A 57,671-nucleotide genomic window follows, 5' to 3' on the forward strand; every position below is an offset into this window, starting at 1 on the left:
AAGAAGGCGTCACCGTCGCGAACGAGATCGGCTACCCGGTCATGCTGAAAGCATCGGGCGGCGGCGGCGGCATCGGCATGCAGGTCTGCCACAGCGACGACGAGCTGCGCAAAGCGTACGCGGGCAACCAAAACCGTGCTAAGCAATTCTTCGGCGACGACGCGATGTACATCGAAAAGTTTGTCGAGGAGCCGCGCCACGTCGAAGTGCAGATCCTCGCCGACAAAGACGGCAACACCGTCTACCTGTGGGAGCGCGAATGCTCGATCCAGCGCCGTCACCAAAAAGTCGTGGAGGAAGCTCCGTCCCCGTTCCTCGATGCGGAACTGCGTCAAAAGATGGGGGAGGCGGCCGTCCGCGCGGCCAAGTCGATCGGCTACAGCAACGCCGGCACCATCGAGTTTTTGGTCGACAAGCACCGTAACTTCTACTTCCTTGAGATGAACACGCGTCTCCAGGTCGAACACCCGATCACCGAGGAGATCACCGGCCTCGACCTCGTCGCGGAGCAGCTGCGCATCGCATACGGCGAGTCGCTCGGCTACGGTCAAGACGACATCAAGCTCGAAGGCCATGCCATCGAAGTGCGCATCTACGCCGAGGACCCGAAGACGTTCTTCCCGAGCCCTGGCACGATCACCCGTTTCGAAGCGCCGCAGGGCGAGCACGTCCGCAACGAGCTGGCCGTCGGCGAAGGCTCCAAAGTCACGCCGTTCTACGATCCGATGATCGCCAAGCTGATCGTCAAAGGGAACGACCGTTTGGAAGCGATTACACGCATGCAGGCTGCGCTTGAGAACTACCACGTCGAAGGCATCAAGACCAACATCCCGATGCTGCGCGACGTGATGGCGCACGAGGCGTTCCGCGCGGGGGATACGACCACCGATTTTGTGGCAAAACACATTCAGCAGAAAAAATAGCAGAGCGATCCCTAAGGAGGACATACACAATGACTGAAATCACCGCAAGCATGGCAGGCAACGTTTGGAAAGTACTCGTAAAACCGGGCGACACCGTCGAAGAGGGCCAAGACGTCGTCATCCTCGAATCGATGAAGATGGAGATCCCGATCTCCGCAGACTTTGGCGGCATCGTCAAAGAAGTCCGCGCGGAAGAAGGCGGCTTTGTCAACGAAGGCGACGTGCTGGTCGTCGTAGAAGACTAATCATGAAGAACTGGCCGAACGCCGTCACGATCAAGGAAGTCGGACCTCGTGACGGCTTGCAAAATGAAAAGACGGTCGTGTCGACCGAGGACAAGATCGCGTGGATCAACCAACTGAGCCGCACCGGGTTGAAACACATCGAGATCACCTCGTTCGTCAACCCGAAATGGATTCCGCCGCTCGCAGACAGCCTGGAAGTCGCTCAAGGCATCGAACGGGTGGAAGGCGTTACCTACTCCGCGCTGGTGCCGAACTTGCGCGGACTGGAGGGCGCTCTCAAGGCTGACCTCGACGAGGTGGCCGTGTTCATGTCGGCGACCGAAGCGCACAACAAAAAGAACATCAACAAGTCGATTGACGAGACGTTCCCGGTGCTGAAAGAGACGGTCGATCAGGCGTTGCAAGCGGGCAAGATCGTCCGCGGTTACCTGTCTACCGTCTTTGGTTGCCCGTATGAAGGCAAAACGGACGTCAAACAGGCGGTCTACGTCGCGCAAAAACTGTTCGACATGGGCATTCACGAGCTGTCGGTCGGCGACACCATCGGCGTGGCCAACCCGGCGCAGGTCTACGAAGTGCTCGAAGAACTCTTAAAATTCGTGCCTGCCGAAAAAATCGCGATGCATTTCCACAACACGCGCGGCACCGCGCTTGCCAACGTGCTCGCGTCGCTCGACATGGGCATCACGACGTTTGACGGCGCGCTCGGGGGTCTTGGCGGCTGTCCGTATGCGCCGGGCGCGTCGGGCAACCTTGCGACCGACGATCTGCTCTACATGCTGCACGGCATGGGCATCTCCACCGGCGTCGACCAAGGCCTCATGATCGAGTCGGCGAAGTTTATCGAAAACCGGATCGGGCGGCCGCTGCCGAGCCACACCTTGCAGACCGTTCGCGCGACCTGCGAGTAAGCGAAAGGGGAATTTTCCACATGCCGTTTGATCCGAACATCCGCAATTTCCGCGAGGTGCCGCTTTCCGAGGAGAAAAAAGGCCTCGTCACTGTCGAGCTCGCGGAAGGCATCGCGACCGTCACTTTAAACCGTCTCGAAGCGCACAACGCGCTGTCTGTCGAGATGCTGGAACAGTTTATCGACGCGCTCTACTCGTTGAAATTTGACCCCGAAGCGCGCGTCATCGTCGTCACCGGGGTGGGGGAGAAGGCGTTCTGCGCCGGTGCTGACCTGATTCAGCGCGGTCAGATGGATATGCCGCAGACCCGCCAGCATATCAACCTGATCCGCACGGCCGTCAACGAGCTGGAAGCGATGCCGCAACCGGTCATCGCCGCTGTAAACGGCGTCGCGTTTGGCGGCGGCACCGAGCTGACGCTGGCGGCCGACCTGCGCGTCGCGTCGATCAACGCCAAATTTGGCCTGACCGAGACCGCGCTGGCGATCATCCCGGGAGCGGGCGGCACGCAGCGTCTGCCGCGTCTGATCGGCGTGGCGAAGGCGAAGGAACTGATCCTGACCGCCCGCCGCATCGGAGCTGAGGAAGCCGAGCAGATCGGCCTCGTCAACTACGTCACCTCCGCTGGAGACCTGTTGCCCAAAGCGTACGAACTCGCCCGCGAGATCACCAAAAACGGCCCGATGGCCGTCCGTCAGGCAAAGCTGGCGATCAACAAAGGTGTCGAAGTCGACCTCGCCACCGGCCTGTCGATCGAACAAAACGCGTACGAAGTCATCCTGCCGTCGCAGGACCGCTTGGAAGGACTCAAGGCGTTTAAAGAAAAACGTCCCCCTGTCTACAAAGGCGAATGACCGTTTGGTCGTTTGACCGCCCCGAGAGGAGATTTACCCGGAATGACTTTTGATAAAGTGCTGAGTGAACGCATCGAGCGCGTCAAACAAGGCGGCGCTCCGAAATACCATGAGAAAAACGCAGAGCAAGGCAAGCTGTTCGTCCGCGACCGCCTGCGCCTGCTCTTTGACGACGACTTTGAAGTGGAAGACGCGCTGTTTGCCAACTACACGGCCGGCGATCTTCCGGCTGACGGCGTCGTCACCTGCCTTGGCAAAGTCGACGGCCGCATCGTTGCCGTCATGGCAAACGACTCCACCGTCAAAGCGGGCTCCTGGGGTTCCCGCACCGTTGAGAAGATCCTGCGCATCCAAGAGACCGCAGAAAAGCTCAACGTCCCGATGATCTACCTCGTCGACTCGGCCGGTGCCCGCATCACCGACCAGATCCAGATGTTCCCGGGCCGTCGCGGTGCCGGCCGCATCTTCTACAACCAAGTCAAATTCTCCGGCCGCATGCCGCAGGTCTGCGTCCTGTTCGGCCCGTCGGCTGCGGGCGGCGCGTACATCCCGGCGTTCTGCGACATCGTGATCATGGTCGACAAAAACGCGTCGATGTACCTCGGCTCGCCGCGGATGGCGGAGATGGTCATCGGCGAGAAAGTCTCGCTGGAAGAGATGGGCGGCGCACGCATGCACTGCCAGATCTCCGGCGTGGGCGATGTGCTCGCGAAAAACGAGCAAGAAGCGATTGCGGCAGCGCGTCAGTACCTGACCTACTTCCCGCAAAACTACTCCGAAAAGCCGCCGGTCAAAGAAGCGCTGGCACCGAAGGAGTTTGAAAAATCGCTGGCTGAGATCATCCCGGCCAACCAGAACGCACCGTTCAACATGCACGACCTGATCAACCGCCTGATCGATGAGAACTCCTGGTTTGAGATCAAGAAACTGTTCGCCCAAGAGCTCATCACCGGCATCGGCCGCATCGACGGCCAACCGGTCGGCATCATCGCTAACCAACCGAAAGTCAAAGGCGGCGTCCTGTTTGTGGACTCGGCTGACAAAGCAGCGAAGTTCATCAACCTCTGCGACGCGTTCAACATCCCGCTGCTCTTCCTGATGGACGTGCCGGGCTTCATGATCGGCACCAAAGTCGAGCGCGCCGGCATCATCCGCCACGGTGCAAAGTTGATCTCCGCGATGTCCGAAGCATCGGTACCGAAGATCTCCGTCGTCGTCCGCAAAGCATACGGCGCAGGTCTCTACGCGATGGCAGGCCCGGCATTCGAACCGGACGCATGCCTCGCACTCCCGACCGCATCCATCGCCGTCATGGGCCCGGAAGCGGCTGTCAACGCCGTCTACGCGAACAAGATCGCCGAACTGCCGGAAGAAGAGCGTGCGGCCTTCATCGAAGCCAAGCGCGAAGAGTACCGTGAAGACATCGACATCTACAAGCTGGCGAGCGAAATGATCATCGACGGCATCGTCGACCCGAACGACCTCCGCAACGAGCTGTCGAAGCGCTTCGAGGTGTACAGCAGCAAATACGCTCCGTTTACGGATCGCAAGCATCCGGTGTATCCGGTGTAAGGATGCTTTCATCAAGCCTTTCTCCTAACTTGGGGAGAGGCTTTTTGTGTCGTAGCTTTCTTGCTCTTCTGTATGAGAAGGCGTATCGTAAGAGAAAGTCCAGATCACGAATAGGAGGTCACAACTTTATGAAATTCAATTTCCAGATCTACTCCGACTACATCTGACCGTTTTGCTATATCGGCAAGGGTCTTGTCGACGAGTTGAAGAAAGAGTTTGAGATCGAGGATGAGTGGTTGCCGATGGAGATTCATCCGGGGACGCCGCAAGAAGGTGTGTTGCTGGAGGAGAAGTTTCCGGGGTTTGACCGTGAGGCGATGTATGCGAATCTGCGTCGCTCGGGGGCGCCGTATGGGATTGATTTTGGCACGATGAAAGTCTTGTCCAACTCCCGCAAGGCGCTGGAAGCGGGGGAGTTTGCCCGCGAACATGGCAAGTTTGACGAGTATCATGAGTTGATCTTCCACGCCTATTTCACCGAGACGCGTGACATCGGCGAGGTGGAACTGCTGGTCGAACTCGCGCAAAAAGCGGGCCTCGACGCGGACGAGCTGCGAGCGGCGCTGGAGGACGGCCGGTATCTGCCGCGTCTGGAATCCACGCTGGATCTCGCCCACCACTACGGCATCACCGGCACGCCGACGTTTGTTATCAACAACAAATACGCGCTCGTCGGTGCACAGCCGCTCGACCGGATGCGGGCTGCGCTGCGGCAGATCGCGGCGGAGGAGCAGGCGGAGTGACCGAGAAGGAAAAAATGCTGGCAGGCGAGCTCTACCTGGCCAGCGACCCGCAACTGGTGAGCGAGCGGAAAAACGCTCGTCGTCTCACCCGGCTCTATAATGCTACGACGGAAGACGAGACCGAACAACGACGTACTCTGCTCAGCGAACTGTTCGGGTCGACTGGGCGGCAGATCGAGGTCGAGCCGCCGTTCCGTTGTGACTACGGCTACAACATCCACGCGGGCAACGGTTTCTATGCAAACTTCAACTGCGTCCTCCTCGACGTCTGCGAAGTGCGCATCGGCGAAAACGTGCTGTTTGGCCCGAATGTGCAGGTGTACACGGCGACCCATCCGCTGGTAGCCAGCGAACGCATCAAAGGTCCTGAATTGGGCAAGCCGATCACCATCGGGAACAACGTCTGGATCGGCGGCGGTGCGATCATCGGTCCCGGTGTAACCATCGGGGACAACACCACCATCGGGGCAGGCAGCGTCGTCACGAAGGACATCCCGGCAGGCGTGTTTGCCGCAGGGAATCCGTGCCGCGTGATTCGTGAACTGTAAGGGAAACGGCAAGAAAGGCTGTCGAGTCTGATCTCGACAGCCTTTTTAAATATGAAGTATTCAAAATAATAAGAATCTTAATTGTGTCGTTATCCGCTGATTGCTCTCTCATTCTCCCCATTTTGAACAAAAGAGCCGACATCCGCAGAGGTCGACTCTTTCGTGATAGTTGTAGGAGTTGTTTTTATTTTAATAGTTCAGTGCCTTCTCCAGATCCATCATGCCGTTGCTCCAATACTCACCCGTTCCGGCGATCTCTTGGGAGGAGTAGGCGATGCGTTCCATGACTTCTTTCGCTCCCATCTCCGGGTTGGTCGACCAGATCAGCGAGGCGGCACCGGCGAGAGCGGCGGAGCTCATCGAGGAGCCGCTGACTCGAGCCAGTTGACCTTGGAGACCGGCGGTAACGATGTCGCTGTCGATGATCGCCGTCTGCGACCATTTGCCGATCGCGGTGAGGTCGGACGGGTAGAGTTCGTGGATGATGCCGGCGGCGTACATCAATTTGTCATAGAGGTTCGCGCATTCCGGGCACCCTTCATCCGGGTTGACCGCTTCCGGGATCTCAATGTCGAGCTTCGGCGGGCATCCGAGCGGGTTGCAGATGCCGGCATTCCCTTTATTTCACCCGCTCGTATCCGAGCCCTTTCAACGCCCAGACTTCCTCCGTGATCTTGGTCTCATCTTGCATGTCCCGGCGGGTCACCGTGAACTGTTCAATGCCTTTTTGAAACTTTACATCCGCGCCCCACAGCTCCTGCCATCGCTTGTACTCAGGAGCCCAGACCAGACGCCAGCCCTTGCCGGTGCGCTGCAACAAGTGCACCTCATGACCGATCTGAGTCTGTCCGTAGCGCACGACGGCCGCCATCAGATTGCCTTCTTGGTGCAACTCCGTCACCACGCCGCCGCAAAGCGGGCCTTCTGCCAGCACGGTCTGCCGTTTTTTCGTCAAGTCATCGGCCGCTTGCGGGTAGGGCTGCGAATTCCACGCACCGTTGTCATACCAGACGAGGCCGTGTGCCTCCAGCACGTTGACCCCGCGGCCGAACGCCACAGCGAGGGTCGGCACTTCGTTCGGCGCGTTCGCAGGTTCGGTGCGGTAGACCATCGTGATGTCGGCGCCAGCGGGCAGCCCGGTCGCCGCCAGCGGTTTGCCGTTTGGCGAGCGTTCCATCAGCTCCGGGAGTTTTGTACCTGCGGCGAACTGTTCCGCATGATTGAGCAGGCGGCGCATCTCGTTTTCTGTCAGCGATTCCTGCACGCCGCACGGCAACAAGGCGGACGGGTAGGGCGCCATCCGCCACCCGTCCGACGGTGTTTCCGATGTCTCAGCAGAGGGGGCCGGGTCTGCCGCGTAACCGATGGCAAAGTAACTGCCAAACGCCAGACACAACGCGAGCCCGGTGCTCCAGATTCGTTTATTCATGCTTCTCTCGTCCTCCTTTCAGCAAGCTCACAGGATGTGACCGTTCGGATAGTATGTGCGAGTTCTCCTAATTTCAGCCAAATTTGAGAAGAAGGGTAAAGATAAATGCTGAAAAATTACAAATTAATTACTGTACATACTTGCACAAATATAAGAACGTGCTATATTTACTGTGTCAACATTAACTACATCCCAAAAGGAGGCGATTCAAATGGTGAAACGGAAAGTCGTCAGTCTTGTGATGACAGCTCTCCTCATTGGTCTGACCGCGACTGCGGATCTGGCCAACGCCGCGCTTGCGACCGGACAAGCTCCGGCTGTCAGCGAACAAAAGCAAGAAAAGCAATTGAGTCAAGATGTCGTCGATTCGCTGAAAGGGAACCTCGGTTCCAAGTCCCTGCCGGACGCCAACGAGCCGCTGGAACTGCTCCAGCAACTCGAAAAGGCAAAAGGCACGCCGATGGAACTGGAAAAGTTCCAAGAGCTGGCTGCGAAATACCCGGACAGCCGCACCGCGCATACGCAATTGGCACAAGCGTACTGGAAACAGTTCAAAGATTCCGGCAATAAGAATCTCGCCAAGCAAGCGTTTGCAGCCGAACTGAAAGCTTCGCAAAACGGTCTGGCACAAGGCGACGTGCACTATGTGCCGTGGCTGGATGAGATGGGCACGGAAGCCGGGCAACTGGACGCGGTCGTCGCGCACTACAACGACATCCTCGCGAAGTTCCCGAACGATTTCCAAACCAACCTCTACCTCGCAAAAGTTCTGGTCAAGCAAAACGACCTGAACAAAGCAGACGGTCTGTTTAAAAAAGCGAAAGAAGTCCGCCCGGCAGGCAATATCGACGCGCACGCTGCGTATGCGGAATTTTTGCTCGATCAAGGCCGCTATGAACAAGCGCTGACCGAGTCGATCCTCGTCGGCGAAGACTTCGAGTACATGCACTTCTTGCAAGGCGTCGCGCTGGAAAAGCTCGGCCGCGGCGACGAAGCAAAAGCGCACTACGCCAAATTCACCGAGTTCTCCCAGTCCTTCCCGGCAGCGAAACGCTACCAGATCGAAGGCAGCGAGTACCAAGCGGGCATCGGCTTTGAAGGCGATGTTTCGATCCAAGCGACTGCGTCTGTCAACCTGTCCTGGGTTATCGCTTGCGAAGCAACCACCGAATCCTACGGTGGTCAATCGCAAGTCGGTTGGTCGGTTCGTCAACGCGTAAACCGCGGCTCGACCAAAGTCAGCGGCGCGACCTGCATGTACACCACCAACAGCGGTACGACGCAGGATGAGAAATACCGAAACGTTATCTGCCAGTCCTACGCGTACACGTCCCTGAAATGTAACTCCTACAAAGACGTCTACACCTGCGTAAACACGAACACCCGCACGGCGACCACCGACTCGGTGGCGAGCAAAGTCTACAACGGAACCACCCCGGACCCGTACACCGGCTACTGCCCGTCGGGCACCAAATCAAGCACCAACAACTGCACAGCGACTTGCTCGGGTGCCGTGAGCAACACCACCTCTTGGACTGCCAAGACTCCGCACTCCTTCCTCGGCGGCACCACCAAGCGCACCAAGCCGTATTCCTGCTACCTGGAAGCGCTGAACGTCTGCGGCAACGGCGGCTCTGAAAACTGGTTCTACTACAACAACGCGAACACTTGATCTTTTATTTCGTACCGAAACACCGGCGGAGGGGATACTCCTCTCCGCCACATTCTGATTTAAAGTGAGGAATCATACATGCTGAAAAAACTGGCCGTCCCGCTGATGCTGTTGTTAGCCGTCCTCGTCCTCGTGCAGGGTGGCTTTATGATCGTGACGATGAACAAACTGAACAACCTCGAAGCGACGCTCGCGACGAACACCGCGCCTGCGACCGGTCAGGCCGCCGGGTCTACGGAAACGGCCGATGCAGAGGAAGCAGCCGATGCGCCGGGAGCAGAAGTCTCGCCGATCCCGGTCACGTTCGAAGGTTCCCCGTTGCGCGGCAACCCCAATGCGAAAGTTACAATCGTCGAGTTTACCGATTTTGAGTGCCCGTTCTGCAAACAGGCCAAACCGGCAATCAATGAAGTGTTTGAGAAATACAAAGACCAAGTCAAGCATGTCCTGCGTCACTACCCGATCAGCGCCATTCATGCCGGAGCGGTCGATGCCGCAATGGCGAGCGCCTGCGCGAATGAACAGCAAAAGTTCTGGGAGTATCACGACATCGCGTTTGAAAAAGCGGGCGACAGCGGCTCCCTGTCCAAAGATGTGCTCAAGTCGATTGCTACGGAAGTCGGCCTGAACCGGACGACGTTCGATTCTTGCTTCGACTCCAGAAAATACATTCAACAGGTGCAAAAAGACTTTGAGGACGGCAACTCCTACACGGTCGCCGGCACCCCGACTTTCTTTATTAACAACCGGATCGTAGTAGGTTCGCAGCCGGTTGAAGTGTTGGAAAAGATTATCGAAGAGGAATTGAAAAAAATGTGATTAAAGAGGTCCTATGGACCTCTTTATTTAATTAGTGGAACATGATAGTATAAGTAGGCAGACATAATATTACAGACATGCATATTTACCCGAATGTCTGATTTTAATTTTTATCTTTATAAGGAGGTATACAAAACATGAAATCTTGGCAAAAACTCGGTCTCGCACTCACTTTGTCTTCGGCGCTGCTGTCTGCCTGCAGCCCGGAAGCGGTGAACAACTCCTCGGGCGGCGGCAGCGGTGAAATTCTGATCGGCGTCCAAACCCCCACGACCGGTTCATCTGCCAAAATGGGCGAGGACATGAACAACGCGATCAAGATGGCGACCGAAGAGATCAACGAAAAAGGCGGCATCGACGGCAAAAAGATCAAGTTGGAGTTTGCCGATGACGCGTGCGATCCGCAAACGGCGACGGCAGCTGCGAACAAACTGGTCTCGCAAGGGGTCAAGGCGGTCATCGGATTCTACTGCTCGGGTGCCACGCTCCCATCGTCCGGCATCTACCACAACGCGGGCGTCCCGGTGATGGTCACAGCGGCTTCCTCGGCAAAAATTCCGGCACAAGGGTACAAAGAGGTCTTCTTGACCACCGCGACCACCGACCAACAGAGTGAAGCGGCGGCCGAATATATGCTCAAAACGCTCGGCGGCAAGCGCGTTGCCATCGTGCATGACAACACCGCTTTTGCCAAAGGGCTTGCGGAGACCACCCAGACGGCTGTGCAAAAACAAGGCGGACAAGTCGTCGCCTTCGAAGCGATCAACCCGGAAGAGAAAGACTTCACGGCGATGCTGACCCAACTGAAAGCGCAAAAGCCGGACGCGACGTTCTGGACGGCCTACTACGCGGCGGGAGGCCTGCTGATCAAGCAATTCGAGCAGCTCGGTGTCTCCGGCGCGATCGGCGTGGGCGACGGCTCCAACGACAAAACCCTGATCGAGATCGCGGGCAAAGAGGCGGCGGAGGACGCATTTGTCATCACCTCGCCGACCGCTGAGTTCATCCCGGAAGCCAAGTCGTTCATCGACACCTACAAGTCGAAGTTCAACATGGAGCCGGGTCCGTACACCGCCGTCTCCTATGACGGCATGCGCCTGCTCGCCGATGCGATCAAACGCGCAGGCTCCGATGACAAAGCGGCGATTGTCAAAGCACTGTCAGAGACCAAGTCGTTCAAAACGTTCGGAGGCGATGTGTCGTTCAAGTCGGACGGCACGCTGGAGAAATCCAACTTTATCGTCCTGAAAGTGAAAAACGGCCAATTCACTCGTGAATAGGTGGGTGACACCCAAATGGAAATGTTCACCCAACAAATGATCAATGCGCTGATCATCGGTTCGTTTTACGCCTTGATCGCGCTGGGGTATTCGATGGTCTACGGGATCATCAAACTGTTGAACTTCGCGCACGGTGACCTGTACATGGTCGGTGCGTTCGTCGGGTTTGCCGTGCTGTCCCTCTTTGGGGGTGGCACGGGGTTGCTCGGCGTGGTGGTCGCCTTCTTTGCGGCCCTCCTGTTCGGCGGATTGCTCGGCATCGGCATCGAGCGCGTCGCGTATCGTCCGCTGCTCTCTTCACCGCGGCTGACGATCCTGATCACGGCGGTCGGCGTGTCGCTGGTGCTGGAAAACGGCGTGATGAAATCGTTCGGTCCGAGTTTCAAAGTCTATCCGGTGCAACTGCCGACCGAAGGATTTCAGATCTTTGGTGCGACGTTGACCTACGCGCAGATCTTGATCATCCTGCTCTCAGTGCTGCTGATGACCGCTCTGCACCTGTTTGTCACCCGCTCTCTGTACGGCAAGGCGATGCGCGCCATCTCCATCGACCATGCGGCGACGTCTTTGATGGGCATTCCGGTGACACGCATCATCTCGCTGACGTTTTTCATCGGCTCGTCGCTGGCGGCCGCATCCGGGATGATGGCGGGCATGTACTACGGGCAGATCTCGTTTATGATGGGCTTTATCGTCGGATTGAAGGCGTTCACCGCTGCGGTCATCGGCGGGATCGGCTCCATCCCCGGCGCGATGCTGGGGGGGCTTGTGCTCGGCCTGCTGGAGTCATTTGGCACCGTCTGGCTTGGCAGTGAGTGGAAGGACGTGTTTGCCTTCTCTATTTTGATACTGATCCTCGTGCTGAAACCGACCGGGCTGCTCGGGGAAAACGTGACGGAGAGGATGTAGAGAGATGGCACAGCTTCAAACCACGACTCCTTTGGCAAAAAAATCGCCGCTGATTCCTGTCCTGCTGGCACTGTTCGCCGTCATCCTGTTCCTGATGCCGTACTATGCGAACAACTACATGCTCGACGTCGCGACGATGGCGCTGTTTTACGTCGTCCTCGCGCTCGGTCTGAACATCGTCGTCGGCTATGCCGGGCTGCTCGACCTCGGCTACTCCGCGTTTTTTGCGGTCGGGGCGTACACGTCGGCGATCTTGATGACGCAGTTTCAGATGAATTTTTGGCTGACCTTCCTGATCGGCGGCGCTCTGGCCGCTCTGGCCGGGATCATCATCGGCGCGCCGACGCTTCGGTTGCGCAGCGACTACCTCGCCATCGTCACGCTCGGCTTTGGCGAGATCATTCGGATCACGGCGCTGAACTTGGAGATCACCGGCTCATCCTCGGGGATCTTCGGCATCCCGCGCCCGTCCATCGGCGGCTACGCGTTCACGCACTTGTATGATTTTTACTGGGCGATGCTGTTGCTGGCGATCCTGACTCTGTTTGCGGTCAACCGACTCGGCAACTCGCGTCTGGGCCGCGCATGGAAATACATCCGCGAAGACGAGGATGCGGCGGAAGCGATGGGCATCGACCGCGTGCGCGTGAAATTGATCGCCTATGCGCTCGGAGCGATGTTTGGCGGATTTGCCGGCTCGCTGTTTGCGGTCAAGATGTCGGCGATTGCGCCGGAGAGCTTCAATTTTATGCAATCGGTGATGATCTTGCTCGCCATCGTGTTCGGCGGCCTCGGCCGTCTGCCGGGCGTCGTGCTCGGGGCGGTGCTGGTGATCATCTTGCCGGAGTTGATGCGCAGCTTTGCTGAATGGCGCTTCCTGCTGTTCGGGATCGCGCTGGTCGTGATGATGATCTTCCGTCCGCAGGGCTTGTGGCCGAGCGGCCGCGGGAAGACGGAGTGAGGAGGGGCCGATCGTGGCATTGGTGGAAGTAAAAAATGTGACGTTGCAATTCGGCGGCCTGACCGCCATCGACGACTTGTCGTTTGAGATCCCGGAGCGGACGATCATGAGCGTGATCGGCCCGAACGGGGCGGGCAAGACGTCTGTGTTCAACATGCTGACCGGCTTTTACCGTCCGACGCGCGGTGAGTTTCGCCTGAAAGGGCAAAACTTGGTCGGGAGAAAACCGAGTGCCATCACCCGGCTCGGCGTGGCGCGCACGTTCCAAAATCTGCGGTTGTTTCCTGATCTGACCGTGCTGGAAAACGTGATGAGCGGCCGGCACGTCCGTACCAAACAGGGCGTCCTCGGCGCGCTGCTGCGGACGCCGTCCCAAAAGCGGGAAGAGGCGGAGATCCGCGCCCATGCGATGAAATGTCTGGAGTTTGTCGGGGTGGCGCAACACGCGGATAGACTGGTGAAGCATCTGGCCTACGGGGATCAACGCTATGTCGAGATCGCCCGCGCCCTCGCCACCGAGCCGCAGTTGCTCCTGCTCGACGAACCGGCCGCGGGGCTCAATCCGGTGGAAAAAGTCGAGCTGGTCGGGTTGATCCGCCGCATCCGCGAGCACTACGACCTGACCGTCGCGCTGATCGAGCACGACATGGGTCTGGTCACCAAAGTCTCGGAGCGGCTGGTCGTGCTCAACTACGGCCGCAAGATCGCCGAGGGTGCACCAATCGACGTGCTAAACGACCCGCTGGTGATCGAAGCCTACCTCGGGAAGGAGGAGGATGACGAATGAGCCAGATCCTCGAACTGCGCGACGTCGATGCTTTTTACGGTCAAGTCCACGCTCTGCGCGGAGTCTCGCTGCGTGTGGAAGAAGGGGAGATCGCCGCGTTGCTCGGCAGCAACGGGGCAGGGAAGAGCACCACGCTGAAAACGATCTCCGGCCTCGTCCGCGCCAAAGGGGGCAGCATCCGCTTCCTCGGCGAAGAGATCACCCGTCTCGATCCGCACCGCATCGTCGAGCTCGGCATCGTCCACGTTCCGGAAGGCCGTCGGGTGTTCGGCGCGCTGACCGTCTTGGAAAATCTCGAACTGGGCGGCTTCACCAAGCGCAAAGACCCCGCGTTCACCAAGCGTACGCTGGAGCGGGTTATGCACCTGTTCCCGCGCCTGAACGAGCGGGCCAAACAGCGGGCGGGCACCCTGTCCGGCGGGGAGCAGCAGATGCTGGCGATGGGCCGCGCCTTGATGAGCGATCCGAAACTGCTGATGTTGGACGAGCCGTCGATGGGGCTGGCTCCGATCATCGTCAAGGAGATCTTTAAAATCGTCCGCCAGATCAACGCCGAGGGCATTCCGGTGCTGCTCGTCGAACAAAACGCCAAAGCCGCGCTGAAACTGGCGCATCAAGGCTATGTGCTGGAGACCGGGCAGATCACCTTGCAAAACCGGGCCGATCTGCTCAGCCAGGATGAAAAGATCGTCAAGGCGTATCTCGCCAACTGATTTTCCGGGAAATAAGAGAAAGCCGACATTCACAAGGATGTCGGCTTTCTCTGTCGAAATACATAGAAAAATCCCGGAGGCAGGGAGACGAGAGGACGTGAAGCACGATGGAGCACAAGACGATGACGATATTGGATGAATACCAACGAGACCACGGACTGTACAGCGATTTCACACAAAAATTGGACGGGCTGATCCGCGAACTCCTCAAGCAAAAAGGGGTGCGCGTTCACTCGATCACCTCCCGCGCCAAAGACCCCGGCTCGCTGCAAGGCAAGCTGAACAGCGCAAACGGCAAATACAGTTCTCTGCGTCAGATCACCGATCTGGCAGCACTTCGGATCATCACCTATTACAATGATGAAGTGGACGCCATCGCCGAGATCATGGAGCAGGAGTTTGAGATCGACAGCGACAACTCGGTCGACAAACGCAAGACGCTCGACCCGGACCGATTTGGCTACCTTTCCTTGCACTATGTGGGTCAGCTCCCGGCGAAGCGGCTCGAGCTCACCGAATATGCGCGGTTTGAAGGGCTCAAGTTTGAGATCCAGATCCGCTCGATCCTGCAACACACCTGGGCAGAGATCGAACACGACATGGGGTACAAGAGCGAACACGCCGTCCCGAAAGACATTCGCCGCAGCTTTTCCCGCCTCGCCGGGCTGCTGGAACTGGCCGACATCGAGTTTGCCCGCATCCGCGAACAGTTGACCGAGTATGAGCAGGCGGTGCCGAAGCAAATCGACGAAAAGCCGGCCGAAGTGCTGATCGACCAAGCCTCGCTGAAGTCGTTTATCCTGAACAGCGCGTACGTCAAAGAACTCGACATCCAGATCGCCGCCCTCGCCGGTGTGCCCGTCGTGTACGACGAGAACTTCTTTGGCGAGATGGCGCACCGTTTGCACTACCTCGGAGTCAAGACGATCTCCGACGTGGTGACGCTGCTGCACGAGCATCGCGACGTGCTGCTGCGATTTGTCGCGCAAGTGTTTCGCCACAACCGCGTGGAGGCGGTGGTGATCGGCTCGTCGCTGTTCCAACTGTCCAACGTGCTGATCGGGAAGACCGGGTCGAGGGATCACATCCGCCATTATCTGCTCAACACCAGCAATTTTGTAGACCGGGAGAGCATCGAGCGGCTGGTGCATGAGATCCTCGTCTATGTCGAAGAGGCCCTGTAAACATCAAGAATCCGTCTGCCCTGAGAGCAGGCGGATTTTTGGCTCTCACAGGTCACATCTCCCTATTGACTCCATCATCCCCCATCCTCTAAGCTAGATGTGAACAGTTTTTGAAATTGGTGCAATCGTTTGCATTTTTGTGCAAGCGTTTTCACTCAGGTTAAGCGGAGTGCAGACAGATGAGGAAAAGGGAGGTAAGAGAATGGAATTTCTGCAAGCGAAGCGACCGGCCCGCGTGTGGGCGGCAGTCCTCGTCTTCCTGATGATGATTCAGGTGGCCGCGGGCTCGATCCTGCCTGCGACGGCTCTCGCAGAAGACGCGATCACGCCTGACGTTTTCATCGACCAACCGGGCGGTAAAACGAAATGGGTGGTCGCCGGCAGTTTCCAAGGGTGGAACAACTCGTCCACCGACACGCAGCTCAAGCACCTCGTCGGCGCATTTTACGCCTGGTCGACGGTGCTGGAAGCCGGGCATCATGAGTTCAAATTTACGAAAAACGACACGTGGGACGGCTACTCGAACAACGGCAACAACTTTGCCTTTGATCTGAGCGAGCGTTCCAAAGTCAATTTCTACATCAACGAGGAGATCGGCCAAGCCCGCATCTCCGTTCCGAACGTCGCAGGTCTGGCTCAGTACGCGCCGACCGTGACGGCAGAAAGATGGCCGCGTCTGGTCGGCACGGTGCAGTCTGTGTTCGGCGAGCCGAACTGGGCACCGGATCAAGCGCAGCAGTTGTTTGTCGACTATCACTTTGACGGCACGGTCTACAAACTGCAACGCCCGTTCCCGGCCGGCTCCTACGAGGCGAAAGTCACGTTTGGCCCGAACTGGGATGAAAACTACGGGGCGGACGGTCAGGGCGGCTCCAACCTGCAACTGGTGACGCTCGATCCATCCGACGTTACGTTCACGCTCGACATGAGCAAAAGAGCGTTGACGCACAACTACGTCCCGGCAGACGGCACGTTTGACGGGCAGATCAAAGGGAACAAACTCTATTTTGACTCCCGCTCCGTCACCTACAAAAAGCCGTTCGGCGCGATCCCGGCCGGCACGCAAGACTTGACGCTGCGCATCGCGGCCGAAGCGGACGACGTGCAGATCGCCCGAGCCGAGCTGATCGACGGCAAAGGCGTGGCCTCCGCGTATGACATGAAAAAAGTCACGACGGTCGGAGAGCGCGATTACTTTGAAGTGACGATCCCGGCTTCTGCCTTCACCGGCATCGGTATCTACGGCTACAAATTTATCCTGATCGACGGCAAGACCAAAGTCGAATACGGCGAAGACGGCGCACGCGGCGGCACCGGCACGGTGTCTGATGAAGGCGCGATCCCGTTCGATCTCACCGTTTACGACAAAGACTTTAAGACGCCGGACTGGATGAAGAACGGCATCGTCTACCAAGTGTTCATCGACCGCTTCTTCGACGGCAACCCGGACAATAACCGGGCCAAGACGGTCGACGGCTATCGCGGCAACGGTCTGCCGGAGCAGTCCACCGCAAAGGGCGGCATCGAGTTGCAATACTTTGACGGCGGCGTCAAGAAAGACCCGACGCCTGACCAAGTGTGGGGCACCTGGCAAGACCTGCCGGAAAACCCGCGCCACTCCACGCCGGAGAACAAACCGTACTACCCGGAGGCCAAAACGGACGGCAACTGGACCAATGAGTTCTACGGCGGCGACATCGCAGGCATCGAGAAAAAGCTCGACTATCTGAAGACGCTCGGTGTCTCGGTGCTCTATCTCAACCCGGTCGCATGGGCGGCGTCGAACCACAAGTACGACGCGACCGACTACCGCCACCTCGACCCGATGTTCGGCGAACCGGTCTACAACAAACCGAACGACCCGACCTCCGGGCTTGACTATGAAAAGACGAAGGTGGCATCCGACCGCGTCTTCTCCAAATTTGCCAAAGAAGCGAAAAAGCGCGGCATTCAACTGATCGTCGACGGCGTGTTCAATCACGTCGGGGACGACTCGATCTACTTTGACCGCTACAACAAATACCCGGAGATCGGCGCGTACGAGTACTGGGCGCAAGTCTGGGACAAAGTCAACGACGAAGGCAAGACGCAGGCGCAGGCGGAAAACGAAGTGCGCCGGTCGTACACGTCGAAACTCAACCTCGTCACCGGCAAAAACTACGCCTACCCGGAAGACTTTGATTTCACCACGTGGTTCAAAGTGGAAAATCAAAAGATCACCGAGGCGGACGGCAATACCAGATACAAGTACGATGCCTGGTGGGGCTTTGACTCGCTGCCGGCCGTCGAAGCGAAAGAACCGCAGCCGGGCGATGACAAAGCGCTGTCCGGCGCACATGAATGGAACGTGCCGGGCTACCGCGACATGGTCATCGGTCATGATCTGACCGGCCTGTCCGACAAGGCGGCGGAAGAACAGATGAAGACCGCCAACTCGCAACGCTGGGAATACCTCGGGGCGAGCGGCTGGCGTCTGGACGTCGCACCGGACGTGTCGCAAGGCACGTGGCAGAAATTCCGCGAGGCGGTCAAGTCGACCGCGGGCCGCAAAGATGCCAACCATGACGCGATCTCCGACCCGATCATCCTCGGCGAGGAGTGGGGCAATGCGTCCCACTATCTGCTCGGCGACCAGTTTGACTCGGTCATGAACTACCGGTTCCGCGGCGCGTTGCAAAACTTCCTGATCAACGGCAACGCGGAACAGTTCCACAACGCGCTCGACTCGATCCGCGAAGACTATCCGGACGAAGCGTGGAAAGTCATGCTCAACCTCGTCGGCTCGCATGACACCACCCGCTCGATCACAAAATACGATCACCCGCAGTGGGAAGAAGAAAATACGGCCCAAGCGCCGGAAGCCAGCGACCACGCGCTGAAGCAACAAGCACTGACCGCTATTTTCCAAATGGGCTATCCGGGCGCGCCGACCGTCTACTACGGTGATGAAGTCGGTCTGACCGGCACGAAAGATCCGGACTCCCGCCGCTCCTTCCCGTGGGAGCGCGTCGCCGCCGGTAAAAAGGGCGACTTTGCAGGCACGGGCCGCTACAGCGACCTGTTCCGCACCTATCAGCAAGCGGCGAACGTCCGCAACGCAAATGAGGTGCTGCGAACCGGCGACCTGCAGGTGGCGTACGCACAAGGCGATGTGATCGCCTATGCTCGCAAAAATGACACTGCGGCAGGTCTCATCGCGATCAACCGCAGCAACGAAGTCAAGACGATCATCGCTGCCGTCACCGGCTTCCTGCCGGACGGCGTGACGCTGAAAGACGTGCTGCAAGGCTCCGTTCAAGCGACTGTGGAAAACGGCAAGATCGCGCTCACCCTTCAGCCGCAGTCCGGCCTGATGATGACCTCGACCGAACCACTGACCGTCGTTCCGGCTGTCACCGACCTGCAAGCACGGGGCGGCAACCAGACCGTCACGCTGAGCTTTGCACCGGTCGAAGGCGCGACGGAGTACAACGTGTACCGCGCTGCGATTGAAGGCGGCTCGGTCGAAAAAGTCGGCACTTCGACGACGACCTCTTTTGTTGATCAAAACGTCGTCAACGGCACCAAATACTACTACGCCGTGACGGCGAAGAATGGCACGGGCGAGAGTCTGCTCGGCCAGATGGTCGCAGCCACTCCCGCTTTCCCGATTCAAAGCGTGGAGATCGTCACCGGGGCGAACGAGATGACGGTCGGCGTCGGCAAGACGACCTCCGAGATCGCCGTCGCCCTCGACATTCCGGGGCTGACCGACACAAACGGCGTCATCGCCCGTCTCGCGTACTTTGTGAGCGGTACCGACAAGAGGCTGGCTGCCGACACGAAACTGCGCTACAAAGAAGACCGCGACGGCAAAAAGATCTACACCGCCGTGTTCGAACCGACCGCAGCGGGCGAGTATACCTACCTGGCCAAAGTCTCGACCGACAACGGCGAGACGTTCCAAGAGTCAGCTGCCAAAACGCTGACAGCGAGGGCGGACGCAAACGACACCACGGCTCCGGCCGCACCGGCTCTGGCGGAGATCCCGGTCGAGTCGAACCGCGTGGAACTGCGCTGGACGGCAGCGGGCAGCGACATCGCCGGGTTTGAAGTGCTTCGCAAAGCGGGCAGCGGCTATCAAAAAGTCGCCACGCTGGCGAAGGATGCGACCTCCTATGTCGATTTCACCGTCTCCAACGACACCGCCTACACCTACCAAGTGGTGGCGTACGACCAAGCGTACAACCGTGCCGCTTCCAGCGAACGCGCCGTGACGCCGACGCTGGTCATGGTCGACGTGACCCTGCGCGTGCACCTGCCGTCGTACACCCCGGCCACCGACGGGATCTATCTCGCCGGCGACCTGAACGGGTGGAACGCCAGCGGCAACGAATTGAAAGTGCCGAGCGGCGCGACGACCCGCAACGTGGTCGAGCACAAATTTAAAATGATGGCAGGCAAGCAGATTCAGTACAAATACACGCGCGGCTCCTGGAGCACCGAGGCGTTCACCTCGCATGCCCGTGTGGAGAACGATACAACCGACTACGGCAATTGGGCGTATTCCTCCACCGACACGAACATGCGCCTGACGATCAAAAACCAAGGCGGCAACCAGATGATCGTCGACGATTATGTCATGCGTTGGGTGGATATGCCGATGATCGTCACGATGCCGCGCATCTCCTATGGCGAGGACATCGAGTACACGACGACAGACAGCACCTTTACGCTCAAAGCGAACGTTCCGTTCGGCGTGAACTTCACGATGAACGGGCAGCCGCTTCCGGCAGGCGCGATGGACGCGTACGGCCATGTATCGCTGGAGAACATCCCGCTGAACATGGGCCTGAACACCGTCGTCCTGCATATCGAACCGACGCAGGAGACGCTGAACCAACCGTGGTACACCGACAAGGGCCGCGCCGGTCAAGCGACTAAGACGCTGACGATGAAGATCACGCGTCAATAAATCACCACGAAGCACCCCTTGCAGATTGCTCTGCAAGGGGTGCGTTTGCGGCAACTGATGCCGATGATTCAAGTGCGGTACTCGCGGGTCAGAAGTGGAAGAGGCGTTCGAAAGCGCGTTTCTCAACATCTCCTGCATGTAAAGGTGGGGAGGCAGAACCTCGGAGGCAACTCCGGGGTTTTTCTTTTGGGCAAAATAAGGTACGATCTCCCTAATCACGGAAACGAGAGGAAGAGGTGCGGAGGATGAATCGTCGGATCGCGATCATCGGTGCGGGGGCGATCGGCCGGATGCTGGCGTGGACGTTGCGGCAGGGCGGACAGGAGGCGGTGCTGATCTGCCGGCGGACCGAGCAGGCAGCGGCATTGAAGAAGCAAGGGCTCTTGTTTTATGAGACGGACGGCACGGAACATCGCGTCGAGGTGGAGGCCGTCACTTGGGACACATCGGACAGACTGCCCGCAGTGGACGGCGCGATCTTGACGGTGAAAAGCTACGACACAAGCGCGGCCGGGGAGCTGTTGCGGGTCCGATTGCCGGATGTGCCGGTGTTGTCGATGCAAAACGGGCTTGGCAACGGAGAGCGGTTGGTCGAACTGGTGCCGCCGGAGCAGATCGCGCTTGGGCTGACGACGCACGGGGCGACGGCGGATGGCGAGACGAGCGTCTATTATAAAGGAAGAGGTCGGACGGTGATCGGCGATTTTCTGGCAGCGACCACTGAAAGTGGGGCGAAGTGGTGGGCGGAGCTTTTCACCGGATGCGGGCATCCCGTGACGGTGGCGGACGACATCCGCACCGAGGTGTGGCGCAAAGCGATGGTCAACATCGGGATCAATCCGATGACCGCGCTGCACGGGTTGAAAAACGGGGAACTCCCGCTGCGGACCGACCTGCTGGCGGTGTCCCGCTCGCTCGTCGAGGAGGCGGAGCGCGTGGCGGCTGCCGCTGGCGTGGCGCTGCACGACAGTTTTGCCCGCGTGCTCGACGTCTGCCGCACCACGGCCGGCAACCGCTCCTCCATGCTCCAAGACCTCGAACGGGGCAGAAAGACGGAGATCGACGCCATGTGCGGCGAGATCGTGCGACTGGGTAAGGAGCACGGGGTGCCGACTCCGTGCAACGAGCGCGTCTATCAGCAGGTTCTGCAGGCGGAACGGGACGGGAAACCGGGCGACAAATAAAAAACAGCCCTCTGCCGGTAAGGGCGGAGGGCTATTTTTTCTCTTCTTCGCAGAGTTTTTCGTAATGTCCTGCGCCCCAATCGCGCAGGGCGTCCAAGACGCTCGAAAGCGTTTTCCCGCTCTCGGTCAACGTGTATTCGACGCGCGGCGGGATCTCCGGATAGAGAGTGCGCAGGATGATGCCGTGCGCCTCCAGTTCTTTCAGCCGCTCAGTGAGGAGCTTCGAAGAGATCGGCAGGGAGTCCGCGATCTCGGAGAACCGCTTTTTGCCGTCAAACAGCTCGCGGATGATCAGTACCGTCCATTTCTTTCCGATCACATGCAGCGTGACCTCGATCGGGCAGCCATGCAGTTGTTGCACCATGCGTTCGCCACCTTTTCGGAATTGCTTTCCTTAGTATAGTATATCATGTCTTCGTCCATTTTTTTATATACGAAACTAAACTTCATCGGATCGCGTTACTTTACTTTATAAAGTAGATCTGGTAGACTCCAACTTGACAACGATTGGAAGGGGACAGGATCGTATGCCAGGATTGTTTGATGAGTTTGCCCTCAAGGGGCTGAATTTGAAAAATCGTGTGATGATGTCGCCGATGTGCCAATATCACGCCGAGCCGAACGGGATGGCCAATGACTGGCATTTTCTTCATTACGGCTCCCGCGCTGTCGGCGGCGTCGGGCTCGTGATGGTGGAGGCGACCGGCGTGGAGTCGCGCGGCCGCATCACGTCCGCAGACCTCGGCATCTGGTCGGATGACCACGTCGCAGGTCTCGCCCGCATCGTCGACCTGTGCCGTCCATACGGTGCCAAGACCGCGATCCAACTCGCCCACGCCGGCACCAAGTCGGAAGTGGCCGATGAGCCAAACGTCGCGCCGAGCAGCCTGACCCGCTTTGAACAATACCGCACGCCGCATGCGCTTACCGAGAGCGAGATCGCCGATATCGTCGAAGCGTTTCGCAAAGGGGCAGAGCGCGCGGTCGCGGCCGGTTTTGACACGGTGGAGATCCACGGGGCGCACGGCTATCTGATCAACCAGTTTCTCTCGCCGATCACCAACCGACGCGACGATTCATACGGCGGCTCGCTGGAGAACCGCCTGAGATTTCCGTTAGAAGTGATCCGGGCGGTGAAAGCGGTGATCCCGGACGACATGCCGCTGTTGATGCGCGTCTCATCTGTCGAGTATTCGGAGGACGGCTATTCATTGGAAGAGATGGTCGAGATGGCGCGACAGTTCAAGGAGGCGGGGGTCGATATGATCGACTGCTCCTCCGGGGGCAACGTGCCGATCCGACCGGACGTCTACCCGGGCTACCAAGTGCCTTTCGCTGCCACGATCCGCCGCGACGTCGGCCTGCCGACCGTCGCCGTGGGGAGATTGGACCACCACAGCCTTGCCGAAGAAGTGGTGAGAAGCGGGCGCGCCGATCTGGTTGCCATCGGGACGGGCCTGCTAAAAGACCCGTATCTGGCCAAACACATGGCGGAGCAAATGGGTATTAAGTTGGAGATGCCGGGCGTTTACGGAAAATTCTTCTAAAACTCCTCTGGGACTATCGAACTATTTTAATAAAAAGACCCCATCCTGTCGTATTTGCGGCAGGATTTCTTATTGTGGGAAAGAATATCAGACAGCGTGGTGGAAAGTGGGGGGAAGTGGAGTATTTCTCCGCAAAGTGGGTGAGAAGAGATGTTCATGGGTGAGTTTCAGCATAATATCGACGACAAAGGACGACTGATCATTCCGGCTAAATTTCGGGATGCACTGGGCGCTTCGTTCGTCGTGACCCGTGGTTTGGACCAATGTCTCTTCGTATACCCACGCACGGAGTGGGAGAGGATAGAGGCGAAGTTGAAGACTCTTCCATTTACCCGCTCCGATGCGCGGGCATTTACCCGCTTCTTCTTCTCCGGAGCGACTGAATGCGATCTGGACAAGCAAGGCCGCATCAACATCCCAAACCATCTGCGCGAATATGCGAACATGCAGAGGGACTGCGTGGTGATCGGCGTGTCCGACCGGGTCGAGATCTGGAGTAAGGAAACGTGGGAGAACTACTGTCAGGAATCTGCCGATTCTTTTGCGGAAATCGCCGAAAAACTGGTCGATCTCGACTTATAGGAGTGTACAAACTACCCATGTCCGAACAAACTGCCAACTTTCATCACATTTCTGTATTTGCCGAAGAAGCGGTCACCGCTTTGAAACCGCAGCCTGAGCGCGTGTATGTCGATTGCACGCTGGGCGGGGCGGGTCATTCCGGACGCATCTTGGAGGCCAGTTCGCCGACCGGCCGCCTGATCGCGATCGATCAAGATTTGACCGCCATTGCCAACGCAGGCGAGATCCTCTCACCGTATGAGGGACGCTTTATGATCGTGCATTCCAACTTTCGCCGATTGAAAGAGATCGTAGCCGAACTGGGTCTGGACGGCGTCGACGGCGTGCTGTTTGATCTCGGTGTCTCCTCGCCGCAACTGGACGTGGGAGAGCGCGGGTTCAGCTACCAGCACGACGCACCGCTCGACATGCGCATGGACAAAACGCAGAAGTTCACCGCGCATATGCTGGTGAACAACTGGAGCCAAGACGAGATCATGCGTATCCTCTATGAATACGCTGAAGAAAAATGGGCGAAACGAATCGCCGAATTTATCGTTCGCGAACGTAAAACAGCGCCGATCGAAACGACCGGTCAGCTGGTTGATATCATCAAGGCGGCTATCCCGGCCGCCGCGCGCAGAGAAGGACCTCACCCGGCCAAGCGGACGTTCCAAGGCATCCGCATCGCCGTCAACGACGAGTTGAACGTTTTCGCCGAAGCGATCAACCAAGCGATTGACGTGCTGAATCCTGGCGGCCGTGTGGCGGTGATCACTTTTCACTCTTTGGAAGACCGCATCGCCAAACAGGCGTTGCAGGAAGCGGCGCGGGGCTGCATCTGCCCGCCCGAACTGCCGATCTGCCAGTGTGACAACGAGCCGAAAGTCAAGCTCGTCACCCGCAAGCCGATCATGCCTTCCGAAGAGGAGTTAGCGCACAATCCGCGGGCACGTTCTGCCAAACTGCGTATTGCCGAAAAACTGTAGAACCCCATGCCTGGGAGAGGAAGGGAGTATCATCTTATGTCGATGTACCGCGACAATTTGGCGCGTCCCTTGCAAAAACCGCAGGAGACCGCTTCGTATAAGCAACAACCGGCCCCCGCGCGTTCCGCGCAGTCGAAAGCGCAAGCCCGGGAAAAGCTGCTCTGGCTGGCCACGATCCTCTTTTGCATCGTGATCGCCATCGGGTTGGTCAGCCGCTATGCGGGCATGATCTCCTTAAACTACGACGTGCAGAAGCAAGAAAAAGAACTTCAAGCGATGCAGGATGAACGGCTCAAGCTCGAACAGCAGATGCTGGAGCTCGAAGCGGCGGAGCGCATCAAAAGCTACGCCGCCAACAAGCTCGGCATGAAGCCGGTTCAGCCGGATCAGATCGTCGTGCTGCCGGGGGCGAAAAACTGATGAACGGGCAACCGAAGCCGCAAGATCACACGTTTCGTTTCCGCTCCCGTCTCCTGCGCCTCGGTCTGATGATTTTGCTGTTCCTGCTGGTCGGACGCCTGACGTACATACAGGTCGTACAGGCTGATTTTCTCGAGGAAAGTGCCCAATATTGGATCAAAGTCTCGAAGGAAGTCAACGGCACCCGGGGTACGATCTACGATTCCAACGGGAAAAAGCTCGTGTTTACCGGGGTCGCGTACGACATCAACATCGACCTCGCCCGCCTGCGTGCGGAGGATGCGAAGGAAAAAGGCGACACGTCTGTAGAATACGCCCGCTTCCTTGCGCCATTGATCGGTGCGACCGAACAAGAGATCCGCGAACGGATCGAAGACGCTCTCGCCGACCCGGAAAAGAAAGGTATTTATCTCGGTGAGAAAGGGCAAAAGGTCGAAGCGGAAGTCCACGACAAGATCAAAGCGATGCATGACGAAGACAGATACGAAGGCATCACGACGATCCGCACTGATGTGCGGCGCTACCCGAACGGCACATTTGCCTCGTCGATCCTCGGCTATTACGGCCACGACGACACGGCGAAAAAGGAGTCCGGGCGCGCCGGACTGGAGTACGTCTACAACGACGTTCTGGCCGGCAAGCCGGGCTTTGTCGAGTACTACACCGACCGAGACGGACATCCGCTGCCGAACTACAAGCCGGATCTGAAAGTGCCGGCGGTGGACGGACAGGACATCGTGCTGACGATTGACGAAAATATTCAGCATTTTGTGGAAGATGAATTAAATCACATCGTCGACAAATACGGTCCGAAGCATGCGTCGATCATCGTCGCCGATCCGAACAACGGCGAGATCCTCGCGATGGGCAGCCGCCCGAACTACGACCCGAACGAATTTGCGAAAGCGGATTCGGAGGCGCTGTGGAACAACTGGAACCTGCGCGCCTTTGAGCCGGGCTCCACGTTTAAAGTGTTCGTGATGGCAGCCGCGCTCGCCGAAAACAAGCTCGATCTCGAAGAGACGTTCCAGTCCGGCCGCATCAATGTCGGCGGGGACGTTGTCCGGGACTGGAACGAGGGCAAGGGCTTCGGGACGATCTCCTACCGCGAAGGCGTGTACAACTCCTCCAACGTCGGCTTCGTCAAGATCGGCCAAAAGCTCGGCAAGGACAAGCTCTACGAACACATCTACAATTTTGGCTTCAACAAACCGACCGGCATCGACCTGCCGGGCGAAGAGGCGGGCCTTTTGTTCGATCCGGCCAAGATGCGCGAGATCGACCTTGCTTCAACGTCGTTTGGCCAAGGCATCTCTGTCACACCGATCCAACAGGTGGCCGCGATGACGGCCGTCGCAAACGGAGGAAAGGTCTACCAGCCGCACCTCGTCAAGGAACTGCGCGATCACGACGGAGACACGGTCAAAGAGATCGAACCGAAAGTCCTCTACGAGATCGGCAACCCGGAAGTGATGAGCACGGTCCGTGACGTGATGGAAGAGACGGTGCTCGCCGACAAGGTCAAAACCAACGTCATCAAAGGCTATCATGTCGCGGGCAAGACCGGCACCGCGCAGGTGATGAAGCCGGGCGGCGGCTATGAAGATGACAAGTACCGCCTGTCCTTCATCGGCTTCGCACCGGCCGACAAACCGCGCATCCTCGTCTACGTCACCGTCGACCAACCGACCCGCAACGCACCGTTGCAGTTTGGCTCCTTGGTGGCAGCACCGTCTGCAAAAGTGGTGATGGAGCAGTCGCTCCGCTACCTGCAAGTGCCGATCGATCAGGAGGACGGAGCGGGGCAAGCAGAGGCGGGTGCGTCCGGGGAACCGGCGGCTCCTGTCACCTACGTCAAAGTCCCGGACTTCATCGGCGGGACGGCCGACAGCGTGCAAAAGGTCGCCGAAGCGCAAGGGCTCAAGATCGAGACGGTCGGCGACGGCCCGCGGGTCACCGGTCAATGGCCGGACACCACCTACGGACAAGTGCCGCAGGGTTCGGAGATCAAGCTGTACTTCGGCCCGGAAGGAAGCGGCGACGGCAAGGTGAAAGTCCCGGACCTGCGCGGCCTCTCGCTGCGTGAGGCGATGGAGACGCTGGCACTCCTGCATCTGCAGGTCGATTTGACCGGCAGCGGATATGTTGCAAAACAGGGCACGCCGCCCGGAACGCTCGTTCCGTACGGCACGTCTGTCACATTGGAACTGGCCCCGCAGTCTTGAACTGCGGGATTTTTTTGTGACAACAGTTGTCAAAACCGCTGTGTTCTTGTCCCCTCCTTTTTCGCATACCGTTTGTACTAATGACTCACGGAAGAAACAGAAGGAGGGGTACTTGTTGTGCGAGTGTCGAACGTAACTCTGCGCAAGCGGCTGTTGGTCGTGCTGGTCGCGCTGGCTGTGGTGTTTACAGCTCTGGTCGTGCGGCTCGGCTACATCCAGATGATCCAAGCGCCGTGGTTGACCGCGCAGGCGGAGGACCTGTGGCGGCGGAACATTCCTGTGGAAGCGAAGCGCGGGACGATCCTCGACCGCCACGGCGAAGTGTTGGCGTACAACGGCAGCGCGCCGACGGTCGTCGTGATCCCGGCGCAGGTCAAGGACAAGGCGGGCACGGCAGCCAAACTGGCGCCGCTGCTGGACATGAAACAGGAAAGTGTGCAAAAGACCATTTCCAAGCGCACTCTGTTGGTCTATCTCCAGCCGGGGGGACGCCGGATCGACGACGCCAAAGCCAAGCAGGTGCGCGATCTGAAACTGCCGGGCGTCTACGTCACCGAAGAGAGCAAGCGAATGTACCCGTATTCGGGACTGGCCGCCCATGCGCTCGGCTTTGCCGGCGTGGACAACCAAGGGTTGACCGGACTTGAGCGGTGGTATGATGAGCGATTGAAAGGCAAGCCGGGCCGCATCTCGTTCTTTGCCAACGCAAAAGGCGAAGAGATGCCGGCTGAAAATGATGAATTTGTCGCGCCGCAAAACGGGCAGACGCTCGTCACGACGATTGACCGCAACATCCAGACGTTTGTCGAGCGGGAGATCGAGAACGTCGTCGCTCAGTACAACCCGGACGGCGTGATGGCGATCGTCGCCGATCCGAAGACGGGCGAGATCCTCTCGCTCGCCAACTACCCGAGCTATGACCCCGGCCACTATCGCGATTTCCCGGCCGATACGTACAACAAAAACCTTGCGATCTGGAAAAACTTCGAGCCGGGCTCCACGTTCAAGATCGTGACGCTGGCCGCCGCGCTGGAAGAGAAAAAGATCAGCCTCAACGATCCGTTTTACGACCCCGGCTATTTTGAAGTCGGCGGGCGCAAGATCCGCTGCTGGAAACGGGGCGGTCACGGGCAGGAGACCATGCTGGAAGTGGTCGAAAACTCCTGCAACCCGGGCTTCATGCTGATGGGCCAAAAACTCGGCAAAGAAAAGCTGTTCGAGTACATCAACAAATTTGGCTTTGGCAAAAAGTCGGGCATCGACATCCCTGGCGAAGGTACGGGCATCTTGTTCCGCGACCTGAGCAAAGTGACGCCGACCGACCTCGCGACCACCTCGTTCGGGCAGGCCGTCTCCGTCACGCCGATCCAGCAGGTGATGGGCGTCTCTGCCGTGGCCAACGGCGGCAATCTGATGAAGCCGCATCTCGCCAAAGAATGGCGTGACCCGGAGACGGGCGAGACGATGGAGACGGTCCAGCCGGAAGTCGTACGCCGCGTCATCTCGGAAGAGACGGCGGCTCAAGTGCGCTCCACGCTGGAGTCTGTCGTCGCGCGCGGCACCGGTAAAAACGCTTTCCGTGAAGGCTTCCGCGTCGGCGGCAAGACCGGTACGGCGCAAGTTGCTGAAAATGGCGCTTATAAATCGAACCACTTTATCGTATCTTTTATCGGGATGGCCCCGGCCGACAATCCGCGCCTCGTCGCGTACATCGCCATCGACAACCCGAAAGCCCCTCTCGTCTTCGGGGGTGTGATCGCTGCGCCGGTCGTCGGCAACATCCTTGGCGACTCGTTGCATTACCTCAACGTGGAGCCGAGCAAAGAAGGGATCGCACGCGAGTATCAATACGGAGACATCAAGCCGATGGAAGTGCCGGAGATCAAAGGCATGACCGTGCAGGAAGCGCAAAAAGAAATGTACGGCTCCGGTCTTCAGTTGAAAGTGGAGACGGCAGGCCAAGGCAATTTTATCGTCGACCAGCAGCCGGCCGCCGGCACGAAAGTGCCGCCGGGAACGACGGTAAGGCTGTATCTGACCGACAAATCTGCTGATAAACCGAGTCCATAACGGGGGAAACGCCTTGTCTTCCCCCTCAACTTGGTGAATAATGAGAATGGTGATTTGACTTGCGAGGAGGAACTCAGGTGCGTTTGCATGATTTGGTAGCCCCTATTTTGATCAAACAGCTCATCGGGAGCGATGAGGTACACATAGACAGCGTCACCGCCGATTCGCGGAACGTGCGTCCGGGCAGCCTGTTTGTCGCCCTGCGCGGCTATACCGTGGATGGGCATGACTTTGTGCGCGGGGCGGTGGAAGCAGGCGCTTCCGCCGTGCTCGTCGAAGAAGCGTTTGAAGGGCTCGCAGCACCGCAGATCATCGTCCGGGACACTCGGGCGGTGATCGCGGTGCTTGCGTCCGTTTTCTATCGCCATCCTTCCAAGTCGATGAAAGTGATCGGCGTGACCGGAACAAACGGCAAAACGACCACGACACACTTGATCGAGGCGATTCTGAGCGACGCCGGACACAAGACCGGCTTGATCGGCACGATCAAGACGCGCATCGGCGACCGCGAGTTTGAAAATGCCAACACGACGCCGGAAGCGTTGGAGTTGCAGGCGACGTTCCGCGAGATGCTCGACATCGGCACCGAATATCCGGTGATGGAAGTGTCGTCGCACGCGGTGGAACTGAACCGGGTAGCCGGGGTCGATTTTCATACGGCCGTCTACACCAATCTTTCGCAGGATCACCTCGACTATCACAACACGATGGAGGAGTACCGCCTCGCCAAAGCGAAGTTCTTCTCTCGCCTTGGCAACACCTACGAGGATGCGGCGGATCGCAACAAAGCGGCGATCATCAACGCCGACGACGAGCACGCGGAGTACTTCCTGAAAGCGACCACCGCGCAAACGCTCACCTACGGGATCGACAAAGAAGCGGATCTTCGCGCCGTCAATGTAAAAATTGAAGCGGACGGCGTGTCCTACCGCGTCTTATCGTATGCGGGGGAAGAGACGTTCCGCCTGCAGATGACAGGCAAATTTTCCGTCTACAACGCGCTGGCGGCGACCGCTGCCGCTCTGGTGCAAGGCATCTCGCTGGCCGATATCAAAAAATCATTGGAGCGGGTGTCAGGTGTCAACGGCCGATTTGAATCGGTGCAGGCCGGTCAAGACTTTGCGGTGATCGTCGATTACTCGCACACGCCCGATTCACTGGAGAACGCTTTGAAGACGATCCGTGAGTTTGCCAAGGGCCGCGTGACCTGCATCGTCGGCTGCGGCGGGGACCGCGACCGCACCAAGCGGCCGCTGATGGCCCAAATCGCCGAGCAGTACGCCGATCTGACGGTGATCACCTCCGACAACCCGCGCACCGAAGACCCGGATGCGATCCTCGACGACATGGAGGCGGGCCTTGCGGACGTCGTCAAGTCGCGCTACGTACGGATCACCGACCGCCGGGAAGCGATCCGCTATGCGGTGGAGCGCGCCAAGGCGGACGATGTGATCCTGATCGCAGGCAAAGGGCATGAGACCTATCAGATCATCGGCCGCACCAAGCACCACTTCGATGACCGGGAAGTGGCGGCTCAGGCGATTCGGGGGGAACTGGCATGATCACACGCAGACTGAGTGACATCGCCCGGCTCGCCGAGGGTCGCCTGTTGCAAGGCGACCCGGAGCGGGTCGTGACCGGCGTCGCCACCGATACGCGCAAGGAGATGGCGGGGATGCTGTTCGTCCCGCTGGTCGGTGAAAACTTTGATGCGCACGATTTTCTCGACAAGGCGGTGTCGCAAGGGGCAACCGCAGCGCTGTGGCAGGCCGACCGGCCGCGTCCGCAGACAGACCTGCCGTTGATCGAGGTCAACGACACGTTGCTCGGCCTCCAACGCTTGGCAGCAGGCTACCGCAAAGAATTGGACGTTCGCGTCATCGGCGTGACGGGCAGCAACGGCAAGACGTCCACGAAAGATATATTGACCGCCGTGCTCTCCCGCCAGTTTAAGGTGCAAAAGACGCTCGGCAATCTCAACAACCATATCGGATTGCCGCTGATGATGCTCTTGCTGGAAGAGGATACGGAGATCGCCGTGCTGGAGATGGGGATGAACCATTTTGGCGAGATCGCGCTGTTGGCCCGGTTGGCTCAACCGGAGATCGGCGTGATCATCAACATCGGCGAATCGCACATCGAGCACCTCGGCAGCCGGGACGGCATCGCCGATGCAAAATGCGAGCTGATCGAAGCGTTGCCGGCAGACGGCACCGCCGTGTTGCTCGGCGATGAACCGCTGCTGCGCGCACGCAGCGGCAAGGCGGCTGCGTCGATCGTCTGGTACGGATTGGGCGATGGAAATGACGTGCAGGCGACCGCTGTGAAAAATCTGGGCGTCCAAGGGTCGGAGTTTTCCGTAGAGGGCGTCCGCTACACGCTCCCGGTGCCGGGCGAGCATAATGTCGGCAACGCGCTGGCTGCGATTGCCGTCGGGCGCGCCCTTGGCATGGAGGCCGAGCAGATCCGCGAAGGTCTCGCGCAGGCTGTCTTGACGGCGAGACGATTGGAAATCAAAAAAGCACGTCTTGGCGGCACGGTGATTGACGATGCTTATAATGCCAGCCCGACCTCGATGCGCGCCGCGCTCAACATGCTGGCGGGCATGCCGAACGCCCCGAAAATCGCCGTGCTCGGCGGGATGCTGGAACTGGGCGATTCGTCTGTTGAGATGCATCGGGAGATCGGTGCCTGCGTCGCACGGCTCGACCTCGACCATCTCGTCTGCGTGGGCGCACTGGCAGCCGACATCGCAGCGGGAGCCCGTGCGGCCGGTTTTCCGGCGGAGCGGATCTTCGCGACCGATGCGAAGCCGTCCGCGGTCGGCCACGTGGAAGAACTGCTGCGCCAATCGGCGGAGCAACAGGGCGACGCCGTTGTGCTGGTCAAAGCGTCCAACGGGATAAAACTGGGCGAAATCGTCCAATCTTTGGCATGATTTTTGTCTTTGGATCAAGGGGAGGACCATAGGTCATGGATATGCAGATCTTACTTTGGACGACGGGCATCGCATTTGTGATTGCTCTTTTGCTCGGCCCGTTGTTCATTCCGTTTTTGCGCCGCCTGAAGTTTGGGCAATCGATTCGGGCGGAAGGCCCGCAAGGTCACCAAAAGAAAGCGGGTACGCCGACGATGGGCGGTCTGATCATCCTGCTGGCGATGACGATCACCGCGATCAAATTTTCCGATCGCTCGTTTGAACTTTGGTTGCTCCTGTTCGTGACGCTCGGCTACGGACTGGTCGGCTTCCTCGACGACTACATCAAAGTCGTGCTCAAGCGCAACCTCGGCCTGAAAGCCAAGCAAAAGTTGCTCGGCCAGATCATCGTCGGCGTCGTGTTGTACATCGTGCTCTACCAGACCGGCCTGATCGACATGTCGCTGCACATTCCGTTTGTGTCGACGCCGCTCGACCTCGGTCTGTTCTACTTGCCGTTCCTGATCCTGCTCGTCATCGGCTTCTCCAACGCGGTCAACCTGACCGACGGTCTGGACGGCCTGGCAGCAGGAACGACGGCGATCTCGTTTGGCTCCTACGCGATCCTCGCGTGGTGGACGTCGAACATGGACGTGGCGATCTTCTGCGCCGCGATGGTCGGCGGTTTGCTCGGCTTTCTCGTATTCAACGCCCATCCGGCGAAAGTGTTTATGGGCGATACCGGCTCGCTGGCTCTGGGCGGCGCGCTGGCGACCGTCGCGGTGTTGACCAAGACGGAAATTTGGCTGGTGCTGATCGGCGGCGTTTTTGTCGCAGAGGCCCTGTCTGTCATGCTGCAGGTCTTTTCGTTCCAAACGTTTGGCAAGCGCTTGTTTAAAATGAGTCCGATCCACCACCATTTTGAACTGGTCGGCTGGTCGGAGTGGCGCGTCGTCGGCACGTTCTGGACTGTGGGTCTGTTCTTGGCGGTCGGCGCACTGGCGCTTTATCTTAACTGACAGGAGCGAACTACATCGTGGGCGTTGACTATACAGGAAAAAAAGTGCTGGTGCTCGGTGCGGCCCGCTCCGGTTTTGCAGCGGCTCGTCTGCTGCGCCGCTTGGGCGCCGAGGTGACGGTGAACGATAAAAAGCCGCTTGCGGAGTTTGGCGGCGATGTCGAAGCACTGCAAACGCTTGGTATCGAGTTGATCGGCGGCGGGCACCCGGAAGGCATCGTCCATCCGGGTCTTGACCTCGTCGTCAAAAATCCGGGAATTCCCTACTCTGCACCGCCGATCTCAGCTGCGTTGGCACTGGAGATCCCGGTCGTGACCGAGGTGGAGATCGCTTCTGCGCTCATTTCGGCTCCGATCATCGGCATCACCGGCTCAAACGGCAAGACGACCACGACGACGCTGGTCGGCAAGATGCTGGAAGCGGCCGACCTGCACCCGGTGGTCGCCGGCAACATCGGCCGCGCACTCAGCGAGGTGGCGACAGACGTGACCGCCGATCAGTGGCTGGTCGCGGAGTTGTCCTCGTTCCAGCTGATGGGGACGCGCGAGTTTCGGCCCAAGATCGCTGCTCTGCTGAACATCTACGCGGCCCATCTGGACTATCACGGCACGCTCGACGAATACCGTGACGCCAAATACCGCCTGTTCGCCAACCTGCAAGGGGATGACGTGGCGGTTTTGAACTGGGATCAGGAGATCGTGCGCGACGTCGCGGGCATCACGGCGGCTCGCATCTTCCCGTTCTCGGCGAAACAGGTATTAGAGGAAGGCGTTTTTGTCAAGGATGGTCATATCCACGCTATAAGAAACGGCCAATCTCTCTCTCTTCTGCCGGTCGCCGATGTCGCGTTGCGCGGCGAACACAACTTGGAAAACGTGCTGGCGGCGGCGGCCATCGCCCTGTCGGCAGGCGCCGCTCCCGAAAAGATCGCCGAGGTGGCGTGCACGTTCCGGGGTGTCGAGCATCGCACCGAGTATGTCCGCACCGTCGACGGTGTCGAATATTTTAACGATTCGAAAGCGACCAACGCCGAAGCGGCGATGCGCGCCATCAGCTCCTTCACAGGGTCTGTCGTGCTGATCGCAGGCGGCCTCGACCGGGGCACGACGTTCCCGGAACTGGTACCTGTGTTCCGTCAGCACGTCAAGCACCTCGTCGCGCTCGGGGAAGCGGCCGACAAACTGCGGCACGTCGCAGATCTTGCGGGCGTGTCGTCCGAAAAGGTCGACAGCTTGGATCAAGCGGTGCGTCAGGCTGCCCAGGCTGCCCGGAGCGGCGACGTCGTGCTGCTCTCGCCCGCCTGCGCGAGTTGGGACATGTTTGCATCGTTCGAAGAGAGAGGGAGCATGTTTAAAAAAGCTGTGCATACATTATAGCGATTGGACGAGACCGAGCTCCGGGGGTGAAACGCCTTGCAGGGCACTATCAAAAGGTATCCCGATACGCTAATCATCTTGACTACGCTGTTGCTTCTCGGGATCGGCGTCGTCATGGTGTATTCTGCCAGCGCCGTGCTTGCTTATCAAAAATTCGAAGGGGATTCGTTCTATTTTGCCAAGAGACAGCTCATGTGGGCCGTGCTCGGCGTGATCTCCATGTTCATCATGATGAACTACGAGTATCACAAATTGAAACGAGTCGCCAAACCGCTCCTGATCATCTGCTTTCTGTTTTTGATCGCCGTCGTCATTCCGGGCATCGGCTCGGTTCGCGGCGGGTCGCGGGCTTGGCTTGGCATCGGATCGTTCGGCATCCAGCCGTCGGAGTTTGCCAAGCTGGGATTGATCATCTTCTTCGCGTACTACTTGGAAAAGCATCAGGGTCGGATCTCAGAGTTCCGCCGCGGATTGTTGCCGCCGCTCGCCCTCGTCACTGCTGCCGTCGGCCTGATCATGCTGGAGCCTGACCTCGGTCAGAGCACCGTGCTGATGGGCACCGTGATCATCATCATCTTCGCGGCCGGCGCGCAGGTCAAACATCTGCTCGGATTGGCGAGCTTGGCCATCCCGGTGTTCATCGCCTTGGTCGCGGTGGCGCCGTACCGCTTGAAGCGGATCTTTGCGTTTTTAGACCCGTGGGCGTTCCCGCTCGATGCGGGCTACCACATCATCCAATCGCTGTATGCGATCGGACCTGGCGGACTGCTGGGACTTGGCCTTGGCCGAAGCCGTCAGAAGTTTCTCTATCTGCCGGAACCGCAGACCGACTTTGTCTTTTCGATTCTTGCCGAGGAGCTCGGCTTCATCGGCGGGGCAACGGTGCTCTTGCTCTTCCTGCTGCTCGTCTGGCGGGGGCTGCGCACCGCGATCACGGCACCGGACACGTTCGGTTCCTTGCTGGCCGTGGGAATCACCGGCATGATCGCCGTGCAGGTGATCATAAACATTGGTGTCGTCACCGGTTCGATGCCGGTCACGGGGATCACGCTGCCTTTCATCTCGTACGGCGGCTCTTCCTTGACCTTGATGCTGACCGGGGTGGGGATCTTGTTAAACATCTCCCGGCAGACGAGGTGACGCACACTTACAACCGAAGAGAGAGGATGGTACAGGGTGAGGATTATTCTGACGGGCGGAGGTACCGGCGGTCATATCTATCCGGCATTGGCCCTGGCGCGTTACATAAAAGAGACCGATCCGAACGCGGACATCCTGTACGTTGGCACCGAGCGGGGACTGGAGAGCGACATCGTCCCCCGCTCGGGTTTGCCGTTTCGTACGATTGAAGTGGCTGGCTTGCAACGCAAACTCAGTATGGATACTGTCAAAACGTTTGTGAAACTGAGCAAGGGACTGACGCAGGCGCGCAAGATCCTGAAAGAGTTTCGACCGGACGTGGTGGTCGGCACCGGCGGCTATGTCTGCGTGCCGATCATTTTCATGGCAAAGATGATGGGCATCAAAGCGGTGATCACCGAGATGGACGTCCTGCCCGGTCTTGCCAATCGCTTTCTGTCGCGATTTGCCGATGTGACCGCGCTCTCCTTTGCGGAGTCGCAGCAATATCTGCCCAAAGCGCGTTCCTTCGCTGTCACCGGCAACCCGCGGGCCAGCGATGTGATGAGCGTCCCGGCGGAGCGTGCCGCAGAGATCGCCAAAGACCTCGGGCTCGACCCGCACAAAAAGACGGTCCTGATCGTCTGCGGTTCGCGCGGCGCGGCTCCGATCAACAAAGCGGTGCTGGCGATGCTGGACGACGTGGCCAACCAAAAGGAGTTCCAACTCGTCTACGTCACCGGTCAGGTACACTATGACAAGATCAAAGCGGAGATCGACAACCGCGGACTGGCAGACAGCAAAGCGATCATCGTCGTTCCGTTCGTGTACGACATGCCCGCGCTGCTGCAACACACCGACATGATGGTCGGCCGCTCCGGCGCGACGACGATGGCGGAAGTGTTGGCGCTCGGCGTGCCGGCGCTGTACATTCCGTCTCCCTATGTCACCAACAACCACCAGGAGAAAAACGCTGTGTGGATGGTGGAAAAAGGAGCGGGGCTGATGCTCAAGGAGCAAGGTCTGACAGGCCGCGCGCTTTATGATACGATAAACGGGTTGGTGACCGACAGCGAGCGGCTCTCTGCCATGCAGAGCGCAGCGCGCGAACTGGGCCGACCGGATGCAGCCAAGACCTACTACCAGACGTTGCAGGCCTTGGTGCGCCGCAAATAGTCGATCAAGAGATCGAACAGCCTGAGCTGTGGCTCAGGTTTTTTCTTCGCTTCTGGGCAGATGTCACACATGGTCTGCGCCCCCCATAGTATGGGGATACGAGGCGCGGAAACCTCGAATGAATTTTTATTTGTCAAGCAGGTTTGGAGGTACGACATGAACAAAGAACAGGTCCAGTCCATTTTTGCCGGGGAAGACGTCGGCACGCTGTTGCTCGATGAGCCGCTCTCCAAGCACACCTCTTGGAGAATCGGCGGCCCGGCCGATGTGTTCTTGCTTCCGACGACGGTCGAACAACTCAGCCGGATCATGCAACTGACGCATCGGCACGGCATTCCCTGGTATGTGATCGGGAAGGGGTCGAACCTGTTGGTGCGCGACGGCGGCATTCGCGGCGTCGTGATCAAACTGGCTGACAATTTTGCCGACCTTGCGATCGAAGGCACACGCTTGACGGCGCAAGGCGGACGTTCTTTCGTTTCCGCAGCCAACCACGCGATTCGTCAGGGATTGTCGGGCTTGGAGTTTGCGACCGGCATCCCCGGCACGGTCGGCGGTGCGGTGATGATGAACGCGGGGGCTCATGGCGGTGAGGTGAAAGACGTCCTTGAAAGCTGCAAAGTACTGACCCCCGAAGGCGACCTGCTGATCCTTCAGCAGGCCGACCTGAACTTCTCGTACCGATACAGCATCTTGAAAGACCGTCCGGGTTTGGTGGTCGAAGCGACATTCTCGTTGCAAGCGGGCGACAGCGAAGAGATGAGCGAGCGCGTGAAGGGATGGGCGAAGCGGCGACAAGCGACGCAACCGCTGTCGATGCCCAGCTGCGGCAGCGTCTTCCGCAATCCGGAAGGCACGCACTCCGGCCGCTTGATCGAAGAGTCGGGTCTCAAAGGGACTCGCATCGGCGGCGCGCAAATCTCCGAGCTGCACGGCAATTTTATCGTCAACCTCGGGCATGCAAAAGCAACAGACGTCTTGCAATTGATCGAGCTGGCACAGCGCACAATTCTTGAAAAATATGGGCACAACTTGCACCCTGAGGTCCGGATCGCAGGAGAGGAATGAGATCAGGGGGGTGACACGCGGTGGAATGCTTGGCGATCGAAGGCGGGCACAGGCTGACGGGCTCTGTGCGCGTACACGGTGCGAAAAACGCCGCTCTGCCGATTCTCGCTGCGAGCGTACTCGCACACGGGGAGAGCATTTTGGAAGACGTTCCCGATTTACAGGACATCCGCGTGATGCTGACCATACTCAGCCAACTGGGTGCGAACGTGGAGCGGGAAGGCTCCGCTGTCCGCGTGGACGCCACTCAGTTGCGGAGCACGGTGGTGCCGGAGCACCTGATGCGTCAGATGCGCTCATCCATCTTCTTGATGGGACCGATACTGGCCCGCTACGGCCAAGTCCGCGTCTCTGCACCGGGCGGTTGTTCGATCGGCTCGCGGCCGATCGACCTGCACTTGAAAGGGTTGCAGGCGCTCGGGGCGGTGATCGAGGAGAAGCACGGGTTCATCGATTGCACAGCGAAGGGGCTGCGCGGCGCGAACATCTATCTCGACCTGCCGAGCGTCGGCGCGACAGAAAATTTGATCATGGCGGCGGTGTTCGCCGAGGGAACGACGGTGATCGGTAACGCGGCGCGTGAGCCGGAGATCGTTGACCTCGCGAATTACTTGAACGCGATGGGCGCGAAGATTCGCGGAGCCGGAGAAGCGACCGTCGTGATCGAGGGCGTGGAGCGTTTGGAAGCCAAACGCTACCGGATCATCCCGGACCGCATCGTCACCGGCACGCTGATGTTGGCAGCGGCCGTCACGCAAGGCGACGTCACGCTGAACAACACCAACGCAACGCATCTGGGCGCCGTGATCAACAAGCTGCGCGAGACCGGTGTCCGGATCGACATCGAAGGCGACGCGATGCATGTGAAAAGCGACGGGCAGATCCGCCCGCTCGACCACATCCGCACCGACTACTATCCGGGGTTTCCGACCGACTTGCAGTCGCCGTTCATGGCCCTGCTGACACGGGCGTCCGGGTCCTCGATGATCACCGAGTCGGTGTTTGAAGGCCGCTACAAACACGTCAGCGAACTGCGCCGGATGGGAGCAAAGGTGAAAGTGGATCTTCGCACCGCCTTTATCGAAGGCGTGCCGGAGCTGACCGGGGCTGTCGTGGAAGCGACCGACCTGCGCGCAGGCGCGGCGCTGATCTTAGCCGGCCTCGCCGCCAAAGGCACAACCTGCGTGGAACATCTGCATCATATCGACCGCGGCTACGAGCGCGTCGAAGAGTTGTTCGGGTCGCTCGGGGCGAAGATGCAACGGGTGAAAAAAGAGAGCCGAACTTGATTCTGTACTACTATAATAGGCGACATATCGACACGATATGTCGCCTTTGCTTTTTTGTTGAAATCACTTCCGTACGTGTTATAATGAGCATGAGTCTTTCAAAGTGGATGCTAGATGCGGCATATATTCATATGCCGTTTGCTTATTTTATGACAATTTTACAAATGAAGATGACGAAGGAGCGGTGCCCCTATGTCCCTACATCCTCCGACAATCGCAGAAACGATCGCAGCCGGTCCGCAACCGTCCCAGAAAAAGCGCCGCCCCAACTGGAAAGCGCTGCTTTTTGTTGTCGTCTTCTTTGGCGGCGTGCTGGTGGCCGGCTATCTGCAGTCACCGCTGTCGACCGTCTCTTCGATTGAAGTGAAGGGACTGCGCGAGGTCCGCTACGAAGAAGTGTTGCGCGCAGCAGATATCCGACAGGGCATGAGTTTCTGGCGGATCAAAAAATCGGACGCCGCTGCGAATATTATGGCGGCCAATCCTTTGATCGAATCGGCCGACCTGACGATCTCTTGGAAAGGCGAGGTCGTGATCGCGGTCGTGGAAAAGACGGCAGCCGGGCTGCTCTTGGCTGACGACGGGTTTCACCCGGTGTTGCAGGACGGCACCGTGCTGGCAAAAGTCGAGCAACTTGAAGGGACAAACGTTCCGATCATCTCGCTCGATACAGCGCCGACGGTGGAGGCAGGTCAGCGGCTCGACCATCCCGACCTGCTCGAACTGACCAAACAGATGCCGGAAGTCGATCGGGCGGTGCTCGATCAGATCTCGGAGATCCGCGTTACCGTCACCGGTCAATGGAGGCTGTTCATGCGCGACAAATTTGAAGTCCGCATCCCGCCTCGTCAGTTTGCCGACAAGATGAAGACGTACAGTACGTTCAGAACCGCACTGGGAAGCGACAAACCCCCTGGTATCCTCGACCTGGAATCGGACTACTATAAACCGTTCACACCCGGACAGAAGAAAGGTGGGGAATAACGGATGCCCAAAAAAATCAACGCGCGTGTCAAATTGACCATCTCGCTGACCATGATCTCGGTCATCCTCGGTTTGATGCTTTCCATGCAATATAAAAACACCAGGGCCGCAGCCAACACACAGTCTCAAGTCACCACCACCGACCCGAAGGCGCAGTACACGGCCGACCAGTTGAGCCGGATCAAAGAGCAAAATAAAGCGCTTGAGGGAGACATCGAAAAGCTCCGCAAAGAGCTCTACGAATTTGAAAAGCAGGCGACGCAGGCGGGCAACAACGTGCCGCCGGAAGTGCGCGACGATCTGACCAAATACAAGATCATGGCAGGCGTGCTGCCGGTCAAAGGGCCGGGCATCTCCTTCACTGTCACCGACAGCATCAAAGACGGCCAGACCACCAACCTTTTGATCACCCATGACAGTGACTTGCGGATGATGGTGAACGAGATGTTCATCGGCGGTGCAGAGGCGATTGCGATCAACGACCAGCGCATCACCACCACCAGCGGGATCATCTGCATCGGTCCAATCGTCATGATCAACGGCGTAAAAGTCTCGCCGCCGTTTGAATTTAAGGCGGTGGGGCAAGCGCAGACGATGATGGCCACGTTCGAACTGCGCGGTGGGGTGTTCGACCTCCTCGGCGATCCTGGCGGCCGCGCGCTGTCGTTCTCCAAGCCAAAAATGCACCCTTCGCTGACATTGCCGGCCTACGCGGGTGATTTCAACGGACTATCTGAATAGAGAGGAGCAGACCGATGAAACCGAACAACAAAATCGCGCTGTTCCTCGTTTCCTTGCTGCTCGGCTCCATGGTCACCGTCCAGTTCTCCACCGTTCATTCCCGTCCGAAACAGCAAGATGCGGCGGCGGTGACGACGGGTGACTATGTGCAGTTAACCGCCGAGATGGCCAAGGAGCGCGAACGACAAAACTTCTTCTACTCGGAGATCGCAAACCTTGAAGCGCAGATCGCCGGCTACAAAGGCAAGCAGGGCGATCGCAAAGAGCTGGTCAAACAGATGGCCGAAGAGCTGGAAAAGGTCAAGCGTGAGGCGGGGCAGACGCAAGTGAATGGCGACGGCATCATCATCACCATCGAAGACGATCTGGACGCGGTCGCCACCTACGGCACTGAAAACCAAGTCTTCCTTGACGCAGCGCTGTATCAGACGGTCAACTATCTCAACGGACATGACGCGCAGGCGATCTCGATCAACGGACACCGGATCGTCTCGTTCTCCACGATCCGTTCCATCTCCAAATACAATCACCAAATCAACACCCAGACGATTTCGTCCGACAAGATCGTGATCAAGGCGGTCGGCAACATCGAGCAGATGAAAGTCGGCCTCTACGCTAACCGTCTTAAAGACGCATTCTTCCAGATGGGCAAGGGGTTTGAAATCACCGATGTCAAAGACGGCAGCTTGGAGATCCCGCCTTTTGAGCGAGCGGTCGAATTCAAGTATGCACAGCCGGAGGGGGATAAAAAGTTATGATCTGGATTCCCGTGATCGGATTGGCTCTCGGTGTCTTCTTGGGCCTTTCACTCGATCTGTCGCTTTCTCTCCAATACAGTTCCTATCTCTCGATCGCCATCTTGGCGGCGCTTGACACGGTGTTTGGGGGGATTCGCGCCAGCCTCGAGCGCAGTTTCGACTCCTCGGTGTTCATCAGCGGTTTCTTCTTCAATACGTTGCTGGCGGCGCTGCTGGCCTTTATCGGGGTGCAACTCGGCGTCGACCTCTACCTGGCCGCCGTGTTTGCTTTCGGGGTGCGCCTCTTCAATAACATCGCCGCGATCCGCCGGCTCATGGTCAATCGTTCCCGTACGCAGACTGGAAAATAATCCTGCTCCTGATTAGGGGCAGGAACTTTTTTTACAGAAATCTGTTACGAAAAAAAGGGAATCGACAAGGCATATCGAATTTAAAAACCGATAAGCAATAGTCTCAGGTTAGTTCTTAGGAGGTGCCACCGCTTGACGAACGGCGATATCATCGTCAGCTTAGACATCGGTACATCAAAAGTTCGCGCGATCATCGGCGAGGTGAGCAGTGCGGGCATCCAGATCATCGGCGTAGGTTCCGCTGACGGTGACGGCATACGAAAAGGCGCAATTGTTGATATAGATAAAACTGTGCAATCAATTCGTGCGGCAATTGACCACGCGGAACGCATGGTGGGCATCCAGATCACGGCGGCGTACGTCGGCATCTCAGGAAACCATATCTCTCTTCAAAGCAGCCACGGTGTCGTTGCGGTCAACTCCCCGAATCGTGAGATCGGCGAGGAAGACATTGAGCGCGTGCTTCAAGCGTCACGCGTCATGGCTCTCCCGCCGGAGCGCGAGATCATCGATGTTGTACCTAAAATGTATGTGGTCGACGGGTTGAAGGACATCTCCGACCCGCGCGGTATGATCGGCGTCCGCTTGGAAGTGGACGCGTACATCATCACCGGTTCTCGCACGGTGATTCACAATCTCGTTCGTTGCATCGAGCGGGCAGGCGTGCAGATCGCCGGCCTCGTGCTCTCGCCGCTCGCGGCGAGCGGCATCGCGCTCTCGGGCGACGAGCGAAAGCTCGGCGTCGCGCTTGTCGATATCGGGGCGGGTCAAACCACCGTCTCCGTCTTCAAAGACGACGCACTGGAAGCGACGGGTGTTCTGCCGGTCGGCGGTGACCACGTCACCAACGACATTGCCATCGGTTTGAAGACGCAGACCGATCTCGCGGAGCAGATCAAGCTGCGCCACGGCGTCGCGCTCGTCCATGACGCGAGCGAAGAAGAAACGTTCAAAGTCTCCCGCGTCGGCAGCAATGTCGAAAAGGAGTTCAATCAATTTGAGCTGGCCAACATCATCGAACCGCGCATGCAGGAGATCTTGATGATGGTCCGCCAACAGGTCGAGAAGATGGGCTACCGGGAACTGGCAGGCGGATACGTCTTGACCGGCGGTGTCGCATCGATGCCCGGAGTGTCCAAGCTCGCCGAGTTCGAACTGGACGCCCCGGTTCGGACGGCAGTTCCCGAGTATTTGGGTGTGAAGGATGCGTCATTTGTCAACGGTGTCGGCATGATCAACTATGTGGCGCGCACCTACACACACAAACCGGAGGCAGCAGCAGCGCCCCGTCGCAAAGTCAGCAGCAATACCAGCAGCAGCGGCGGCGGACTCGTCGACAAGATCAAATCTTGGTTCAGCGAGTTCGTCTGATCCACACATCGCAGCAGTCCGAAACACTTTGCTTTGACTAGTAAGGAGGATAAATACATTATGTTGGAGTTTGATTTTGAAATAGAGGCTCTGGCTCAGATAAAGGTCATTGGTTGCGGTGGCGGCGGTTGCAACGCTGTCAATCGAATGATTGAGGGCGGCGTCAAGGGCGTGGAGTTCATCACGGTCAACACGGACGCACAGGCTTTGCATATGTCCAAGGCGGAACACCGTCTGCAGATCGGCGAAAAGCTGACTCGCGGACTCGGCGCAGGCGCCAACCCGGACATCGGCAAAAAAGCGGCGGAAGAAAGCCGCGAACTGATCATGAACGCGCTGCGCGGCGCGGACATGGTCTTCGTCACCGCTGGCATGGGCGGCGGCACCGGCACCGGGGCGGCTCCGGTCGTCGCGGAGATCTCCAAAGAGCTGGGCGCGCTGACCGTCGGCGTCGTCACCAAGCCGTTCACTTTTGAAGGCCGTCGCCGCATGAACCAGGCGGAGGCAGGCATCGCATTGCTGAAGGACAAGGTCGACACGCTGATCGTCATCCCGAACGACCGCCTGCTCGAACTGGTCGACAAGAACACCCCGATGCTGGAAGCTTTCAAAGAGGTCGACAACGTGCTTCGTCAAGGCGTTTCCGGCATCTCTGACCTGATCGCCGTACCGGGCCTGATCAACGTCGACTTTGCCGACGTCAAGACGATCATGACCGAGCGCGGCTCCGCACTGATGGGCATCGGCATCCACACCGGTGAAAACCGTGCGGCAGAAGCTGCGAAAAAGGCGATCTGCTCGCCGCTGCTGGAGACCTCTATCGACGGCGCGCGCGGCGTGCTGATGCACATCGCCGGCGGCAACAACCTTTCGCTGTTCGAAGTCAACGAAGCGGCCGACATCGTCTCCTCGGCAGCCGACCCGGAGGTCAACATGATCTTTGGCGCGGTGATCAACCCGGAGCTGAAGGAAGAGATTATCGTCACCGTCATCGCGACCGGCTTCGAATACAAGGAGCGCGCTCCACAACAAAAACCGCTGAACAAAATGGACATCAAACCGTTCGGCGGCGGCAACAACAGCGCTCCGAGCAACGACAACCTCGACATCCCGGCGTTCCTGCGCCGTAACAACCGGTAATCGAATGCACCGGACTCCCTTGCGGGAGTCCTTTTTTTGTGCGTTAAGACCTAGTCTGCTTTGTTGTGAGTGGGTATTTTATATTATATTTTGTATATTCTGAATATTTAGTATTTACATACAGAATAGTTTGTGTTATCTTAACGCCAAGAAGTAATCAGCATTAAAATTAAAAACAAGAGGAGGTGTTAATTTGAAGATTCAAGCGAAACGTGTCGAGCAAGTTCGCACCACCGCCGAATGCGTAGCTTGCTAATCATGCCGTGTTCCAAGAGTCAATGAACCGGGGAGGTGAGTGACCGATGAAGATCCAAGCTCGCAAAGTGGAGCAAGTGAAAACGACCGCGATCTGCGTTGACTGCTAATCCCCTTCGAGACAGGACGGTCGATCTCGGCTGTCCTTTCTTTTTTCATTCAATTTCTCTTTCCCACTCCACTCTACGAGAGGACGGTGATCGTGATGGAACGTCGCCCGATCTTTAAAAACATCCATCCTGTATACGAGGTGCAGCCTGGCTTGCTCCGTTTGGGAGAACTGGTCGGCACGGCGGTGGAACTCGACGATCCGAACGGGTCGATTGAACAAATGATCCGGATGATGGACGGCACGCGGACCGGTGCCGACCTGCATCAGGCATTGCTTGCAGACTATCCGGAATTAACCCGTGCCGAAGTGGAAGGGGCGTTGGAAGCCCTGCACGAACTGGGCTTTCTCTACGATCAGTGCTTGGAGGAACAGGTGACATTGACCGCAGAGGAACGTGCTCGCTACAAAGGCAACCTCAACCTCTTTGCCCACTACGCCAACTTTTCGCAAAGCCCTGGCATGATCCAAGAAAGGCTGAAAAACGCCAAAGTCACCGTTCTCGGAATGGGCGCATTCGGTTCCTCTTTGCTGTTCCAACTGGCCGGACTCGGTGTCGGACAGGTGCGCATCGTCGACTTCGACACGGTCGAGATGAGCAACCTCAACCGTCAGATGCTGTTCAGCGAGCCGGATCTCGGGCGGCTGAAGATCGACGTGGCCAAAGAGTTCATGGCGCGCTTCAACTCCACGATGCAGATTGAGACGGTTGAGTTGGAGATCCGTTCCAGCGCGGACGTCGAACGAGTGATCGCAGGCAGTGATCTGGTGATCCAAGCGGCCGACCAGCCGTTTTTCATCCTGATGCAATGGGTGAACAAAGCGGTGGTCAAACACAACATTCCGCTGGTGGGCGGCGGCATTCAACTGTCCGGCGGCACGATGTACGCTGTTCTACCTGGCAGGAGCGGCTGTATGGACTGCATGCTGTTGCGTCGCACTGACGAGGCGGAGGACTATCCGGAGATCGTCGAACGCTTCCTGCAATCCCGCTACATCCCGCCAAACTCCGCCACCGCACCGACCCTGATGCAGATCACCAGCCACATCGGCATGGAGGCGTTGCGGATCTTGACCGGCATCGGCGAGGTGCTGACGGCGGGCAAACTGATGCATTATGACTTCATGACTTGGCAGCAGGAAGTGATGACCGACTTTGAACGCGATGAAGACCGCTGCCCGACATGCGGGCAAGGCGATCCAAACCACCCAGTGTTTCGAATCGCCCAAAACAGCGACTTTTCCGGCCGTCCGGTCGTGCCGCGATAGAGAGGAGAGAGAACGATGAACGTGACAAAAGACAGCGTGATCGAGTTTCACGCGCTGAGATCCCGCCCGGAAAACGAAGAAGAGACGCTGATCGGCCGTCCCGACATCAGCAACTATATCGTCTTGCCGAACATCGGCATCGAGATCATCGAGAGGCTCCAAAGCGGGCAGCCGATCTTCGAGATGGAAGCGATCTTCGAGGAGCGTTTCGGCGAGCCGGTCGATGTCCTCTCCTTCGTGCAAGATTTGATCTACGACTACCAATTCATTCACAAAGTAGACGGAGCGGTCGTCAACGAAAAAACCGAGTGGAAAGACCATCTGCCGTTTCTTACCGAGCGGTTGGGAAACTTCTTTTTCAACCGTTTTGCCTTTGCGCTCTATGCGCTCTTGTTTTTCAGCGGGTTGGCCGCCGCAGTGGTGCGGACCGAGTATTTCCCGGTCTACTCGGACATCTTTCTTTCCTCGTCCGTCACTGTCTCGCTGGTCACCGCGTTCCTCGCCGGGTGGTTCTTTCTCTTTCTCCACGAGATCGCCCATCTGATGGCAGCCCGCTCGCTTGGGATCGGCTCGCGGATCGGTCTGTCGCACCGCCTCGTCTTCATGGTGGCGGAGACCAACATGTCGAACATCGTGCTCCTGCCGCCGCACAAGCGCTACCGGGCGTTTCTCGCCGGCATGGCCTGGGATGGAGCCCTGTTTGGAGTCGGTGTGTGGTTGCAAGTGTTGCACGGGGCCGGGTGGCTCGCTTTGCCGGAGATCGTGATCGCCTTCCTGCGGATGATTAACCTGTCGTTCCTGCTCGGGCTCGGCTTTCAATTTCTGTTCTTCATGCAGACCGACGTCTATTACGTGTTCACCGCCCGTTTCAACTGCAAGAATCTGATCCACAACACACGGCTCTACCTGCGTGGCCTGCGCAACAGACTCGATGAAGCACAACAACAGGAGTGGGAGGGTGTCGAGGAGAAGGAAAAGAGGGTGATCCGTTGGTACGCCTGGTTTTATCTGATCGGCATGGTCTGGGCGCTGTTCCTGTTCAGTTCGGTCACGCTCCGCCAAGCGGCCGACTTCATCTCCAAAACGTATGACAGCATGGCCGGACATCCGGTGCTCTCCTGGCCGTTCCTCGACGGTGTGCTGCTGATCGCTCTTACGCTCGTGCCGTTTTCCATCGTCGTCTGGTCTTGGATTCGCACATGGCGTGAACGAGCGTGGAAAATGAAGCAAAGAGACAATTTGACAACATAATTTTCGATAATCATCTGCAACGGCTGTTTTCGTCGCCATACGTGGATTGAAGATCGCGGGGGACCATGATAATATAAGTCCTGTCGCCACGATAACACGGCACACGAAAACATGCTGATGTAGCTCAGATGGTAGAGCAATCGATTCGTAATCGATAGGTCGCAGGTTCGATTCCTGTCATCAGCACCACCTTCGGAATGTAGCGCAGCTTGGTAGCGCGCACGCTTCGGGAGCGTGAGGTCCAGGGTTCGAATCCCTGCATTCCGACCACCTGATAAAAAGGATCTGTTCTCTTCAGAGAACAGATCCTTTTTTGTGTACAAGGAACCGAGCGAGCCATTCCGGGTTTCACTCGCTTTTTTTGTGCAGTCCGTATATGCTTTTGAGAGAAGGTTCAGTTTTCGACAGAAAAAGGGGTGATCGACAAGTGGCTTCACGATATAAGGGGTTTGCGATGGTCTTGATCGCCGGTACGCTGTGGGGTTTGTCCGGGACGGTCGCGCAAAAATTGTTTACCGAGTACGGATACACGCCGGGCAGTCTCGTCACGATCCGACTGCTCTTCGCCGGGATGATCATGCTGGCCATCGGGGCGATGCGGGGCAAGGGAGGCGAGATCATCGGCGCGTGGAGGCGGCCGGAGGATCGGGTGCAACTGGTGATGTTCGGCATCTTCGGCATGCTCGGGGTCCAGTACACCTATTTTGCGTCGATTGGCGAAGGCAACGCGGCCACAGCAACGCTGCTGCAATACCTCGCGCCGCTGTTGATCACCGTCTTCCTCGCCGTTCGCCTGATGAAATGGCCGGGACCGCGGGAGTCGACGGCCGTCTTTCTTGCGCTGTTCGGCACGATGCTGCTGGTGACGGCAGGTCATTTCGATCAGCTCTCCGTGCCGGGCATTGCGGTGTTCTGGGGGTTGATGTCGGCTGTGGCGTTGGCGTTTTACACGCTGTATCCGTCCGGCCTCCTGTCGCGCCTCGGTTCCGAAGCGGTCGTCGGTTGGGGGATGATCGTCGGCGGCGTCGGCTTGATCCCGATCTATCCGCCGTGGGACACTGCAGGGCAGGTGTGGAATCTCGAAGCGGTGCTGTTCATCCTCTTTGTCGTGCTGTTCGGCACGCTGCTGGCCTTTTTCCTTTATCTCGACAGCATGCGCTATATCACGCCGACCGAGAGTGCGCTTTTGGCCTGCATCGAGCCGCTGGTCGCCGTGGTGGCATCGGTGATCTGGCTCGACATTCCGTTTGGCGTCTACGAAGCGGTCGGCGGGCTGTGCATCATCGCGACCGTCGTGATCTTGTCCTTGAAGAAGTCGGCCGTTGCCAAATCGGTTCCCGGTCAGAAAGCATCCGTTTGATACGCAAACAGCAGGAAGACAGACGAAGGAACAGGTGAGTGCATCTGTTCCTTCCTCATTTCCTTTAAGCGGCGAATTTGTTCGCAGACGTATATTGAGAAAAGGATGGCGGCATGATAAGATTACTTCTGTCGCCGCGAGTGACGGGTTGAAAACAGAACATGATGTGCGGGTGTAGTTCAATGGTAGAACTCCAGCCTTCCAAGCTGGTCGCGTGGGTTCGATTCCCATCACCCGCTCCAATCTACGTAAGAGACATGTGCGCAATCGCGCCGGATGCCCTCGGGTATCCGGTGAGGAAAGTCCACGCTCGCCCGGGCTGTGATGCCCGGAGTTCGGATGCCTGACGAATCAATAAGTCAGGGCACCCTGCAAAGGGTGACGGCAGGGAAAGGAGCTACGTCCCTCGGGATATGCTCTCAATACCTTGAAAGTGCCACAGTGACGAATCTCTCTGGAAACGGAGAGGGTGGAACGAGGTAAACCCCATCTGCGAGAAACCCAAATTTTGGTCGGGGAACTGCTCAAAGGGAACCAAGAACTGATGAGCGGATCGGTGTGCACACACCGATAGATAGATGATTGCTCCTACTGGTGCGAGGTCTTATCAGCCGTTTGCAGCACGGAGGAACAAAACGTGGCTTACAACAGTCTCGAACGTGATAACCCCTCTGTTTCAACTTTTGCCGATGTAGCTCAGCTGATAGAGCAATCGATTCGTAATCGATAGGTCGCAGGTTTGAGTCCTGTCATCGGCACCACATGAGCATCAAACGAGAAAGGCGGTTCTTCTTCGGAAGAGCCGCCTTTTTTGTGTTTCTGAGTTTGCGTTCTCGACAGAAAACGCACCCACTTGCCGTCGAAATATTTTGCCCGGCAAGCGTCATGTTTTGACACCCTCCGCAATAGACTTGTACTATACTGGAAATCAATCGGCGTACCATGTTTGGTGGTGAACTCAAAAATGCCCGTCGTCTATCTCGATGTGATCTGGTTGATCAATTTTGGTTTGGACGGGTTTATCTTGCTGGTGACGGCGTTCCTCGCCCGCCGGCGGGTCGCTTGGTTTCGGACGATCGGCGCGTCTGCAATCGGGGCGTCCTACGCACTCTTTCTGTTTTTCCCGGCCATGTCGGCCCTGTTGACATTTGTCTGCAAACTGCTCTTTTCCGCGTTGATGGTCTGGCTCGCCTTCAAACCGAAAGGGGTGTGGGACTTTGGCAAGATGCTGGGGTTGTTTTACCTCGCCTCCTTTTTAACCGGAGGAGCCGCCTATGCGGTCAACAACTTTTTCGGTCAGGTCTCGATCCAAAACGGCCTGATGCTGGTCTCGGGCCAAACGGTGTGGATGCAACAGACCACCTTTGTCCTGATCCTGCTCGCTCTGCCGCTCGTCTACTTCCTTGGCAAGAGCGCTTGGAAACGGTTGGCCACCTTGCGCCAACGCGAACAGAATTATATGGAAGTGATCGTGCAGCTCGCAGACAGACAAGTCTCATTTTGCGGCCTGCTCGATACGGGCAACGCCCTGACCGATCCGCTGTCCCGGCTGCCGGTCACCGTGGCGGACTGGGAACTGTTCCGCGACTGGTTGCCCGTTTCGTTAACAGAAGGTTTCGAAACAGGACAGGACATCTCGCTGTCGCTCGGTGAGGCCGGGATCGACGACGAGACATGGCAGGCCAGATTTCGACTCGTCCCGTATCGCGGGGTGGGCGGAACGATGGGCATGCTGCTCGCGTTTCAACCGGATCGCGTGCTGATCCGGGAAGGGGAGGGAGAGCGCGTCTGCCCGCGCGTATTGATCGCGCTCAACCCGAAGCCGCTCGCCGGCGACGGCAGCTACCGGGCGATCCTGCATCCTGCGATGGCGGGGGAGGGGAGTCGGGAAGCAACGAACTACACCGTACACGCAGACCAAGCCGGTTAAGCGTTTTGCGAGGAAGCAAGGAAAGGGGACGAATGTGTACCATGCGAGTACCGATACCGTTCAAACTGCGGCTGCAAGCCCGCATCTGGCTCTTGAAACTCATGTTCCGATTTGGAGGCAGCCCGGAGGAGATCTACTATGTCGGAGGCAGTGAAGCCCTGCCGCCGCCGCTGACCCGTGAAGAGGAAGAGTACCTCCTCGCCAAGCTCCCGACCAAAGACGAAGCGGTTCGTGCCGTGCTGATCGAGCGCAACCTGCGCCTGGTCGTCTACATCGCCCGCAAGTTCGAAAACACCGGGATCAACATCGAAGACCTCGTCTCCATCGGCACGATCGGACTGATCAAGGCGGTCAACACGTTCGACCCGGAGAAAAAAATCAAACTCGCCACCTATGCGTCGCGCTGCATCGAGAACGAGATCCTGATGTTCCTGCGCCGCAACAACAAGATCCGTTCGGAAGTCTCCTTTGACGAACCGCTCAACGTCGACTGGGACGGCAATGAACTTTTGCTCTCCGACGTGCTCGGCACCGAGAACGACACGATCTACCGCAACATCGAAGAACAGGTTGACCGCAAGTTGCTCTACAAAGCGCTGGAAAAGCTCTCCGAACGCGAGCGCAAGATCATGGAAATGCGCTTTGGACTGGCGGACGGCAAAGAGATGACGCAGAAGGATGTGGCCGATCTGCTGGGCATTTCCCAGTCGTATATCTCGCGTTTGGAGAAGAGAATTATCAAGCGATTGCGGAAAGAATTCAACAAAATGCTGTAGTGCATATATCTCCCTCCCTTGGTAATACTGTCTACAACCGAGGAGGGAGTTACTCGATGAAGCGAAACAAAGTTGAAATTTGTGGAGTGAACACGGCACAACTTCCCGTACTCACCAATGCGGTCATGCGCGAACTTTTTGTTCAATTGCAAGACGGCCAACTGCACGCTCGCGAGAAGTTGGTCAACGGCAATCTGCGCTTGGTGTTGTCGGTGATTCAACGGTTCAACAACCGGGGAGAGTATGTGGACGACCTCTTCCAAGTCGGTTGCATCGGCCTGATGAAGGCGATCGACAATTTTGACCTCAGCCAGAACGTGAAGTTCTCGACGTATGCGGTTCCGATGATCGTCGGTGAAATCAGGCGGTATCTGCGCGACAACAACCCGATTCGCGTCTCTCGTTCCCTGCGCGACATCGCCTACAAGGCGCTGCAAGTCCGCGACAGCCTGACCAACGAAAAGCTTCGTGAGCCGTCGATTCTCGAGATCTCCCAGGCGATGGACGTCCCGAAGGAAGACGTCGTCTTTGCCTTGGACGCGATCCAAGACCCGGTGTCACTGTTTGAACCGATCTACCATGACGGCGGCGACCCGATCTACGTGATGGATCAGTTGAGCGACGAGCGCAACCAAGACAACCTCTGGGTCGAAGAGATCTCGATCCGCGAGGCGTTGCAAAAGCTCAACGACCGGGAGAAGCGCATCCTCTCGATGCGGTTTTTCGAAGGCAAGACGCAGATGGAAGTGGCCGAAGAAATCGGCATCTCACAAGCCCAAGTCTCTCGTCTGGAGAAGGCGGCCATCCATCACATGCACAAATTCATAAAAACCTAAATCCAAAACAAGATCACAAAGGTCGCGCTCTTCACGCGACTTTTTTCTTTGTCCTGACATATATATGTAGCATGTCAGGCAAAGCGAGGCGAGTCTATGATTAAAATCTCCGAACTGCAGTCCAAAGATGTGGTCAGCATCGCGGACGGAAAGCGGCTCGGCCAGATCGGCGATTTGGACATCGACTTGGAGAACGGAATGATCCGCGCGATCGTCGTGCCGGCACAGGGTCGGTTCTTGGGCATGTTCGGCAATGGCCAGGAGTACGTGATCCCGTGGAGCCAAATCGTCAAGATCGGCGCCGATGTGGTGTTGGTCGAACTGCGTCCGGCGCACGAGTCGGGCTATCTGCCGCCGCGTTCGGGTTCTTCCTCGGGCGGCTTCTAAGGATCAGGGATTTCATTCTTAGTGTGTGATTAAGAATGGAGTCCCTTTCGTTTTGGCAAATAAATATGGTACGATTTGTAGAAAGACTTGGGGATTGAGGAAAGGATGAGTCAATCGTGAACATACCGGGTATCCTCGCAACGTTTACCGAACGCCGCAACGGAGTGAGCGAGCGTCCGTTTGCCGGGTGCAACCTCGGCCTGCATGTCGGCGACGACCCGGTCCGCGTGATCGCCAATCGCGAGCGAGTGGCAGGCCGGATCGGCATCCCGCTGGATCGTTGGGTGGCGGGCGAGCAGGTGCACGGCGCGACAGTCACCGTCGTCACGGAAGAGATGGCCGGACGTGGGGCTCGCGACATGGAGTCGCTTTTGCCGGCGACCGATGCGCTGATCACAGACGTGCCGGGCGTGGCATTGACCACCTACGCGGCCGACTGCGTGCCGGTGCTGCTGGCCGATCCGCACAGACGGGCGGTCGGCGCGGCGCACGCAGGGTGGAAAGGCACCGTCGCCAAGATCGTCGCCCGTACGGTGGAGTCGCTTCACACGACGTACGGCTGCGACCCGTCGGACGTCCATGCGGTGATCGGGCCGTCGATCGGGCCTTGCTGCTATGAAGTGGACGAGCGAGTGGCCGATCAGGTGCGGGCTGCGTTTGCAGAGCGGGCAGACCGGCTGTTGACCCCGAATGAAAACGGACGCTGGCAGCTCGATCTCTGGCAGGCCAATGTCGAAGCTCTGCTGGAAGCCGGTGTGCCGGCTGCGCATATCGAGCGGGAAGACCGCTGCACCGCCTGCGGGGTAGAGGCGCTGTATTCCTACCGCAAAGAAGGGCAGACGGGCCGCCATGCCGGAATCGTCGCGCTCTTGCAGGAAAAAGGTGGCGCGTAGGCGTATATATACCTATTGTCATGTACGGGAGGATCTGTGAAATGGAGTATGGGCAGAGACTGATCGAGATCAAAGACCGCATTGCAGCCGCCTGTCAGCGTGTGGGTCGTGACCCTGATGAGGTGACGATTGTCGCGGTGACCAAATACATCGGCGCAGATGAGACGGCCGCCCTCGTGGAGGCCGGGCAGCAAGACCTCGGCGAAAACCGCCTGCAGGTCGCTCTGCCGAAACTCGATGCGCTGGCGGAGCGGGCTCCCGGCGTGAGATGGCATTACATCGGCAGTTTGCAGACGAACAAAGTCAAAGAAGTGCTCCAACGCTTTCACCTGATCCACTCGTTGGATCGGTTGTCTTTGGCAATGGAGATCGATAAACGGGCCCGGGCTCTCGGGATCACCGTGCCCTGCCTCGTGCAGGTCAACGTGTCCGGCGAAGAGTCGAAGGGCGGGTTTGCCCCTGAGGAGGTCGCCGCGTTTTTGGGCCATCTCGCCGAGATGCCCGGGATCGAGGTACAGGGCTTCATGACGATGGCTCCGGCCGACGTCGATCCGGAAGCAGCCCGCCCGGTATTTCGCGGATTGCGCGAGTTGCGCGACCGCTGGCTCGCCGAAGGGACCGCTCCGGCCACCGCCACCCGCTTGTCGATGGGAATGTCGGGAGATTTTGAGATTGCCGTGGAAGAGGGTGCTGCGTTCGTGAGGATCGGCAGCATATTGGTGAAACCATAATGGAGGTCGTACAGGTATGTTTCAAAAGATGATGACGTTCCTCGGGCTGTCGGACGAAGAGCCGCAGGTCCGGGCGGAAGAACAAGAAGAACAGCAAGCACAGCCCGACGGCGTCGTGCCTTTGAAGCGACCCGGCACCGTCGTCTCCTTGCACACGCAAAAACAGGTGCGCGTCTTTCTCGCGGAGCCTGAGTCTTACGAGGACGCGCAAGGCATCGCCGATCATCTGCGCAACCGTCGGCCGGTCGTGGTCAACCTGCACCGCTGCCCGCTCGATGAGGCGCGCCGAGTGATCGACTTTATCAGCGGTTGCACGTATGCGTTGGGCGGCACCATGCAAAAACTGGGTCACAACATCTTCCTTTGTGCCCCGGAGAACATCGACATTCAAGGCCAGATCTCGGACGCCTTGGCCGAGATGCCGCAGGGCCCGGTCGACGGTTCGAACAAATTCAACACGAGGTGACCAATGAGCAATCAGTTGATGTATTACGTAGCCCGCATTTTGGAGTTGTACTCCTACGTGCTGATCGCCCGCGTTCTGATGTCGTGGGTGCCGGACGTGGAACGCACGTCGATCGGCCGTTTCTTGGTAAAATTCACCGAGCCGTATCTCGGTTTCTTCCGTCGTTTCATTCCGCCGCTCCCGCTTGGCGGCGGCTACCTCGACCTGTCGCCGATCGTCGCGATCTTCGCCTGGCATTTTGTCACCGTCGGCGTGCTCAACGTGTTGAGCTGGATCTTGTAAGACGATGAGGCGCGATGATGTGATGATGCACTATCGGCCGGAGGAGCGGCCGTTTGTCGACCGCACGATGGAGTTGGCGATGCGCGTCGATGAACGGCAGTCGCCTGCTTTGACCGATTTTCTCGACCCGCGTCAAATCAAAATCACCGAGGCGATTGTCAATCGATTGCCTGATTTGAGCCTTCATCTCGATGGGGGCTCCTCTTTTGCTGAGCGCAAACGGGCGTTGCTCGTGCCGTCGTATTGGGCACCGGAGCCGGCCGATTTTGAGTTGGCGTTTTTGCGATTGGAGATCCCGGGTGACTACGTGTCTTTGTCGCATGGGGATTACCTCGGCTCGCTGGTCGGCCTGGGCTTGAAGCGGGCCAAACTGGGCGACTTCTCGGTGCAGGACGACAGCTGCGACATCGTCGTCACCGGTGACATCGCCGACTACATCCGCCTGCACCTCTCGCAGGTGGGACGGGCAACTGTCCACGTGTCGGAAAACACGCGGGAGAAGCATCGGGCGGTGCAACACGAGTTTTCGGAGAAGGAATTCACCGTGATGTCGCTGCGTGTGGACGCGGTGGCGGGCGAAGCGTTCGGTCTTTCGCGCACCAAGGTGGTCGATCCGATCAAGAACGGCAAGTTGCAATTGAACTGGCAGACGATTGAAAATCCGGCGACCCCGGTCGAGGAAGGCGACGTCATCTCCTTGCGCGGGCACGGTCGAATCAAAGTCCTCGAAGTCGGCGGTCTGTCGCGCAAAGGGCGCACAATTCTTAAAGTTGGCAAATTTGTCTAAAGGTCGGGAAGGAAAACGGCAAATATTGTCGAATTCACTTGCTTGACTACCTACACTTTTGGAGGTGCCTCGCAACCATGCGTTTGACTCCGCTGGATATACACAACAAGGAGTTTGGCCGCTCGCTTCGCGGCTATAACGAAGACGAAGTAAACGAGTTTCTGGATCGTGTGATCAAGGACTACGAAGGGCTGATCCGCGAAAACCGCAACCTCGAAGAAAAACTGGTGACGATTGAAGAGCGTCTGGCTCATTTTCAAAATATCGAAGAAAGTCTGTCCAAGTCGATCATCGTCGCGCAGGAGACCGCCGAAGAAGTCAAAGCGAATGCGCGCAAAGAAGCTCAGTTGATTGTCAAGGAAGCGGAGAAAAACGCCGACCGCATCATCAACGAAGCGTTGACCAAGTCCCGTCGCATGGCGATGGAACTGGATGAAGTGCAAAAGCAAGCGGCCGTCTTCCGAGCTCGCCTGCGTTCGATGGTGGCTGCTCAGTTGGAACTGCTCGACAGCGACAAATGGGAAGAAGTGCTGGAAGAGAAGACGATCCGGATCGCGACCGAGGAATAAAACGGCGTCCGTTTGACAAGGCTAGTCAGCGTGGCATATAATGATCCTGAAATTTTTCCATACAAGACGTTGAACGGGAAGAGTACGGTCTGAAGAACTTTGCAGCGAACCGGGGTTGGTGCGAGCCGGGAAAGGGAACAGACGGGAAAATCACCCGGGAGTCGTGTCTCGAACCTTTTTCCGATGGAATGGAGAAGGCAGTAGGCGGCACCGCTTGACCCACGTTACCGGGTTCGAATGAGCGGTCGCCCACGGGCGGCAATCAGGGTGGTACCACGGGATACTTAAAACAAAGTCTCTCGTCCCTATTTTGTGATGGGGATGGGAGACTTTTTTGCGTTTCACAGCACTGGAGGGACAGCAGATCATGGAAAAACCGGACTACAGCAAAACACTCAATCTGCCGGAAACCGAGTTTCCGATGCGCGGCAACCTGCCGCAGCGCGAACCGCAGATTCAAGACAAATGGAACGAACTGAACATCTACGCAAAAGTGCAAGCCAAGCAAAACGGCAAGCCGAAGTTTGTCCTGCATGACGGTCCGCCCTATGCAAACGGCGACATTCACATCGGGCACGCGATGAACAAGATCCTCAAGGACATCATCGTCAAGAGCAAGACGATGGACGGCTTTGACGCTCCGTACGTACCGGGTTGGGATACGCACGGTATGCCGATCGAGCATGCGATCATCAAGAGCAAAGGCATCAACCGCCACGAAGTGCCGGTGACCGAGTTCCGTCAGATGTGCTTTGACTATGCGCTGGACTTTGTCGAGCGTCAAAAGGGCCAGTTCCAGCGCCTTGGCGTGCGCGGCGACTGGGAAAACCCGTACATCACCCTGCAACCGCGCTATGAAGCGGCGCAGATCCGTGTCTTCGGCGAGATGGCGAAGCGCGGCTACATCTACAAAGGCTTGAAGCCGGTCTACTACTGTGCGGCTTGTGAAACGGCACTGGCCG

54 protein-coding genes, 4 tRNA genes, 1 other RNA gene and 1 other annotated feature (2 of these 60 cut by a window edge) are annotated in these 57,671 nt (G+C 58.0%); of the genes, 56 read left to right on the forward strand and 3 right to left on the reverse strand.

Annotated features, from left to right (window positions below; translation table 11 throughout):
* From accC to OS242_RS16660, 7 genes are all read left to right on the forward strand, one after another.
* A protein-coding gene (gene accC, locus OS242_RS16630) for an acetyl-CoA carboxylase biotin carboxylase subunit (protein WP_267152822.1) crosses the window boundary here: on the forward strand, positions 1–923 show its 3' portion. Its footprint begins 424 nt before the window's first position; 923 of the gene's 1,347 nt are visible here — the last part of the coding sequence; its start codon lies off the left edge, out of view; its stop codon occupies positions 921–923.
* Between the two features lie 29 nt (positions 924–952).
* Positions 953–1,168, forward strand: coding sequence for an acetyl-CoA carboxylase biotin carboxyl carrier protein subunit (locus OS242_RS16635; RefSeq protein WP_267152823.1), 216 nt, complete (start codon positions 953–955; stop codon positions 1,166–1,168).
* A 2-nt stretch (positions 1,169–1,170) separates the two neighbouring features.
* Positions 1,171–2,079, forward strand: a complete 909-nt coding sequence (locus OS242_RS16640) for a hydroxymethylglutaryl-CoA lyase (RefSeq protein ID WP_267152824.1) — start codon at positions 1,171–1,173, stop codon at positions 2,077–2,079.
* A gap of 20 nt (positions 2,080–2,099) precedes the next feature.
* A complete protein-coding gene (locus OS242_RS16645; protein ID WP_267152825.1) occupies positions 2,100–2,933 on the forward strand; it encodes an enoyl-CoA hydratase in 834 nt (277 codons plus the stop codon).
* 42 nt (positions 2,934–2,975) lie between these two features.
* Positions 2,976–4,505, forward strand: a complete 1,530-nt coding sequence (locus OS242_RS16650) for an acyl-CoA carboxylase subunit beta (RefSeq protein WP_267152826.1) — start codon at positions 2,976–2,978, stop codon at positions 4,503–4,505.
* 179 nt (positions 4,506–4,684) lie between these two features.
* On the forward strand, positions 4,685–5,248 hold the full coding sequence (locus tag OS242_RS16655) for a DsbA family oxidoreductase (RefSeq protein WP_267152877.1): 564 nt from the start codon (positions 4,685–4,687) through the stop codon (positions 5,246–5,248).
* 14 nt (positions 5,249–5,262) lie between these two features.
* Positions 5,263–5,796, forward strand: a complete 534-nt coding sequence (locus OS242_RS16660; RefSeq protein ID WP_267152878.1) for a sugar O-acetyltransferase — start codon at positions 5,263–5,265, stop codon at positions 5,794–5,796.
* A gap of 189 nt (positions 5,797–5,985) precedes the next feature.
* Here OS242_RS16660 and OS242_RS16665 read toward each other — a convergent pair whose 3' ends face one another.
* Together OS242_RS16665 and OS242_RS16670 are read right to left on the reverse strand one after the other, a co-directional pair.
* Positions 5,986–6,297 (reverse strand): S8 family serine peptidase, encoded by a 312-nt coding sequence (locus tag OS242_RS16665; RefSeq protein WP_267152827.1) that lies wholly within the window; start codon positions 6,295–6,297, stop codon positions 5,986–5,988.
* 118 nt (positions 6,298–6,415) lie between these two features.
* Positions 6,416–7,225, reverse strand: a complete 810-nt coding sequence (locus OS242_RS16670; RefSeq protein ID WP_267152828.1) for a hypothetical protein — start codon at positions 7,223–7,225, stop codon at positions 6,416–6,418.
* Between the two features lie 211 nt (positions 7,226–7,436).
* On the opposite strand from OS242_RS16670, the gene OS242_RS16675 reads away from it, so the two are divergent.
* From OS242_RS16675 to OS242_RS16720, 10 genes are all read left to right on the forward strand, one after another.
* Positions 7,437–8,897 (forward strand): tetratricopeptide repeat protein, encoded by a 1,461-nt coding sequence (locus tag OS242_RS16675; RefSeq protein WP_267152829.1) that lies wholly within the window; start codon positions 7,437–7,439, stop codon positions 8,895–8,897.
* Between the two features lie 78 nt (positions 8,898–8,975).
* On the forward strand, positions 8,976–9,716 hold the full coding sequence (locus tag OS242_RS16680) for a DsbA family protein (RefSeq protein ID WP_267152830.1): 741 nt from the start codon (positions 8,976–8,978) through the stop codon (positions 9,714–9,716).
* A gap of 137 nt (positions 9,717–9,853) precedes the next feature.
* A complete protein-coding gene (locus OS242_RS16685) occupies positions 9,854–10,996 on the forward strand; it encodes a branched-chain amino acid ABC transporter substrate-binding protein (RefSeq protein WP_267152831.1) in 1,143 nt (380 codons plus the stop codon).
* Between the two features lie 15 nt (positions 10,997–11,011).
* Positions 11,012–11,905: a branched-chain amino acid ABC transporter permease gene (locus OS242_RS16690; protein ID WP_267152832.1), complete on the forward strand. Its 894-nt coding sequence runs from the start codon at positions 11,012–11,014 to the stop codon at positions 11,903–11,905.
* A 4-nt stretch (positions 11,906–11,909) separates the two neighbouring features.
* Complete coding sequence (locus tag OS242_RS16695) at positions 11,910–12,866, forward strand: ABC transporter permease subunit (protein WP_267152833.1); 957 nt, start codon at positions 11,910–11,912, stop codon at positions 12,864–12,866.
* Positions 12,867–12,879: 13 nt separating this feature from the next.
* Positions 12,880–13,653, forward strand: coding sequence for an ABC transporter ATP-binding protein (locus tag OS242_RS16700; RefSeq protein WP_267152834.1), 774 nt, complete (start codon positions 12,880–12,882; stop codon positions 13,651–13,653).
* The gene (locus OS242_RS16705) at positions 13,650–14,366 is read left to right on the forward strand and encodes an ABC transporter ATP-binding protein (RefSeq protein ID WP_267152835.1); all 717 of its coding nucleotides are present in this window, start codon (positions 13,650–13,652) and stop codon (positions 14,364–14,366) included. Before OS242_RS16700 ends, OS242_RS16705 begins: the two co-directional genes overlap by 4 nt.
* 122 nt (positions 14,367–14,488) lie before the next feature.
* Entirely contained in the window at positions 14,489–15,550 is a 1,062-nt protein-coding gene (locus OS242_RS16710; protein WP_267152836.1) for a GTP pyrophosphokinase, read from the forward strand.
* Between the two features lie 202 nt (positions 15,551–15,752).
* A complete protein-coding gene (locus tag OS242_RS16715; RefSeq protein WP_267152837.1) occupies positions 15,753–20,504 on the forward strand; it encodes an alpha-amylase family glycosyl hydrolase in 4,752 nt (1,583 codons plus the stop codon).
* Between the two features lie 245 nt (positions 20,505–20,749).
* Complete coding sequence (locus tag OS242_RS16720) at positions 20,750–21,688, forward strand: ketopantoate reductase family protein (RefSeq protein WP_267152838.1); 939 nt, start codon at positions 20,750–20,752, stop codon at positions 21,686–21,688.
* Positions 21,689–21,719: 31 nt separating this feature from the next.
* Here the strand turns inward: OS242_RS16720 and OS242_RS16725 are convergent, their stop codons facing one another.
* Entirely contained in the window at positions 21,720–22,049 is a 330-nt protein-coding gene (locus OS242_RS16725) for a winged helix-turn-helix transcriptional regulator (protein ID WP_407702124.1), read from the reverse strand.
* A gap of 166 nt (positions 22,050–22,215) precedes the next feature.
* On the opposite strand from OS242_RS16725, the gene OS242_RS16730 reads away from it, so the two are divergent.
* The 39 genes from OS242_RS16730 to ileS all read left to right on the forward strand — a co-directional run.
* Positions 22,216–23,235 carry an NADH:flavin oxidoreductase/NADH oxidase gene (locus OS242_RS16730; protein ID WP_267152840.1) on the forward strand — a complete coding sequence of 340 codons (1,020 nt, stop codon included), beginning with the start codon at positions 22,216–22,218 and terminating at the stop codon, positions 23,233–23,235.
* 150 nt (positions 23,236–23,385) lie between these two features.
* Complete coding sequence (gene mraZ, locus OS242_RS16735; RefSeq protein WP_267152841.1) at positions 23,386–23,817, forward strand: division/cell wall cluster transcriptional repressor MraZ; 432 nt, start codon at positions 23,386–23,388, stop codon at positions 23,815–23,817.
* Between the two features lie 17 nt (positions 23,818–23,834).
* Positions 23,835–24,785, forward strand: a complete 951-nt coding sequence (rsmH, locus tag OS242_RS16740) for a 16S rRNA (cytosine(1402)-N(4))-methyltransferase RsmH (protein WP_267152842.1) — start codon at positions 23,835–23,837, stop codon at positions 24,783–24,785.
* A gap of 36 nt (positions 24,786–24,821) precedes the next feature.
* Complete coding sequence (gene ftsL / locus OS242_RS16745) at positions 24,822–25,205, forward strand: cell division protein FtsL (protein WP_267152843.1); 384 nt, start codon at positions 24,822–24,824, stop codon at positions 25,203–25,205.
* A complete protein-coding gene (locus tag OS242_RS16750; RefSeq protein ID WP_267152844.1) occupies positions 25,205–27,430 on the forward strand; it encodes a PASTA domain-containing penicillin-binding protein in 2,226 nt (741 codons plus the stop codon). The genes ftsL and OS242_RS16750 overlap by 1 nt, the downstream gene beginning before the upstream one ends.
* A 117-nt stretch (positions 27,431–27,547) precedes the next feature.
* Positions 27,548–29,500 carry a stage V sporulation protein D gene (locus OS242_RS16755; RefSeq protein ID WP_267152845.1) on the forward strand — a complete coding sequence of 651 codons (1,953 nt, stop codon included), beginning with the start codon at positions 27,548–27,550 and terminating at the stop codon, positions 29,498–29,500.
* A 77-nt stretch (positions 29,501–29,577) separates the two neighbouring features.
* On the forward strand, positions 29,578–31,062 hold the full coding sequence (locus OS242_RS16760) for a UDP-N-acetylmuramoyl-L-alanyl-D-glutamate--2,6-diaminopimelate ligase (protein ID WP_267152846.1): 1,485 nt from the start codon (positions 29,578–29,580) through the stop codon (positions 31,060–31,062).
* The gene (locus tag OS242_RS16765; protein ID WP_267152847.1) at positions 31,059–32,438 is read left to right on the forward strand and encodes a UDP-N-acetylmuramoyl-tripeptide--D-alanyl-D-alanine ligase; all 1,380 of its coding nucleotides are present in this window, start codon (positions 31,059–31,061) and stop codon (positions 32,436–32,438) included. Before OS242_RS16760 ends, OS242_RS16765 begins: the two co-directional genes overlap by 4 nt.
* A gap of 35 nt (positions 32,439–32,473) precedes the next feature.
* Positions 32,474–33,436, forward strand: a complete 963-nt coding sequence (mraY, locus tag OS242_RS16770; protein WP_267152848.1) for a phospho-N-acetylmuramoyl-pentapeptide-transferase — start codon at positions 32,474–32,476, stop codon at positions 33,434–33,436.
* A gap of 17 nt (positions 33,437–33,453) precedes the next feature.
* The gene (murD, locus tag OS242_RS16775; protein WP_267152849.1) at positions 33,454–34,812 is read left to right on the forward strand and encodes a UDP-N-acetylmuramoyl-L-alanine--D-glutamate ligase; all 1,359 of its coding nucleotides are present in this window, start codon (positions 33,454–33,456) and stop codon (positions 34,810–34,812) included.
* A 36-nt stretch (positions 34,813–34,848) separates the two neighbouring features.
* Positions 34,849–35,952 (forward strand): stage V sporulation protein E, encoded by a 1,104-nt coding sequence (gene spoVE, locus OS242_RS16780; RefSeq protein ID WP_267152850.1) that lies wholly within the window; start codon positions 34,849–34,851, stop codon positions 35,950–35,952.
* Between the two features lie 36 nt (positions 35,953–35,988).
* The gene (murG, locus tag OS242_RS16785; RefSeq protein ID WP_267152851.1) at positions 35,989–37,107 is read left to right on the forward strand and encodes an undecaprenyldiphospho-muramoylpentapeptide beta-N-acetylglucosaminyltransferase; all 1,119 of its coding nucleotides are present in this window, start codon (positions 35,989–35,991) and stop codon (positions 37,105–37,107) included.
* 156 nt (positions 37,108–37,263) lie between these two features.
* Entirely contained in the window at positions 37,264–38,175 is a 912-nt protein-coding gene (gene murB, locus OS242_RS16790) for a UDP-N-acetylmuramate dehydrogenase (protein WP_267152852.1), read from the forward strand.
* Positions 38,176–38,195: 20 nt separating this feature from the next.
* On the forward strand, positions 38,196–39,464 hold the full coding sequence (murA, locus tag OS242_RS16795; RefSeq protein WP_267152853.1) for a UDP-N-acetylglucosamine 1-carboxyvinyltransferase: 1,269 nt from the start codon (positions 38,196–38,198) through the stop codon (positions 39,462–39,464).
* A gap of 192 nt (positions 39,465–39,656) precedes the next feature.
* Positions 39,657–40,448, forward strand: coding sequence for a cell division protein FtsQ/DivIB (locus tag OS242_RS16800; protein ID WP_267152854.1), 792 nt, complete (start codon positions 39,657–39,659; stop codon positions 40,446–40,448).
* Between the two features lie 3 nt (positions 40,449–40,451).
* On the forward strand, positions 40,452–41,189 hold the full coding sequence (locus OS242_RS16805; RefSeq protein WP_267152855.1) for a DUF881 domain-containing protein: 738 nt from the start codon (positions 40,452–40,454) through the stop codon (positions 41,187–41,189).
* 14 nt (positions 41,190–41,203) lie between these two features.
* The gene (locus tag OS242_RS16810) at positions 41,204–41,947 is read left to right on the forward strand and encodes a DUF881 domain-containing protein (protein WP_267152856.1); all 744 of its coding nucleotides are present in this window, start codon (positions 41,204–41,206) and stop codon (positions 41,945–41,947) included.
* Positions 41,944–42,297: a small basic family protein gene (locus tag OS242_RS16815; RefSeq protein WP_267152857.1), complete on the forward strand. Its 354-nt coding sequence runs from the start codon at positions 41,944–41,946 to the stop codon at positions 42,295–42,297. The genes OS242_RS16810 and OS242_RS16815 overlap by 4 nt, the downstream gene beginning before the upstream one ends.
* Before the next feature lie 132 nt (positions 42,298–42,429).
* Entirely contained in the window at positions 42,430–43,668 is a 1,239-nt protein-coding gene (gene ftsA / locus OS242_RS16820) for a cell division protein FtsA (protein ID WP_267152858.1), read from the forward strand.
* Positions 43,669–43,728: 60 nt separating this feature from the next.
* Complete coding sequence (gene ftsZ, locus OS242_RS16825; protein ID WP_267152859.1) at positions 43,729–44,808, forward strand: cell division protein FtsZ; 1,080 nt, start codon at positions 43,729–43,731, stop codon at positions 44,806–44,808.
* Positions 44,809–45,268: 460 nt separating this feature from the next.
* Positions 45,269–46,441, forward strand: coding sequence for a HesA/MoeB/ThiF family protein (locus tag OS242_RS16830; protein ID WP_267152879.1), 1,173 nt, complete (start codon positions 45,269–45,271; stop codon positions 46,439–46,441).
* 15 nt (positions 46,442–46,456) lie between these two features.
* Positions 46,457–47,692, forward strand: a complete 1,236-nt coding sequence (locus OS242_RS16835; protein ID WP_267152860.1) for a PqqD family protein — start codon at positions 46,457–46,459, stop codon at positions 47,690–47,692.
* A gap of 113 nt (positions 47,693–47,805) precedes the next feature.
* Positions 47,806–47,881 (forward strand) — tRNA-Thr (locus tag OS242_RS16840).
* 4 nt (positions 47,882–47,885) lie between these two features.
* A tRNA-Pro gene (locus OS242_RS16845) sits at positions 47,886–47,962 on the forward strand.
* Between the two features lie 157 nt (positions 47,963–48,119).
* The gene (locus OS242_RS16850) at positions 48,120–49,052 is read left to right on the forward strand and encodes an EamA family transporter (protein WP_267152861.1); all 933 of its coding nucleotides are present in this window, start codon (positions 48,120–48,122) and stop codon (positions 49,050–49,052) included.
* Between the two features lie 168 nt (positions 49,053–49,220).
* Positions 49,221–49,294, forward strand: a tRNA-Gly gene (locus OS242_RS16855).
* 13 nt (positions 49,295–49,307) lie between these two features.
* Positions 49,308–49,702: RNase P RNA component class B (gene rnpB, locus OS242_RS16860), an RNA gene on the forward strand.
* 35 nt (positions 49,703–49,737) lie between these two features.
* A tRNA-Thr gene (locus OS242_RS16865) sits at positions 49,738–49,813 on the forward strand.
* Positions 49,814–50,016: 203 nt separating this feature from the next.
* Complete coding sequence (gene spoIIGA / locus OS242_RS16870) at positions 50,017–50,982, forward strand: sigma-E processing peptidase SpoIIGA (protein WP_267152862.1); 966 nt, start codon at positions 50,017–50,019, stop codon at positions 50,980–50,982.
* A 41-nt stretch (positions 50,983–51,023) separates the two neighbouring features.
* Positions 51,024–51,758 carry an RNA polymerase sporulation sigma factor SigE gene (gene sigE / locus OS242_RS16875; RefSeq protein WP_407702122.1) on the forward strand — a complete coding sequence of 245 codons (735 nt, stop codon included), beginning with the start codon at positions 51,024–51,026 and terminating at the stop codon, positions 51,756–51,758.
* A gap of 56 nt (positions 51,759–51,814) precedes the next feature.
* Positions 51,815–52,594 (forward strand): RNA polymerase sporulation sigma factor SigG, encoded by a 780-nt coding sequence (gene sigG / locus OS242_RS16880; RefSeq protein ID WP_267152863.1) that lies wholly within the window; start codon positions 51,815–51,817, stop codon positions 52,592–52,594.
* 96 nt (positions 52,595–52,690) lie between these two features.
* On the forward strand, positions 52,691–52,981 hold the full coding sequence (locus OS242_RS16885) for a YlmC/YmxH family sporulation protein (protein ID WP_267152864.1): 291 nt from the start codon (positions 52,691–52,693) through the stop codon (positions 52,979–52,981).
* 116 nt (positions 52,982–53,097) lie between these two features.
* Positions 53,098–53,874: a peptidoglycan editing factor PgeF gene (gene pgeF, locus OS242_RS16890; RefSeq protein WP_267152865.1), complete on the forward strand. Its 777-nt coding sequence runs from the start codon at positions 53,098–53,100 to the stop codon at positions 53,872–53,874.
* Between the two features lie 41 nt (positions 53,875–53,915).
* Complete coding sequence (locus OS242_RS16895) at positions 53,916–54,605, forward strand: YggS family pyridoxal phosphate-dependent enzyme (protein WP_267152866.1); 690 nt, start codon at positions 53,916–53,918, stop codon at positions 54,603–54,605.
* Positions 54,606–54,621: 16 nt separating this feature from the next.
* Positions 54,622–55,071: a cell division protein SepF gene (locus OS242_RS16900; RefSeq protein WP_267152867.1), complete on the forward strand. Its 450-nt coding sequence runs from the start codon at positions 54,622–54,624 to the stop codon at positions 55,069–55,071.
* A gap of 3 nt (positions 55,072–55,074) precedes the next feature.
* On the forward strand, positions 55,075–55,353 hold the full coding sequence (locus tag OS242_RS16905; protein WP_267152868.1) for a YggT family protein: 279 nt from the start codon (positions 55,075–55,077) through the stop codon (positions 55,351–55,353).
* A gap of 22 nt (positions 55,354–55,375) precedes the next feature.
* Positions 55,376–56,140: a YlmH family RNA-binding protein gene (locus OS242_RS16910; protein ID WP_267152881.1), complete on the forward strand. Its 765-nt coding sequence runs from the start codon at positions 55,376–55,378 to the stop codon at positions 56,138–56,140.
* A gap of 77 nt (positions 56,141–56,217) precedes the next feature.
* Complete coding sequence (locus tag OS242_RS16915; RefSeq protein ID WP_267152869.1) at positions 56,218–56,709, forward strand: DivIVA domain-containing protein; 492 nt, start codon at positions 56,218–56,220, stop codon at positions 56,707–56,709.
* Between the two features lie 60 nt (positions 56,710–56,769).
* Positions 56,770–57,019, forward strand: a binding site (T-box leader).
* Between the two features lie 57 nt (positions 57,020–57,076).
* A protein-coding gene (ileS, locus tag OS242_RS16920; RefSeq protein WP_267152870.1) for an isoleucine--tRNA ligase crosses the window boundary here: on the forward strand, positions 57,077–57,671 show its 5' end (the start). 2,180 nt of this gene lie beyond the right edge of the window; 595 of the gene's 2,775 nt are visible here — the first part of the coding sequence; the start codon lies at positions 57,077–57,079; the stop codon falls past the right edge of the window.

It is taken from the genome of Tumebacillus lacus, from assembly GCF_026410385.1.
GTDB classification, from domain to species: Bacteria; Bacillota; Bacilli; order Tumebacillales; family Tumebacillaceae; genus Tumebacillus; species Tumebacillus lacus.

What these genes read in the sequence shown, in the direction of transcription:
- OS242_RS16635 (WP_267152823.1), top strand. Translation starts at nt 953, where the DNA reads ATGACTGAAATCACCGCAAGCATGGCAGGCAACGTTTGGAAAGTACTC.
- OS242_RS16640 (WP_267152824.1), top strand. Translation starts at nt 1,171, where the DNA reads ATGAAGAACTGGCCGAACGCCGTCACGATCAAGGAAGTCGGACCTCGT.
- OS242_RS16645 (WP_267152825.1), top strand. Translation starts at nt 2,100, where the DNA reads ATGCCGTTTGATCCGAACATCCGCAATTTCCGCGAGGTGCCGCTTTCC.
- OS242_RS16650 (WP_267152826.1), top strand. Translation starts at nt 2,976, where the DNA reads ATGACTTTTGATAAAGTGCTGAGTGAACGCATCGAGCGCGTCAAACAA.
- OS242_RS16660 (WP_267152878.1), top strand. Translation starts at nt 5,263, where the DNA reads ATGCTGGCAGGCGAGCTCTACCTGGCCAGCGACCCGCAACTGGTGAGC.
- OS242_RS16665 (WP_267152827.1), bottom strand. Translation starts at nt 6,297, where the DNA reads ATGTACGCCGCCGGCATCATCCACGAACTCTACCCGTCCGACCTCACC.
- OS242_RS16670 (WP_267152828.1), bottom strand. Translation starts at nt 7,225, where the DNA reads ATGAATAAACGAATCTGGAGCACCGGGCTCGCGTTGTGTCTGGCGTTT.
- OS242_RS16675 (WP_267152829.1), top strand. Translation starts at nt 7,437, where the DNA reads ATGGTGAAACGGAAAGTCGTCAGTCTTGTGATGACAGCTCTCCTCATT.
- OS242_RS16680 (WP_267152830.1), top strand. Translation starts at nt 8,976, where the DNA reads ATGCTGAAAAAACTGGCCGTCCCGCTGATGCTGTTGTTAGCCGTCCTC.
- OS242_RS16685 (WP_267152831.1), top strand. Translation starts at nt 9,854, where the DNA reads ATGAAATCTTGGCAAAAACTCGGTCTCGCACTCACTTTGTCTTCGGCG.
- OS242_RS16690 (WP_267152832.1), top strand. Translation starts at nt 11,012, where the DNA reads ATGGAAATGTTCACCCAACAAATGATCAATGCGCTGATCATCGGTTCG.
- OS242_RS16695 (WP_267152833.1), top strand. Translation starts at nt 11,910, where the DNA reads ATGGCACAGCTTCAAACCACGACTCCTTTGGCAAAAAAATCGCCGCTG.
- OS242_RS16705 (WP_267152835.1), top strand. Translation starts at nt 13,650, where the DNA reads ATGAGCCAGATCCTCGAACTGCGCGACGTCGATGCTTTTTACGGTCAA.
- OS242_RS16710 (WP_267152836.1), top strand. Translation starts at nt 14,489, where the DNA reads ATGACGATATTGGATGAATACCAACGAGACCACGGACTGTACAGCGAT.
- OS242_RS16715 (WP_267152837.1), top strand. Translation starts at nt 15,753, where the DNA reads ATGGAATTTCTGCAAGCGAAGCGACCGGCCCGCGTGTGGGCGGCAGTC.
- OS242_RS16720 (WP_267152838.1), top strand. Translation starts at nt 20,750, where the DNA reads ATGAATCGTCGGATCGCGATCATCGGTGCGGGGGCGATCGGCCGGATG.
- OS242_RS16730 (WP_267152840.1), top strand. Translation starts at nt 22,216, where the DNA reads ATGCCAGGATTGTTTGATGAGTTTGCCCTCAAGGGGCTGAATTTGAAA.
- mraZ (WP_267152841.1), top strand. Translation starts at nt 23,386, where the DNA reads ATGTTCATGGGTGAGTTTCAGCATAATATCGACGACAAAGGACGACTG.
- rsmH (WP_267152842.1), top strand. Translation starts at nt 23,835, where the DNA reads ATGTCCGAACAAACTGCCAACTTTCATCACATTTCTGTATTTGCCGAA.
- ftsL (WP_267152843.1), top strand. Translation starts at nt 24,822, where the DNA reads ATGTCGATGTACCGCGACAATTTGGCGCGTCCCTTGCAAAAACCGCAG.
- OS242_RS16750 (WP_267152844.1), top strand. Translation starts at nt 25,205, where the DNA reads ATGAACGGGCAACCGAAGCCGCAAGATCACACGTTTCGTTTCCGCTCC.
- OS242_RS16765 (WP_267152847.1), top strand. Translation starts at nt 31,059, where the DNA reads ATGATCACACGCAGACTGAGTGACATCGCCCGGCTCGCCGAGGGTCGC.
- mraY (WP_267152848.1), top strand. Translation starts at nt 32,474, where the DNA reads ATGGATATGCAGATCTTACTTTGGACGACGGGCATCGCATTTGTGATT.
- murB (WP_267152852.1), top strand. Translation starts at nt 37,264, where the DNA reads ATGAACAAAGAACAGGTCCAGTCCATTTTTGCCGGGGAAGACGTCGGC.
- OS242_RS16800 (WP_267152854.1), top strand. Translation starts at nt 39,657, where the DNA reads ATGTCCCTACATCCTCCGACAATCGCAGAAACGATCGCAGCCGGTCCG.
- OS242_RS16805 (WP_267152855.1), top strand. Translation starts at nt 40,452, where the DNA reads ATGCCCAAAAAAATCAACGCGCGTGTCAAATTGACCATCTCGCTGACC.
- OS242_RS16810 (WP_267152856.1), top strand. Translation starts at nt 41,204, where the DNA reads ATGAAACCGAACAACAAAATCGCGCTGTTCCTCGTTTCCTTGCTGCTC.
- OS242_RS16815 (WP_267152857.1), top strand. Translation starts at nt 41,944, where the DNA reads ATGATCTGGATTCCCGTGATCGGATTGGCTCTCGGTGTCTTCTTGGGC.
- ftsZ (WP_267152859.1), top strand. Translation starts at nt 43,729, where the DNA reads ATGTTGGAGTTTGATTTTGAAATAGAGGCTCTGGCTCAGATAAAGGTC.
- OS242_RS16830 (WP_267152879.1), top strand. Translation starts at nt 45,269, where the DNA reads ATGGAACGTCGCCCGATCTTTAAAAACATCCATCCTGTATACGAGGTG.
- OS242_RS16835 (WP_267152860.1), top strand. Translation starts at nt 46,457, where the DNA reads ATGAACGTGACAAAAGACAGCGTGATCGAGTTTCACGCGCTGAGATCC.
- spoIIGA (WP_267152862.1), top strand. Translation starts at nt 50,017, where the DNA reads ATGCCCGTCGTCTATCTCGATGTGATCTGGTTGATCAATTTTGGTTTG.
- sigE (WP_407702122.1), top strand. Translation starts at nt 51,024, where the DNA reads ATGCGAGTACCGATACCGTTCAAACTGCGGCTGCAAGCCCGCATCTGG.
- sigG (WP_267152863.1), top strand. Translation starts at nt 51,815, where the DNA reads ATGAAGCGAAACAAAGTTGAAATTTGTGGAGTGAACACGGCACAACTT.
- OS242_RS16885 (WP_267152864.1), top strand. Translation starts at nt 52,691, where the DNA reads ATGATTAAAATCTCCGAACTGCAGTCCAAAGATGTGGTCAGCATCGCG.
- OS242_RS16895 (WP_267152866.1), top strand. Translation starts at nt 53,916, where the DNA reads ATGGAGTATGGGCAGAGACTGATCGAGATCAAAGACCGCATTGCAGCC.
- OS242_RS16900 (WP_267152867.1), top strand. Translation starts at nt 54,622, where the DNA reads ATGTTTCAAAAGATGATGACGTTCCTCGGGCTGTCGGACGAAGAGCCG.
- OS242_RS16905 (WP_267152868.1), top strand. Translation starts at nt 55,075, where the DNA reads ATGAGCAATCAGTTGATGTATTACGTAGCCCGCATTTTGGAGTTGTAC.
- OS242_RS16910 (WP_267152881.1), top strand. Translation starts at nt 55,376, where the DNA reads ATGATGCACTATCGGCCGGAGGAGCGGCCGTTTGTCGACCGCACGATG.
- OS242_RS16915 (WP_267152869.1), top strand. Translation starts at nt 56,218, where the DNA reads ATGCGTTTGACTCCGCTGGATATACACAACAAGGAGTTTGGCCGCTCG.